Genomic DNA, 57671 nt, shown 5'->3' on the forward strand with positions numbered 1-57671 from the left:
CATCGCGCCGCCGATGCCGGTGCCGAGGGTGATCACGTGCACCAGGCCGCGCACGCCCCGCCCGGCCCCGTAGCGGGCCTCCGCGAGGCCGGCCGCGTCGGCGTCGTTGACCACGGTCACGGGGCGGCGCAGGTGCTCCTCGAACGTGCCGCGCAGGTCCGTGCCGATCCACGAGTGGTCGATGTTGTTCGCGGACAGGCACACCCCGTCCTTGACGATCGAGGGGAAGCACACACCCAGCGGGGCGGAGGGCTTCGGCGCCTTCTCGCGCCCGTCGAGCTCGGCGGTGATGGCCGCCAGGGTCGCCGCCACGGGCTCGGGCATGGCCGGCTGCGGCGTGGGGATGCGGAAGCGCTCCCCGCGCAGGGTGCCCGCCTTCGGCCCCGACCCGAGGCGGACCAGGCCGCCCTTCATGCCGGTCCCCCCGACGTCGATGCCGATCGTCGTGGGGTATTTGGAGGAGCGCTGGGCGGTGCTGGTGTGCGTCGTCACGGCCCCCAGCTTAGTGCCGGGTCACGGCAGCGTGAGAATCTCCGCGCCGTCGTCCGTGACCACGATCGTGTGCTCGAACTGCGCGGTGCGACGGCGGTCGCGGGTCACCACGGTCCAGCCGTCGTCCCACTGGTCCCAGTCGATCGTGCCGAGGGTGAGCATCGGCTCGATGGTGAACACCATGCCGGGCACGAGCAGGCGGTCGTGGGCCGGGGCCGCGTCGTAGTGGGGGATCACGAGGCCGGAGTGGAAGTCCACGCCCACGCCGTGGCCGATGAAGTCGCGCACCACACCGTAGCCGAAGCGCTTGGCGTAGGACTCGATGGCGCGGCCGATCACGTTGACCTGACGGCCGGGCTTCACGGCGCGGATGCCGCGGCGCAGGGCCTCCTCGGTGCGCTCGACGAGCAGCCGGGACTCCTCGTCCACGTCGCCGACCAGGTAGGTGCGGTTGTGGTCCCCGTGGACGCCGTCCAGGTACGCGGTGATGTCCAGGTTGACGATGTCCCCGTCCTCCAGGACGGTGCCGTCCGGGATGCCGTGGCAGATGACCTCGTTGATCGAGGTGCAGATGGACCGCGGGAAGCCGCGGTAGCCCAGGCAGGACGGGTAGGCGCAGCGCTCCACGAGGAAGGCGTGCGCGATCCGGTCCAGCTCGTCCGTGGTGACGCCCGGGCGGATGTGGGCGGCGGTGTGCTCCATGGCCTGCGCGGCCAGGCGGCCGGCGGCGCGGATCCGCTCGATGCCGGCGGCGTCGTAGACGTCCGAGGCGTTGCCCTCGTCCGGGGTGGCCTTGCCGACGTACTCGGGGCGCGGGATCGCGGCCGGCACGGGCGGGGCGGGGGACGGGGCCCCGGGCCTCAGAGTGCCGACGGGGGCGAGCGACCCGGGCTCCGGTGCGGTGGGGCCCGCGGGGCGGGGACCGTTGTGGCTGGACGGGACGGCGGGGTTCTGACGCTGGGACATGTCCTCCAGCCTATCGACCCGGCTATTGTGGCCCCCATGACCGAGACGAGCGAGTTCTGGTACAACGTCAACACGCATCAGGTGGAGGTGGGCGCCCAGTCGGACTGGTCCCAGCTGCTGGGCCCGTTCGGCACCCGTGAGGAGGCCCAGGCCGCGATGGACCGCGTGCGGGCGAACAACGAGGCCGCCGACGCGGAGGACGCGCGCGACGACGACTGGGACAGCCGTCCCGTCGACGACGCCTCCTGACCGCGACGCCGGACGACACCGGGCCCCCGTCCCTCGGGACGGGGGCCCGGTCGTCTCACAGGGCGGGTTCAGCCCTCGAAGCCGTGCTCCGGGGCCGGGAACGCGCCGTCGAGCACGTCCGCGCGATAAGCCCGGACCGCCTCACCCACGACCTCGTGCAGGCGGGCGTACTGACGGACGAACCGGGGCACCCGGCCCTCGCGCAGGCCGAGCATGTCCTGCCACACGAGCACCTGGCCCGTGGTGCCCGGGCCCGCGCCGATGCCCACGGTGGGCACCCGCAGCGCGGCGTCGACCGCGGCGGCGACGTCCGAGGGGACCATCTCCATCAGGACGGCGAACGCCCCCGCGGCCTCGAGGGCCCGGGCCGACGCCGTCATCCGCTCGGCCGCCCCCGCGCCGCGGCCCTGCACCCGGTAGCCGCCGAGCACGTGCTCGGACTGCGGGGTGAAGCCGATGTGGGCCATGACCGCGACGCCGGCGGCCGTCATCGCGGCCACGTGCTCGGCGAAGCGCTCGTCGCCCTCCACCTTGACGGCGTGCGCGCCGGACTCCTTCACGAGGCGGACGGCCGACTCGACGGCCTGCCGCGGGGAGGCCTCGTACGAGCCGAAGGGCAGGTCCGCGACCACGAGGGCACGCTCGGCACCGCGCACCACGGCCTGGGTGAACAGGATCATCTGGTCCAGGGTGACCGGCAGGGTGGTGGGGTGGCCCAGCATGGTGTTGCCCACCGAGTCGCCCACGAGCAGCACCTCGACGCCGGCCTCGTCGAACAGGGCCGCCGTCATCGCGTCGTAGGTGGTGAGCATCGCGAAGCGCCGGCCCTCGTCCTTGGCCCGCTGCAGGTGGACCGTCCGGTACCGGGACGGGGCGGGCGGACCGTAGGGGGCGGTGTCGTCAGGCTGCCGGGGGGACTGGGGAGCAGACATGGGCCGGAGTCTACGCGGCGCGTCTAGAGTGGCGGCATGGATCGACAGCAGGACTACGTGCTCCGCACCATCGAGGACCGGGACGTCAAGTTCGTCCGGCTCTGGTTCACGGACGTGATCGGCACCCTGAAGTCGGTGGCCCTGTCTCCGGCCGAGGTGGAGAACGCCTTCACGGAGGGCCTGGGCTTCGACGGCTCCTCGATCGACGGATACACCCGCATCTCCGAGTCGGACATGCTGCTGCAGCCCGATCCCTCGACCTTCCAGATCCTGCCCTGGCGCGGCGACCAGGGACAGAGCTCCCGGATGTTCTGCGACGTGCTCACCCCGGACGGCCGGCCCGCCCCCGCCGACCCGCGGCACGTGCTGCGCCGCGTGCTGGACCGGGCCGCCGATCGGGGCTTCACGTGCTTCACCCACCCGGAGATCGAGTTCTACCTCCTGCAGTCGGACCAGCCCGGCCCGGACGGGGAGCCGGTGCCCGTGGACCGCGCGGGCTACTTCGACAACGTGCCCGGCTCCGACGCGGCCGACTTCCGCCGCGACGCCGTCAGCCTCCTCGAGGGCATGGGCATCTCCGTCGAGTTCAGCCACCACGAGAACGGCCCCGGCCAGAACGAGATCGACCTGCGCGCGGCGGACGCGCTCACGACGGCGGACAACGTGATGACGTTCCGGACCGTCGTCAAGGAGGTCGCCGCCGCCCAGGGCACGTACGCCACGTTCATGCCCAAGCCGTTCTCCGAGCACCCCGGCTCGGGCATGCACACCCACATCTCCCTCTTCGAGGGCGACTCCAACGCCTTCTACGACCCCGCGGACGAGTTCCGGCTCTCCGTGACGGGCCGCCGGTTCATCGCGGGCCTGCTGCGCCACTCCGTGGAGATCAGCGCCGTCACCCACCAGTTCGTGAACTCCTACAAGCGCCTGTGGGGCGGCGGCGAGGCGCCCTCGTACGTCTCCTGGGGCCACAACAACCGTTCCGCGCTCGTGCGCGTGCCCCTGTACAAGCCGGACAAGGCCGGCTCCGCCCGCATCGAGTACCGCGGCATCGACGCCTCGGCCAACCCGTACCTCGCCTACGCCCTGCTGATCGCGGCCGGGCTCAAGGGCATCGAGGAGGGCTACGAGCTGCCCGAGTCCGCCGCCGAGGACATCAGCGCGCTGACCACCCACGAGCGGCGCGTGCTCGGCCACGTCCCCCTGCCCGGCACCCTGCACGACGCCCTGCGCGCCGCCGAGGAGTCCGAGTTCGTGGCATCCGTTCTGGGCGAGCACGTCTTCGACGCCCTGCTGCGCAACAAGCGCCAGGAGTGGGACGACTACCGGGTGGAGGTCACGCCGTACGAGCTGCGGCGCTACCTCTCCGGCCTCTGAGGCGCCGGCCGTGTCCGCCCTGCCCGACGCGGCGACCGCCGACGCCCCGGACCGCCGCACCCTCGCGCACGCCGGCGTCGCCGACGCCGGCCGCGTGCAGACGCTGCTCACCTCGCCCGAGTTCGAGGGCGTGGACGTGCGTCCCCTCGTCGAGCTCCTCGGCCACGCCGCCGATCCCGACCGGGCCCTGCTGCTGTGGGTGCGCCTGGCCGAGCGCGAGCCCCGCGTCCACCACGCCCTCCGGGACCCCGAGACGACGGCCCGCCTGCTGCGGCTGCTCGGCGCCTCCGAGGCCCTCGGCGAGTTCCTCATCCGCCGTCCCGAGCAACTGGACCTCGTCCTCGACCCGGACGCGGCCGCCGCCACCGCGCCCGCCCTCGCCCAGCCCGACCCGACCGCCGGCGAGCCCTGGGGTGATGCGTCCGCCGCCCTGCGCCGCCTGCTCCTGGACTCGGTGGGCGCCGACCCGGACGCCGACCGCCCCCTCGCGGCCGTCACCGGCAAGGACGCCGCCGTCGCCTTGCGCCGCGCCTACCGCCGCCAGCTGGCCGCGATCGCCCTGCGCGACCTCGACTCCGCCGAGCCCACGGCGGCCATGCCCTCGGTGGGCCGCTGGCTCGCGGACCTGGCCGGCGCCGCCGTGGACGCGGCGCTCGCCGTCTCACGGGCCGTCCTCACCGAGCGGGAGGGCCCCGTGGTGGACCGCGTGGACCTCGCCGTGATCGGCATGGGCAAGTGCGGCGCCGGCGAACTCAACTACGTCTCAGACGTGGACGTCGTGTTCGCCCACGCCGTCCGCGAGGCCGCGGACGGCGCGGACCCCGACGCCGAGGTCCCGGACGGGCCGCGCGCCGCCGCGCTCGCGGCCGAGCTGGCCGCGGGCATCGGCCGCGTGATCCAGGGCGCGGCCCCCGAGCCGGGACTGTGGGAAGTCGACGCCAACCTGCGTCCCGAGGGCAAGGACGGCGCCCTGAGCCGCACCGTGGAGTCCCACGCCGAGTACTACCGCCGCTGGGCCCACGGCTGGGAGTTCCAGGCCCTGCTCAAGGCCCGCCCCATCGCGGGCTCGCCACAGCTCGGCGAGCGCTACATCGCGGAAATCTGGCCCCGGGTGTGGGAGTCCTCCGCGCGCGACGGGTTCGTCGAGTCCGTCCGGGCCATGCGCGCCCGGGTCCTGGACACCCTCGCCCCCGCGGAGCGCGAGCGGGAGATCAAGCTCGGGCCCGGCGGCCTGCGCGACGTCGAGTTCACGGCCCAGCTGCTCCAGCTCGTGCACGGCCGTGCGGACGAGTCGCTGCGGGTGCGCGGCACGCTCGACGCGGTGCGGGCGCTGCACGCCGCCTCCTACGTCACCACGCGAGACGCGCGGGCGTTCGACGAGCACTACCGGTGGCTGCGCACCCTCGAGCACCGCATCCAGCTCGTGCACCTGCGGCGCACCCACCTGATGCCGGTCAAGGAAGAGGCCCGCCGCGTCGTCGCCCGGTCGATGCGCGGCGCCGCCGACCGGGGCCCCGCCACCGGCGAGGACCTCCAGGCCGAGTTCACGCGCGTGCGCCGCGCCGTGCGCGGTCTCCACGAGACCGTGTTCTACCGGCCGCTGCTGTCGACGACGGCCGCCCTGTCCGCCGAGGACGTGCGGCTGTCCGCGGAGGCCGTCCGCGACCGCCTGGCGGCGCTGGGCTACCGCGACCCGCAGGGCGCCCTGCGGCACATCGAGGCCCTCACGCAGGGCGTCTCGCGCCGGGCCGCGGTCCAGCGGCAGCTGCTGCCGGCCATGCTCGGCTGGTTCGCGCGGGGCGCCGACCCCGACGGCGGCCTGCTCGCCTTCCGCCGGCTCTCCGAGTCGCTGGGCGGCACGGCCTGGTATCTGCGGATGCTCCGCGACTCCTCGGACGCCGCCCGACGGCTGTGCCTGGTCCTGTCCGGCTCCCGGTTCGTGGGGGACCTGCTCGAGCACTCGCCCGAGGCCGTGGCCTGGGTGGGCGACGACCGGGAGCTCGACCCCCGGGGCGCGATCCAGCTGTGGCGCCAGGTCGACGCGCGGCTCGACCGCCGCGTGGCCGCGGAGGAGGCCCCGGCCGCCGTCCGCCACGTGCGGCAGGTGCGGCGCAGCGAGACCCTGCGCGTGGCCCTGGCGGACATCTCGGGGCTGCTGGACCTCAAGGCCGTCACCGGGGCCCTGTCGGACATCGACCAGATCACCGTCGTCGGCGCCCTGCGCGTGGCCTCGCGCGCCGTCGTCGGGGACGCCGACCCGCTCACCGACGTGCTCGTGGTGGCCATGGGCCGCCAGGGCGGGCGGGAGATCACCTACGGCTCGGACCTGGACGCCCTGTTCGTGCATCGGCCACGCCCCGGCGTCGACGAGGGGCGGGCGCGCGAGCAGGCCGAGGAGGTCGTGCGGACGCTGATGTCCCTGCTGCACCGCCCCGCGACCCCGCCGCTGCCCGGCGAGCGGCCGCTCGAGGTGGACGCCGACCTGCGCCCCGAGGGGCGCCAGGGGCCGCTCGTGCGCACCCTGGACTCGTACCGGGAGTACTACGGGCGCTGGGCGGAGATGTGGGAGCGTCAGGCGCTGCTGCGCGCCCGGCCCCTGGCCGGCGACGACGACCTGGCCACCGACTTCCGGCGGTGGGCCGACGGGGTCCGCTACGCCGGGGACCTGACCACCGCGGACGCGCGGGAGATCCGGCGCATCAAGGCCCGTGTGGAGGCCGAGCGCCTGCCCCGCGGCGCGGACCCCTCCCGGCACGTCAAGCTCGGCCGCGGCGGGCTCTCGGACGTGGAGTGGCTGGTGCAGTCCCTGCAGCTGCGCCACGCCGGTCAGATCGAGGACCTGCGCGTGACCGGCACGCTGCCGGCGCTGCGGGCGATCGCCCGGCACGACCTGCTGCCCGAGTCCGAGGTCGCCGTGCTGGAGGAGGCGTGGCTGTTGGCCACCCGAATCCGCGCCGCCCTGCTGCTGTGGACGGGCAAGGTCTCGGACGTGCTGCCCACGAACATGCGCGACCTCGAGGCCGTGGCCCGCCTCAGCGGGGTGGGCACGACCGGCGGGGAGCTCGAGGAGCGCTACCTGCGGGTGACCCGCCTGGCCCGTCAGGTGTTCGAGACCCGGTTCTACGGGCTCTGAACGACGCCGGCCCGCCACCTCGACGGGGTGGCGGGCCGGCCGTGCTCCGGTGTCGCGAGCGCCGGCTCAGGCGCGCACGACGTGCTCCCCGAGCAGCTCCAGGGTGCGTCGCCGCACGCCGGCGTCCTGGGCCGCCGTCGTGATGATCAGCTCGTCCGCCTGGACCCGCGCCGCGAAGTCGTGCAGCCACGCCGCCGTCGTCGGGCCGGTGCCCACGGCCGTGCACTCGAGCATCCCGAGCACCTGCTGACCGGCGGGGGAGTGCAGCAGCATCTCGACCTCGTCGTCGGTGAGGGTGCGGCCCCGGCCGAGCATCATCCGGATGCGCGCCCGCTGCGCGGCCTGCCACTCCCGCTCGGCCACCTCCTCGGTGTCCGCGGCGATCACGTTGGCCGCCGCGATGAAGTGCGGCTCCGCGAGGGCCTCGGAGGGCTCGAAGTGCTCCCGGTACAGGCGCGCCGCATGCTCGAGCATCTGCGGTGCGAAGTGGCTCGCGAACGCGTAGCCCAGGCCGAGCTGCGCGGCCAGCTGGGCGCCGAACGCCGAGGAGCCGAGGATGTACAGCGGGACGTTGGTGCCCTTGCCGGGGTAGGCGTCGATGCCGGGGATCAGGCTCTGGCCGGTGAGGTAGCCCTGCAGCTCGAGCACGTCCTGCGGGAAGCGCTCGGCCGCCGACGGATCCCGGCGCAGCGCCTGCAGCGTCCGCTGGTCGGTGCCGGGGGCGCGACCCAGGCCCAGGTCGATGCGGCCGGGGTGCAGCTCGGCCAGGGTGCCGAACTGCTCGGCGATCACCAGCGGCGAGTGGTTGGGCAGCATGACGCCGCCGGAGCCGAGGCGGATCGAGTCGGTGTGCGCGGCCACGTGCGCGATGAGTACGGCCGTGGCGGAGGAGGCGATGGAGGGCATGTTGTGGTGCTCCGCGTACCAGACGCGCCGGAAGCCGACGGCCTCGGCGACGCGGGCCTGCTCCACGGATTCGGCGAAGGCTTCGCCCATCGGGGCGCCGTCGCGGACGAGGGCGAGGTCCAGCAGGGACAGCGGCAGGGGGGTGGGGGCGGTGTGCTCGGTCATGGTGCTCCTGGTCTGCGGGCCGCCCGGCCGGGCGGAGGTCTCCACAGATCCAGCGCCCACCGGCCCCGGACTATTCCGCGGCCGGGCACGACGACGGCCGCCCGCCTCCGGCGTGGGAGACGAACGGCCGTCGTCGGGGCCGCGGCGGGCGGATCAGACCGAGTAGTACAGCTCGAACTCGTAGGGGTTCGGGCGCAGGGCCAGCGGGGCGATCTCCATCTCGCGCTTGTACGCGATCCAGGTCTCGATCAGCTCCTCGGTGAACACGTCGCCGGCCAGGAGGAACTCGTGGTCCTCCTCGAGGGCGTTCAGGGCCTCGTCCAGGGTGGCGGGTGCCTTCTGGATGTCGGCGGCCTCCTCGGCCGGCAGCTCGTAGAGGTCCTTGTCGATCGGCTCGGCCGGCTCGATGCGGTTGCGGATGCCGTCCAGGCCGGCCATCAGCTGCGCGGCGAACGCGAGGTACGGGTTGCCCGAGGCGTCCGGGGCGCGGAACTCGATGCGCTTGGCCTTCGGGTTGGAGCCGGTGATCGGGATGCGGATGCCCGCCGAGCGGTTGCCCTGCGAGTAAACCATGTTCACGGGGGCCTCGAAGCCCGGCACCAGGCGGCGGTAGGAGTTCACCGTGGGGTTGGTGAAGGCCAGGACCGCGGAGGCGTGCTTCAGCAGGCCGCCGATGTACCAGCGGGCGGTGTCCGAGAGGTTCGCGTAGCCCTTCTCGTCGAAGAACAGCGGCTCGCCGCCGTTCCAAAGGGACTGGTGGCAGTGCATGCCGGAGCCGTTGTCGCCGAAGACGGGCTTGGGCATGAAGGTCGCGGACTTGCCGAACATGTTGGCGACGTTCTTGACGACGTACTTGAACTTCTGCAGGTCGTCCGCCGAGTGGGTCAGCGTGTTGAAGCGGTAGTTGATCTCCGCCTGGCCCGCGGCGCCCACCTCGTGGTGGGAGCGCTCTACCTCGAGGCCGACCTCGGCCAGGACCGAGCAGATCTCGTCGCGCAGGTCGGCCTGCTTGTCCGTGGGGGAGACGGGGAAGTAGCCGCCCTTGAGGCCGGTCTTGTGGCTCAGGTTGCCGCCCTCGTCCTCGCGGGAGGCGTTCCACCAGGCCTCGTCCGAGTCCACGGCGTAGAACGAGCCGCGGGGGGAGGACTCGTAGCGGACGTCCTCGAAGATGAAGAACTCGGCCTCGGGGGCGAAGAACGCCGTGTCGGCGATGCCGGAGGAGCTCAGGTAGGCCTCCGCGCGCTGGGCCACGCCGCGCGGGTCGCGCAGGTAGGGCTCGCCGGTGCGGGGGTTCACGATGGAGAAGTTCATCGTGAGGGTCTTGCGGACCCGGAAGGGGTCCACGAAGGCCGTCGCGACGTCCGGGATGAGCTGCATGTCGGACTCGGCGATGCCGGCGAAGCCCCGGATCGAGGAGCCGTCGAAGAGCTGGCCCGTGACGAAGAAGTCCTCGTCGACGCTCGAGGCGGGCACGTTGAAGTGGTGCTGCATGCCGGGGAGGTCGGTGAAGCGGACGTCGACGAACTCGATCCCCTCATCCTTGATGTACGCGAGGACGTCCGCGGGGGAGGTGAACATGGTGCGCTCCTGTGGTCGTGACGATGGTGGCATGTCCGGCACGGCGGCGCTGGCGTGGCGGGTGTCATCACCCTACTTGCCCGGCGGCCTCCGTGGGCGTCGGTGACGCCCCACGGCGAGCCTCGCGGTTCCGCGCCGGTAGGCTGGGCCGGTGGCACGCAGAGCACCCGACCCCGCGCAAGAGCCCGAACCGACCCGCCGCGACGAGCCGCTGATCACCCGGCGCGACCTCGCCGGCTGGGTGGACGGTCCGGGCGGCGGCCTGGCCGGCGGCCGCTGGCCGGGGGACCTGCTGGGCCTGCCCGAGCACGGCCCGACCTCGATGGCCACTGCGGCCCGCCGCGCCGTCGCCCTCGTGATCGACTGGTTCCTGGCCCTGGGCGTGTCCTGGCTGCTCTTCGACTCCGACGCGATCGCCACCCTGATGGTCTTCGCCACCATGCACATCCTGGGCATCACCCTGCTGGCCACCACCGTGGGCAAGGCCGTGTGCCGCACCCAGGTGGTGCGCCTCGGCGGCCGGACCGCCCCCGTGCACCGCGTGGTGGTGCGCACGGCGCTGCTGTGCCTCGTGCTGCCGGCCGTCGTCGTCGGCCCGGACGGCCGCGGCATGCACGACAAGGTCGCCGGCACCGTCGAGATCCGCATGTGAGCGCACCGGCCCGCGCCGGACGACGCCGGATCCGACTCGACGCGAGGCCGGACACGACGAAAGGGGGGCGCCCCGCCGAATCCTCGGCGGGGCGCCCCCCTTTCGCGCGGGTGCGTCGGCGCTCAGCGGCCGCGCATGGCGCGCCGGCTCGGGCGCACCTTGTTCGGGTCGACGCCCTTGGGGATGGGCAGCCGGTTGGTGTTGAGCGCGGTCAGACGCTTGTCCACGGCCTGGACCTCCTGCGCCGTGAGGGCCTTCTTCATGCCCTTGAGCGTGCCGGGCAGCTCGTGCAGCGGGACCTGGCCCTGGCCGTTGCCGGACTCCACCACGGTGACGGGCACGCCGGGCAGGAAGCGGCGCATGGCCTTCTCCTCCTTGACCACCAGCGCGGCGACGCGGGGGGAGGGGCCCTCCGTCACCAGCACGACGCCCGGCCGGCCCACGGCGCGGTAGACGAGGTCCTGGGTCTTCGGGTTCACGGCGGCCGGCTGCTCGGACACGATCCAGCCGCGGCCCAGCGTGGAGAGCGCGGCGCCGGCGGCGCCGGGGCGGCCCTCGAGCTGGGTGAACCCGGCGCGGCGCGCCTTCCGGTTCAGGATGACGACGGCGGCGAGCACACCGAACGGGATCGCGATGAGCAGCCACGTGATCCAGTTGTCCAGCAGGAGGCCGATGACGAGGCCGACGACCAGGGCGCCCAGGAAGGCCAGCAGCATCCACAGTCCGACCTTGGGGTCGTGCGCCTTGGTCATGGCGTAGGCCTGCTTGAGCTGGGAGATCACGCCCGGGCCCTTCGTGGCGCGCTTGTCCCGGCGCTGGGCCTTCGCCTGCTCCTTCTCGCGGAGGCGACGCTCGCGCTGCATGGCCTTGACCTCCTTGAGCGTGGCGGAGGTGGAGCCGGAGGAGGACGCGGGGGGCTGGCTGTTCTTCGTCATGGCGGGGTCCAGTCTAGTCGGGCGGCTCAGGACATCTGGGCGACGACGGCGGAGGCCTCCTGGCGGGCGGTCTTCTCCCCGGCCAGGTGCGCCAGGTTCTCCGGCAGGGTCCGGCCGAGGCGCTGCATGGCCTGCGCGTAGAGCTTGCCCGCGCGGTACGACGAGCGCACCAGCGGGCCCGCCATGACGCCCTGGAAACCGATCTCCTCGGCGCGCTGGGACCACTGGACGAACTCCTGCGGCTTCACCCAGCGGTCGATGGGGTGGTGCAGCTTCGAGGGCCGCACGTACTGCGTGATGGTGATGATGTCGCAGCCGGCCTCGTGCAGGTCCACCAGGGCCTGGTCGATCTCGTGGTCCTCCTCGCCCATGCCCAGGATGAGGTTGGACTTGGTGACGAGCCCGTCGGCCTTGGCCATCGTGAGCACCCTGAGGGACTTCTCGTACGTGAAGGCCGGGCGGATGCGCTTGAAGATGCGCGGCACCGTCTCCAGGTTGTGCGCGAACACCTCGGGCCGCGCGTCGAACACCTGCTGGACGAGCTCCGGCACCGCGCCGAAGTCCGGCGGCAGGATCTCGACGCCGGTCCCCGGGTTGAGCGCGTGGATGCGGCGGATGGTCTCCGCGTAGAGCCACGCCGCGCCGTCCTTCTGGTCGTCACGGGCCACGCCCGTGACGGTGGCGTACCGCAGGTCCATCTCGCGGATGTTCTCGGCGACCTTCTGCGGCTCCTCCATGTCCAGGGGGCGCGGCTTGCCGGAGGTGATGTCGCAGAAGTCACACCGGCGGGTGCAGATGTCCCCGCCGATGAGGAACGTGGCCTCGCGGTCCTCCCAGCACTCGAAGATGTTGGGGCAGCCGGCCTCCTCGCACACGGTGTGCAGGCCGGCGGACTTGACCTTGTTCTTCAGGCCGATGTACTCGGGGCCCATGTGGACCTTGGCCTTGATCCACTCGGGCTTGCGCTCGACGGGCACCTCGGCGTTGCGCGCCTCCACGCGCAGCAGGCGGCGTCCTTCGGGGGCGAGGCTCATGCGGGGATTCCTTCCGTGGGGGTGACGGCGATGTACGCAGGCCCGAGCTCGTCCAGATGACGGGTGAGCACCGGCACGACGTCGGCCGGGGTGATGGTCCGGCCCGTCTCGACCGACAGGGTGGTGGTGGCGGCGTCCGTGATGCCGCACGCGATGATGCCCTCGTAGGGGGCCAGGGAGTTGGAGCAGTTCAGTGCGAAGCCGTGCATCGAGACGCCGTCGTGGATGGACAGGCCGATGGCGCCGACCTTGCGGTCCGGGCGGGCCGTGCCGTCGTCGTCCCGGTCCGCGAGGACCCAGATGCCTGCCCGCCCGTCCACGCGGACGGCCGTGACGCCGAACTCGGCGGCGGTGCGGATCAGCAGCTCCTCGAGGAACCAGACGTAGTCCTTGACGTGGGCACGGTCGCGCAGCCGGACCACGGGGTAGCCGACCAGCTGGCCCGGCCCGTGCCATGTGATCTTGCCGCCGCGGTCCACGTCCACGACGGGGGCGCCGTCCGTGGGGCGCTCGGCGTCCTCGGTGCGGCGACCGGCCGTGTAGACGGCTTCGTGCTCCAGGAGGAGGAATTCGCCGTCGGAGCGGCCGGCGACGACGTCCGCGTGCAGGGCGCGCTGGGCGTCCCAGGCGGCGTGGTAGTCCACCAGGTCGGGCGCCAGGCCGAGCACGCGCAGGGGCGGCAGGGGTGTCTCGGGCATGACGTCCACTGTAGTCCTCGGGCCCGGACCTGTGGACAACCGCCGTGACGCTCGGGGACATGCGGCACCCTGGGCTGGAACGGACGGCGCGGCGGAGAGGGGAGACCGATGCGGGACTGGGACGAGGCGGACGGCGGCGCGGCCGGACGCGTCGGCGGCGGGCCGGAGACCGAACCGGAGAGGTCGTCGGAGCCGGGCACGGCTGCGCCGCGCGCCCCGGGCTGGGAACCCGTCCGGCTGCTCGGCGCGGGCGCCCAGGCGGAGGTCTGGCTCGTCGAGGACGGTCGGGGCGTCCGGGCCGCCCTGAAGGTGCCCCGTGCCGGCGCGGCGCCGGATGCGCTGGCGGCGGAGGCGCAGGCCGGACGGGTCGCGCATCCCCATCTGCTGCGCGTGCTCGGCGTGGTGGAGACGGACCGGGGCCTCGGGGTCCTCACCGAGCACCGCGCGGCCGGCACGCTGCAGGACATGGTGCAGCGGGTCGGACCCCTGAGCCCGGGGCAGGCCGTCACCGTGCTCGTCCCGATCGCCCAGGCTCTCGCGTGCCTGCACCGCGAGGGGGTGGTGCACGGCGACGTGTCCCCGGCGAACGTCCTGTTCGGCGTCGACGGCAGCCCGGCCCTCGCCGACCTCGGCGTCGCCCGGGTGGTCGGCGGGGCGTCGGGGGCCGGGGCGACGCCGGGCTTCGCGGCCCCCGAGGCGCTCGCCGCGGTGGAGGGGGCCGGGGCGGAACCGGGGGCGTCTCCGGCGGTGGGGGCGCCGAGTGACGTCCATGCGTGGGCCGCCCTGGGCTGGTACGCGCTCACCGGTCGGGCGCCGGGCGCCGCCGGGCATCGGGCGCCGCTGCCCGTCCTGGTCCCCGAAGCGTCCCCCGAGCTCGCGCTGCTGCTCGATGCGGCGCTCTCCCCGGACCCGGCGGCGCGGCCGAGCGCGGAGGAGGCCGCCGCAGCCGTATACGCGACGGCCCGGCCCGAGCCGGTCCCGCTGGGAGAGGCCGCCCCCGCCGAGGTGGCGCACCTGCTGCCCACGGTGCTGCCGGGCTCCGGGCCCACGCGGCGACGCCGACGACGCGCGGCTCCGAGACGGCGCGCGCTCGCGCGCCGACGGGGGGCGGCGCCACGCCGGGGCGTCCTCGTGGCCGCCGGGCTGGCCACCGCGCTGGCCGTCGGCGGCGGCACCGCCGGGCTGTGGTGGCCGGCGTCCCTGGGCGACGCGACGGAGGGGGCGCCGGAGCCGGCGGGCGCGGTGCCGGCCGGCACCTCGGTGGACGCGGCGCGCCCGGCGGACGGGACGCCGGAGAGCGGGACGCCGGCGAGGGTGCCGGACGCGGGTGCCGCCGGGGAGGACGCCGTCGACGTGGGCGAGGCGCTGGCCGCGGTCGGCCACGCCCGGACTGCCGCGCTCATCGACCCGGAGCCTGCGCGACTGGACGCCTACGCCGTGCCCGGGGGACCGGCGTGGGAGAACGACCGGGATCTGCTGCGCCGGCTGACGGACGAGGGGTTCGCCTTCTCCGGCCTCGAGGTGACGGTGGAGCAGGCCGGACCCGCCCGGCGGGCCGGGGACGACGCGCTGCGTGTCGACGCCGTGCTCCGGACGTCGGCCCACACCGTGGTGGACCGCGCGGGACGCGTGGCGGCGCATCGGGAGGCGACGGCCGAGGAGGTCGTGCTGGTCCTGCGCAGCGGCCACGGAGAGGGCCCCGAGGGGCGGGACGGTGGCGCGGCGGGTCGGACGTGGCGGGTCGAGACCGTCGATCCGCGCTGACCCCGGGCCCGGATCCAGCGCCGGAGGCCGGCGGTCCAGACGGGGGGACGCCGCGGGCCCCGGGGAGAAGCTCCCCGGGGCCCGCGGTGTGGTGCGGCGTCAGCCGCCTGGGCTGATCACTGCCAGAGGACGGCGACCAGGATGTTCACCAGGCCCAGACCGCCCACCGCGTGGGCCAGGCCCGTGGGCACGACCTCCCCGCGGTTGGACTTGCGGCGGCCGATCAGGGCGGCCACGAAGACGATGACGCCGATCAGGAACTTGACGCCCAGCTTCATGTGGTTCGGCTCCCCGCTCATGGCGAGGCCGAAAAGCACCACGCCGGAGACGATCATGCCCACGGAGCCCCACCACTGCGAGGTGGTGACGGTCGGGTTGCGGAAGTGCGCGAACCAACCGCCCACGATCGCTGCGGCGGACACGATGTGCACGGCCACCAGGATGCTGTGCAGGATATCCACAGTCCTTCTCCCTTTCCGTCAGAGACCCAGCTCGTTGGCGAACTCGCCGCCCTCGAGACGCTGACGCAGCGTCGTCAGGAAGCGGCCCGCGTCGGCCCCGTCCACCAGGCGGTGGTCGTAGGTCAGGGACAGGTACATCATGTGGCGGATGGCGATCGAGTCGTTGCCGTCCGCGTCGGTCACCACCATGGGGCGCTTCACGATCGCACCGGTGCCCAGGATCGCGACCTGCGGCTGGTTGATGATCGGCGTGTCGAACAGCGCGCCCACGGAGCCGATGTTCGTGATCGAGAACGTGCCGCCCGAGAGCTCGTCCGGCGAGATCTTGTTCGTGCGGGTGCGCTCGGCCACGTCGGCGATCTTCTGGGCGAGGCCCGTCAGGTTCAGGGAGCCGGCGTCCTTGATGACGGGCACCAGCAGCCCCTTCTCCGTGTCCACGGCGATCGCGATGTCCTCGGACGCGTGGTACGTGATCTCCTTGTTGTCCTCGGAGAACGACGCGTTCAGCTTGGGGTGCTGCTTGAGGGCCTCGGCGACCGCCTTGGTGATGAACGGCAGGTACGTCAGGTTCACGCCGGCCTGCTGCTGGAAGGAGGCCTTGGCCTTCTTGCGCAGCTGCACGATGCGGGTGACGTCCACCTCGTGCACCTGGGTCAGCTGGGTGGACAGGTCGAGGGACTCGCGCATGCGCTGGGCGATGACCTGGCGGATGCGCGGCGCCTTCTCCACCTCGCCGCGGACCGAGGGGTCCACGGAGGAGCTCGCGGCCGGGGCGGACGCAGCGGCCGGGGCGGACGACGGGGCGGCAGCCTCGGAGGCCTGCTCGGCCGGAGCCTCGGACCCGCCCGCGGCGGCCTGCGAGGCCAGCGCGGCGGCGAGCACGTCCTGCTTGCGGATGCGGCCGCCGACGCCCGTGCCGCGAACCGTGGACAGGTCCACGTTGTTCTGGTGGGCCAGGCGGCGCACCAGCGGGGTCACGTAGCCCTGGCCGGGCTCGGTGGCGGAGGGCGCCTCGGCGGACTCGGCCTGCGCGGGGTCGCGCTCAGCGGACTCGCGCCGGGAGGCCTCCTCGGACGGAGACGCCTCCGGCGTCTTCTCCGACTTCTCGGCGCCGGCGGCCTCGGCGGCCTCCTCGGTCTCCTCGGGGGCCTCGGCCTCGGTCGCCTTGTCCTCGATCTCCTCGGCGGACGCCTCGTCCTGACCGGAGGAGCCCTCCGACGGGGCGGAGCCGCCGCCGGCGGAGCCGGAGCCGACGAGTGCGAGGACGGCGCCCACCTCGACGGTGTCGTCCTCCTCCGCACGGATCTCCAGGAGGGTGCCCGCCACGGGGGAGGGGATCTCGGTGTCGACCTTGTCGGTGGAGACCTCGAGCAGCGGCTCGTCGACCTCGACCTCGTCGCCGACGGACTTCAGCCAGCGGGTCACGGTGCCCTCGGTCACGGACTCGCCCAGCGCGGGCAGGGTGACCTCGGAGGCCTCGCCGCCGGCCGACGGGGCCCCGTCCGAGCCCTGGTCGGTGGAGGCGCGCTCCTCCGGAGCCGGCTCGCCTGCGGGCTCCTGCTGGGCGTCGTCCTGCTGCGCCTCCTCGACGGCGGGCTCCTCGGCCGCGGCGTCGTCCTCCGACGCGTCGGCGGAGCCGCCGCCGGAGCCGTCGCCGATCGTGGCCAGCGGGGCGCCGACCTCGACCGTGTCGTCCTCCTCGACCAGGATCTCCTCGAGCACGCCGGCCACGGGGGACGGGATCTCGGTGTCGACCTTGTCGGTGGAGACCTCCACCAGGGGCTCGTCGACGGCGACCTCGTCGCCGACGGCCTTGAGCCAGCGGGTCACGGTGCCCTCGGTGACGGATTCGCCCAGGGCGGGCAGGTTCACGGTTTCAGACATGGTTCCGATGCTCCTCATGAGGGGTGGGCGCCGGGGGCGCCCACCCGGGGTTGCGAGGTGGGCCCGACGCACGGGCCCGGGATGGTCAGTGCGGTGGGTCAGCTGTGCAGCGGGTGGCCGAACAGGGCCATGGCGGCCTCGCCCAGGGCCTCGTTCTGCGTGGGGTGCGCGTGCACGAACTGGGCGACGTCCTCGGGGTAGGCCTCCCAGTTCACGATGAGCTGCGCCTCGCCGATCTGCTCGCCGATGCGCTTGCCGATGCCGTGCACGCCCACGATCGGGCCGTTCTTCTGGCGGATCATCTTGATGATGCCGCCGGTGCCGAGGATCGAGGACTTGCCGTTGCCGGCCAGGTTGTACTCGGCGACCTCGACGTTGTCCTTGCCGAACTTCTCCTCCGCCTTGGGCTGGGTGTAGCCCACGGACATGATCTCCGGCTCGGTGAAGGTGACCTTCGGGATGTTGATGTCCTCGACGACCATCGGCTTGTTGCCGGCGATCTCCTCGGCCACGAAGATGCCCTGCTGGAAGCCGCGGTGCGCCAGCTGCAGACCGGGAACGATGTCGCCCACGGCGTAGATGCTGCCGACGCCGGTGTGCAGACGCTCGTCGGTGAGGACGAAGCCGCGGTCCATCTTGACGCCCTGCTCCTCGTAGCCGAGGCCCTCGGTGTTCGGGCCGCGGCCGACGGCGACGAGGCAGACCTCGGCCTCGAACTCCTTGCCGTCCGCGAGGGTCACCTTGACGCCCGAGTCGGTCTCCTCGACCTTGTCGAAGAACGTGCCCAGGTTGGTCTTGATGCCCTTCTTCTTGAACTCGCGCTCGAGGACCTTGATGATCGCCGGGTCCTCGTTGGGGACCAGGGTCTTCAGGCCCTCGATGATGGTGACGTCGACGCCGAAGGAGTTCCACAGGGACGCGAACTCGGAGCCGATGACACCGCCGCCGAGCACGATGGCCGACTTCGGGGTGTAGTCCAGCTCGAGGGCCTCCGTGGAGGTCATGATCTTCTTGGAGATGGGCAGGCCCATGGTCTTGGCCACGGAGCCGGAGGCCAGCACGATGTTCTCCGCCGTGTAACGGGTGCCGTCGACCTCGACCTCGTTCTTCGAGACGAGCTTGCCCTCGCCCTCGATGACCTGGACCTTGCGCATCTTCAGCAGGCCGGCCAGGCCCTTGTGCTTGCCGGCGACGATGCCGTCCTTGTAGTCGCGCACCTTCGCCATGTCCACGGACTCGAGGGTCGCGTTGACGCCGAACTTGGCGGCGTTGCGGGTCTCATCGGCCACCTCGGCGGCGTGCAGGTAGGCCTTCGTGGGGATGCAGCCCCAGTGCAGGCAGGTGCCGCCGACCTTGGACTTCTCCACGAGGGCGACGGACTTGCCGTACTGCACGGAACGCAGGGCTGCGGCGTACCCGGCGGAGCCACCGCCGAGGACGAGGACGTCGAATTCCTGAGCGGTTGCCTTGTCGGCCACGGTGTTGCTCCTTGGTGCTGGGGTCGGTGGATCGTGGTGGTGGTGCGTCACCGCCACCCCCGGCCGTCGGCGGCGGGCCGCGCGGCCGGGGACGCGGTGGACATCGGGACCAACCTTACCGGGCACGCCCCTCGATGAGACCCACCAGGGTCCGCACCATCACGCCGGTGGCGTCCTGCGGGGTGTAGCCGTACGCGGCCGACTCGTTGAAGGAGGGGCCGGCGATGTCGAGGTGGGCCCAGGGGGTCCGTGCGGCGGCGTCGCCCTCCGACCGTCCGGCGTCGACGAATTCGCGCAGGAAGGTGGCGGCGGTCATCATGCCGCCGAAGCGGTCGCCCATGTTGGAGATGTCCGCGACGCGCGAAGTGAGCGAGGCGCGCAGCTGCTCCGGCAGGGGCATGCCCCACGCGAGCTCCCCGGCCGCGTCGGCCGCGGCGACGACCTCGTCGCGCAGCGCGTCGTCACCCATGACGCCCGTGTGGCGCACGCCGAGGGCGACCAGCTGGGCACCGGTGAGGGTGGCCACGTCGAGCACCGCGTCGGGTCGCTCGTCGGTGGCCGCCACGAGGGCGTCGGCCATGACGACGCGGCCCTCGGCGTCCGTGTTCATGACCTCCACGGTCTTGCCGCCGTACATCGTGATGACGTCGGACGGGCGGATGGCGGTGCCCGAGGGCATGTTCTCGGCCAGCGCCAGCCAGCCGGTCACCTTCACAGGGACGTCCAGGGCCGCGGCGGCGCGCACGACGGCGAAGACGGTGGCGGCGCCGGCCATGTCCGACTTCATCGTCATCATCGAGGCGGCGGGCTTCAGCGAGATGCCGCCCGTGTCGAAGGTGATGCCCTTGCCCACCAGCGCGATGTGCGCGGCGGCGTCGGCCGGCGCGTGCTCGATGCGCACGAGCCGCGGCGGGCGGGAGGAGCCCTGGCCGATCGCGAGGATGCCGCCGAAGCCCTCGGCGCGCAGGCGGTCCTCGTCCCACACGTCCACGCTCACGGACGAGTCCGCGAGGTCCTCCGCGACGGCGTCCGCGAACGTGGCCGGGTAGAGGTGCGAGGGGGCCGTGTTCACCAGGTCGCGCACGGCGCAGACCGCGTCGCCCACGACGGCGGCCCGGCGCAGCACGGGGTCGGCGTCCGCGGCGGCGAGCGGGGTGACGACCTCGACCTCGCGGACGGGACGGGACGTGTCCGTCTCGGCGCGGGCGCGCTCGGACTTCTGGGCGGTGAAGGCGTACGCGCCCAGGACGGCGCCCTCGGCGACGGCGGCCAGTCGGGCCGGGGTGTCGGCCGGCAGGGCCAGGGCCACGGCGTCGGTGCCGGCCAGGGAGCGCACGGCAGCCCCGGCGGCGCGGCGCAGGGACTCGTCCGCGGCCTCGCCGTCGTCGTCCAGACCGCCGACGCCGGCCAGGACCAGCAGCGGCACCGGCACGCCGCCCAGGCCCGGCAGGCGATGGACCTCGTCCTCGGCGCCCCGCACGCCCAGCAGCTCGAACGAGGCCTCGAGGGCGGTGGCCGCCTCGGCCGGCAGCGCGTCCGTCAGGAGCACGGGGCCGTCCGGGCCGGTGCCCACCCCCACCACGAGGGCGGAGGCGGTCAAGTCCTCCAGGGCGCGGGCGGTCAGGGTCGGGCGGTCCAGGGTGATCACGGACGGGCCTCTCTTCCGGGGGTGGGGGATGCGCCCGGCGGGGTGGGCCGGGCCGTCCCGCGTCATCCTAGCCAGAGGGCTCGCGCGCCCGTCCAGGGCGCGCGGGCGCGGAATAGGAGGGTGCCGTGCCGTGGTTGACTGACGCCAGAGGACAGGGAGGGATCCGCGTCCGCCGCCATCCGGGCGGCGGGGACGGCTCTCCCGCAGACGGACCACCGGAAGGGGAACGAGACGTGCAGGACGCCGCGCCGCTGTACACCCGTCATGAGGGGGCGCCCGTGCCCCCCGGCCTGGGCATGCTCGTGGCCCTGACCGGGCACATGGACGCGGGCCGGGTCGCTCGGCAGGTGCGGGCCGCGCTGCACGAGCACCTGACCCATCGGACCGTCGTCTCCTTCGACGTCGACTCGATGTTCGACTACCGCGCCCGGCGTCCCCGGCTCCGGTTCGACCGGGACCGCTACCGTGATCTGCGCCTGCCCGCGCTCGAGGTGCAGCTGGTCGAGGACCTGCTCGGCCACCCCTTCCTGCTGCTGTCCGGCCCCGAGCCGGACTTCCGGTGGCAGGCGGTGACGGAGGCCGTGCTCGGCCTCGCGCAGGAGTGGGAGGTGGACTCGCTCACCTTCCTCGACGCGGCCCCGCTGCCCGTGCCGCACACGCGGCGGCTCGGGGTCACGACCCACGGGTCCCGCGCCGACGCCGTCGAGGGGCTGTCCACCTGGAGCCCGGAGGCGGACATCGTCGCGGGGCTGCTGCAGATGCTCGAGCTGCGCGCCGAGGAGGCGGACCTGCCGACGGCGGGCTACACCGTCCATGTGCCGCACTACGTGGCCGAGGCGTCCTTCCCCCAGGCGGCCGTGGCCGCGCTCGAGTACGCGGGGGCCGCCATGGGGCTCATGCTGCCCTCGGACGACCTGCGAGACGCCTCGCGGGACATCGAGGCCGAGCTGGAGCGCCAGGTCTCCGGGTCCGGGGAGATCCAGCAGATGATCGCCGGCCTGGAGCGCAACTACGACCAGAACGCCGAGGACCAGGAGCGGTCGTTGCTCGAGACCGAGCAGGGCCTGCCCGACGGCGACGAACTCGCCTCCGCCGTCGAGGCGTACCTCGCCGCGCGGGACGCCGGCGGCGGGTCCGCTCCTGCACAGGAGGACGGACCCGGCCGTCCGTCCACCGGCGACGGGGACTGATCCCACCGCGGGCGCCCGGTCGGCCAGGGTGGCGGCATGGAAGCCCCCACCTCACTCGACGTCCCCGTCCTGCCGGCCCGCGGCCCGGAGGACCTGCTCGCCTACGTCGGCCACGCCCTCGGGCGGTTGCCCGAGGGCAGCCTGGTCCTCCTCACCCTGCGCGACGGGCGCCTGCGCGCCGTGGTGCGGGTCGACCTGCCTCCCGAGGAGGTCGACGTCGGCGCCTGGGCCTGCGCCGTGGCCGAGGTGTGCCGGCGGGACGCAGCCGCGGACGCGACGCTCTGCCTCGCGCTGCCGGACGGCGCCCGGGCCACGCTCGCCCGTCCCGGCTGGGCCGCGGCGCTCGACGACGCCCTGGCGTCCGCGGGTCGCCCCCTGACCGCGGCCTGGACGTGCGCGCGGGGACGGGCGCGCCCCTGGTGGGGGAGCGGCGTCGCCGAGGAGGGCCCGCTCGACCCCCGAGCCGCGCCGCTGTCCCTGCACCTGATGACCCGCGGTTCGGTCTGGGACCGTGCAGCAGTGCCCGACCCGGTCCCGCGCCGCGGTCCCGCGGCGGCCCGGGCCGACGACGCGCGGTGGCGGCCTCCCGAGCAGGACGCGCCCGCGGCACGCCGCGCGTGGCTGGCGCAGTGGGAGTCGGTGCTGACCGGCGCGGTGGGTGACCGCGGCGCGCCCGCACCCGCCGTGCTGGGCTCGCCGCTGACGCGTCCGGCCTGGCGCGACGGCCTGCTGCTCCATGCCGCCGCGCCGTCCGGCGCGGCCACGGGGGATCCGGGGGACGAGGAACGGATCCTCACCGCGGCCTCGGGCCGGGCGCCGGCCTGGGATCGGCTGGACGCCCTGCGGGCGGGGCTGCGCGCGCTCGTGCCCGTCGCGACGCCGGCCGTGGCGGCGCAGGCCCTGGCGCTGGCCGGGTGGGTCGGCTGGGCCCGCGGCCACGGCTCCGACGCGGACGCCCACCTGACCGCGGCGGCGGCGCTGAACCCCGGCGACCCGTTCGTCTCCGTCCTGCGACGCATCGTGGCCGCGGGGTGCGTCGCCGGCTGGGCGACCGACCCGGCCACCGCGTGGCGGCCCGACGGTGGCGGCCCATGAGAGAATGATGCGGCTTCACGACGGCACGGCCGATCGCACCCCGTTTCCCGGGTTCGGAATAGATCGGTCACAGCCGTCGTTGGCACTGGCGGACCCTGCAGTCGACGGGCCCGGACGACGTCGGTCGTCCGAGGCCCGGACTTGACAGGGTCACGTGTATATGGACTGCAAGGATCCGCGGGTGGCCGCGGACGAGACGGAAAGGCCTCGAGTGACCACTTCGACGACCAGCGGTGCGCAGGACGGCAAGGAGACCACTGCCTCCGGGGCCACGACCACGCGCACCCGCTCCACGGCAGCCAAGAAGTCGACCGCCACGAAGAGCGCCACGACCAAGGGCGCCACGACGCGGACGACCGCGGCGAAGTCGGCGGCGACCAAGACCGCTGCCACGCCGACGGCCAAGAAGAAGACGACCCGGAAGCCCGCCGCGGCCAAGACCACCGCCACGAAGAAGACCGCCACGACCCGGGGCAAGAAGGCCACCGCCTCCGCCGCCTCCGCCGAGCAGGCCGAGGACGACGAGGAGTTCGTCGAGGCGCGCGAGCGCACCGAGGCCGCCGACGCCGTCGAGGAGGACGTGGTGGAGGACGAGACCGCCACCGAGGACTCGGATGACGAGGACGCGGACGGCTCGGACGCTCCGGAGCGCCCGGCGATGGACGCGGAGGCCGTGACCGGCACGAAGGCCGCCACGGGCCAGAAGGTGGCCCAGTCCAAGGGCGCGTTCGTCATGGACGACTCCGAGGACGACGCCCCGGTGCAGCAGGTGGTCGTGGCGGGCGCCACGGCGGACCCGGTGAAGGACTACCTGAAGCAGATCGGCAAGGTCGCCCTGCTCAACGCCGAGCAGGAGGTGGACCTGGCCATGCGCATCGAGGCCGGCCTCTACGCCGAGCACGTCGTGCAGCACGAGGCCTCCGACGACTACCGCGAGCGCCGGGACATCCAGCTGATCATCGCGGACGGGCGCAAGGCCAAGAACCACCTGCTCGAGGCCAACCTGCGTCTGGTGGTCTCGCTGGCCAAGCGCTACACCGGCCGCGGCATGCTGTTCCTGGACCTCATCCAGGAGGGCAACCTCGGCCTGATCCGCGCCGTCGAGAAGTTCGACTACACCAAGGGCTTCAAGTTCTCCACGTATGCCACGTGGTGGATCCGACAGGCCATCACCCGCGCCATGGCGGACCAGGCCCGCACCATCCGCATCCCGGTGCACATGGTGGAGGTCATCAACAAGCTGGCCCGCGTGCAGCGGCAGATGCTCCAGGACCTCGGCCGCGAGCCCACCCCGGAGGAGCTGGCCAAGGAGCTGGACATGACCCCGGAGAAGGTCGTGGAGGTGCAGAAGTACGGCCGCGAGCCCATCTCCCTGCACACCCCGCTCGGCGAGGACGGCGACTCCGAGTTCGGCGACCTGATCGAGGACTCCGAGGCCGTCGTGCCCGCGGACGCCGTCTCCTTCACGCTGCTCCAGGAGCAGCTGCACTCGGTGCTGGACACGCTCTCCGAGCGCGAGGCCGGTGTCGTCGCCATGCGCTTCGGCCTGACCGACGGCCAGCCCAAGACGCTGGATGAGATCGGCAAGGTCTACGGCGTGACGCGCGAGCGGATCCGCCAGATCGAGTCGAAGACCATGTCCAAGCTGCGTCACCCCTCCCGCTCGCAGGTGCTCCGGGACTACCTGGACTGAGTCGGAGCGGCATGACGAAGGGCCGGACCCCCGCGGGGGTCCGGCCCTTCGTCATACCGGGCGCCTCAGGCGCCGGCGGTGAGGCGGTCCGTCTCGTCCTGCCACAGCGCGGCCTGGGGACGCAGCGCGTCCTCGGCGGCGCGGGCGTGGTGGGCGCAGAACTGGAGGGCACCGCCGGAGTGCAGCACGGCGCGGACGTAGGCCTGCGCGCCGCAGCGGTCGCAGCGGTCGGAACGGGTGAGGGCGGCCGGCTCGGCCACGGCGGTGATGGACATGGTGTCCTCCTCGGGTCTCTCGGGGCTGGAGGGCGACGACGCCGGTGGGGCGGGCCGGTCCTCCTCTTGTCCCATGGAACAGCAAGGATGGCAGGGAACTTCCCCGCGCGCCCGCCCTCCACCCGCGTTTCGCCACCCGCGTACGCGAGGAGCCCAGCCGGGCGGCCCGCGACGTCCGGCGCGGAGCCCGGCGTGTCCGGCCCGCGGAGTAGGCTGGACCGGCCGCCGTCGTCCACCGAAAGGCCCGCCCCCGTGCCCGCGAACACCGAGTACAACGCCCGCCACCTCTCCGTGCTGGAGGGGCTCGAGGCCGTCCGCAAGCGGCCGGGCATGTACATCGGCTCCACCGATTCCCGCGGCCTCATGCACTGCCTCTGGGAGATCATCGACAACTCGGTGGACGAGGCCCTGGCCGGCTTCGGGCAGTCGATCGAGATCACCCTGCATCCGGACGGCTCCGTCGAGGTCGAGGACAACGGGCGCGGCATCCCCGTGGACGTGGAGCCGCGCACCGGTCTGTCCGGCGTCGAGGTGGTGTTCACCAAGCTCCACGCCGGCGGCAAGTTCGGCGGCGGTTCCTACGCCGCCTCGGGCGGCCTGCACGGCGTGGGCGCGTCGGTGGTCAACGCCCTGTCCTCGCGCCTGGACGTGCAGGTGCTGCGCGGGGGCAAGGTCCATCAGATGTCGTTCCGGCGCGGCGAGCCGGGCCGCTTCCAGGACGGGTCGCGCCCGTCGCCGGACGCCCCGTTCGAGCCGTCCACGGACGCCTCGCCGCTGGACGTCGTCGGGAAGGCCAAACGTGGGCAGACCGGCACGCGCGTGCGCTACTGGGCGGACGAGCAGATCTTCGTGAAGGACGCGACGTTCTCCGCCGAGGAGCTCCAGGCGCGGGCGCGCCAGACCGCCTACCTGATCCCGGGCCTGCGGATCACGGTCAAGGACCTGCGCCGCCGACCCGGCACGCCCGGCGCCGACGGCCCGGTCGAGGAGGTCTTCCAGTACGACGGCGGCATCTCCGAGTTCGTGGAGCACCTCACGCCCGCCACCCCGGTGACGGACGTGTGGCGGATCCAGGGCTCCGGCACCTTCAAGGAGCGGGTCCCGGTGCTCGGCGAGGACGGGCGCACCTCCATGCAGGATGTGCAGCGCACGTGCGAGGTGGACGTCGCCCTGCGCTGGGACGTCGGCTACGACACCGTGTTCCGGTCCTTCGTGAACATCATCGCCACGCCCAAGGGCGGCACCCACCAGTCCGGGTTCGAGGCGGCACTGCTGAAGGCGTTCCGCGCCCAGGTGGAGGCCAACGCGCGCCGGCTCAAGGCCGGGTCGGACAAGGTGGAGAAGGACGACGTGCTGGCCGGCATGACCGCCGTCCTGACGGTGCGGCTCGCCGAGCCGCAGTTCGAGGGACAGACCAAGGAGATCCTCGGCACCTCCGCGGTGCGGCGGATCGTCTCCCAGGTGGTGGAGAAGCAGCTGACCGCCCGCCTCACCTCCACGGCCCGCGCCCAGAAGCAGCAGGTGCACACGCTGCTGGAGAAGGTCGTCGCGGAGATGAAGTCGCGCATCTCCGCGCGCACCCACAAGGAGAACCAGCGGCGCAAGAACGCCCTGGAGACCTCGACGATGCCGGCCAAGCTGGCGGACTGCCGCAGCAACGACGTCGCCTCCTCCGAGCTGTTCATCGTCGAGGGCGACTCGGCGCTCGGCACCGCCAAGCTGGCCCGGTCCTCCGACTTCCAGGCCCTGCTGCCGATCCGGGGCAAGATCCTGAACGTGCAGAAGGCCTCCGTCTCGGACATCCTGGCCAATGCCGAGTGCGCGGCGCTGATCCAGGTCGTCGGGGGCGGCGCGGGGCGCAGCTTCGACCTGGATGCGGCCCGCTACGGCAAGGTCGTGCTGATGACGGACGCGGACGTGGACGGTGCCCACATCCGCACCCTCCTGCTGACGCTCTTCTTCCGCTACATGCGTCCCATGGTCGAGGCCGGGCGCGTGTACGCGGCCGTCCCGCCGCTGCACCGGATCGAGGCGGTGACCCGCGGCGTGAAGGAACGCGAGGTCATCTACACGTACTCGGAGCAGGAGCTGCACGCGACGCTCGCCCGCCTGGAGCGGGAGGGTCGCTCGTACCGCGAGCCGATCCAGCGCTACAAGGGCCTGGGCGAGATGGACGCCGACCAGCTGGCCGAGACCACGATGGACCCGCGCCACCGCATGCTCCGCCGCGTGAACATCGCCGAGGTGGAGGCCGCCGAGCGGGTCTTCGACCTGCTCATGGGCTCCGCCGTGGCCCCCCGCAAGGACTTCATCGTCTCCCACGCCGACGAGCTGGACCGCGAGCGCATCGACGCCTGACCCCCCACTTTCGTTCGGGAAACGGCGGCCCCAGGAGCGTCGTCGTTCGGGAAACGGCGGGCACCGCCGAGACGACGGCGGCGCAGTCTCCGCCGTTTCCCGAACGAAAGCGGCGTGACCCGCGCCGTTTCCCGAACGAAAGCGGCGTGACCCGCGCCGTTTCCCGAACGAAAGCCCTGGGCGGGCGGCTGCTCCGACCGCGGCGGACGTCAGCGGTCGCGGTAGTACGCCGCGACGCGGTGCAGGCCCTCGTCGATGCTCACGGTCGGCGTCCACGCGAGGACCTCACGGGTGCGCCGCTGGTCGAACCAGTGGGCGGTCGAGAGCTGCTCGGCGAGGAACTCGGTCAGCGGCGGCTCGCCGTCGTCGGAGCCCACGCCCCGGGACCGCAGCCCGAACAGGTCCCGCTCCCACGCCCGCTCGATCAGGGCGCCGGCACGCCGGGCCAGGCCCGCCGGGACGCGGCGCTCGGGTTCCGCGGCACCGCCCGCCAGCGCGATCTGGCGGATCAGCTCGCCGACCGGTCGCGGCTCGCCGTTGGTCACCACGAGGGCCTCGCCGTGGTGCACGTCCGCCGCGGACACGGCCGCCACCACGGCCTCGACGGCGTTGGCCGTGTACAGCGTGTCGACCAGGGGAGCGCCCGTGCCGAGCACGGGCATCCGCCCGGCCCGCGCACGCTGCACGATCCGGTCGGTGAGCTGCAGGTCCCCGGGCCCCCACATCAGGTGGGGGCGCAGCACGAGGACGCGGAAGTCGTCGCGGTCGGCGGCCAGGGCCAGTCGCTCGCCGGCCGCCTTCGTGCGGGCGTAGGGTCCGCGCGCGTGCTCGGGGCTGGCGGCTCCGGCGCCCTCGCCGACGATGGAGTCGCCGGCGTGCGCCACGGAGGGGGAGGAGACGTGGACGAAGCGTCGCACGCCGTGGCGCTGCGCGGCGTGCAGCAGGATGCGCGTGCCCTCGACGTTCACGGCCTCGTACTCGTGCTCGGGGCCGGACACGGACACCTTCGCGGCCACGTGCACCACGGTGTCCGCGCCGGTCAGGGCCTCCTCGACGGCGGCCGGGTCGGTCACGGAGCCACGCACGTCCCGCGCACCGGGCACGCCCGAGGGACGCCGCTGCAGGGTGGTCACGTCGTTGCCGGCATCGGCGAGCACCCGGGCGACGCCCGCGCCCAGCAGCCCCGAGGCGCCGGTCACCAGGACGCGGCGCGACTCGAGGCGCTCGACGAGGTCGGGCATGCCGGCGGCATCGAGGCCGACGTCGTAGCCGAAGCCGCTCACAGCGCACCCGCCTTCCCGCCGGCGAGCACGGCCTCCGCCCAGTCGGCCACCCGGGCGCGGTCGATCTTGGAGTTGTGCCGGATGTCCGTGGGGATCTCATCCGCCACGAGCACCGCGGCCACCGGCAGCGGCTCGAGGGCCGCGCGCACGGCGGAGGCCAGCGCGGTCGGGGCGAGGCCCTGCTTGGGTCGGCCGTCGCGGTGGTGACCCGGGCGCCGCGCCGGGCGCGTGGCCGGCACGGCCGCCTCCACGACGACGACCACGGCCTGCGTGCCCCGGGGCCCGACGCCGACGACGGCGCTGCGCCGCACCGGCCCGAGCGCGTCGACGGTCTTCTCGGGCCCGCCCGGACCGACCGGGCCCTCGGGCGTGGTGATCACGTGTTGGAGCCGACCCTCGAGCCAGACGCGGCCCTCGGCGTCGAAGTGGCCGACGTCGGCGGTGCGGTGCCACACCCGGCCGTCCCGCCGCCACAGCCCGTCGCGCTTGCTCTGCTGGTCGGTGTGCCAGAGCGCGTCGTAGCGGTCCTTCAGGTGGGGGGCGCTGACCACGATCTCGCCGAGGACGCCGTGGCCCCGCGCGGGGTCGAGGATGACGTCCTCGGCGCTGCCGTCCTCGAGCAGCGGCGCGATGGCCAGGGACACCGTGGGCAGCGCGGAGCCCACGCAGACGCCCTCGTCGTCGGCGGTGCGCAGGCGCTGCACCTCGGCGCCGTCGATGTCCGTGAGCAGCAGCCCCTCGGTCATGCCCCACGGCGTGTGGACCCGGGCGTTCGGCATCAGGTCCGAGACCTGACGCATCAGCTGCGGGTGCACGGGGGCGCCGGCCGAGAGCACGAGGCGCACGGCGTCGAGGGCCTCGCGCCGGGGCGCGTCGAGGCCGTCGGCGGTCGCGACCACGTTCGCCAGGGCGGCGGGGGAGGCGAACAGCACGCTCGACTGCCCGGCGATCGCGGCGTCGGCCAGCTTCTGCGCGGTGAGGGTGGCCGGCTGGGTGACGTCCATGTCCGGGGAGACGGACGCGGCGCCGAGGGCGGGTCCGAGCAGCGCGAACGGGGCGAAGCCGGCCAGCAGGGACCCGCCCGGGCGGATGCCCAGGGTGCGGGAGATCAGCGCCACGAGGCGGCCCAGCCGCTCGTGCGTGTACACGACGCCCTTGGCCGGGCCCGTGGAGCCGGAGGTGAACAGCACCGCGGCGTCCGCGTCCAGGGCGGGCTCGGGCAGCACGGTGCCGTGCTCGTCGACGGCGTCGCCCGCGGCCGGGTCGCGGTGGCGGTCGACCATCGCGTAGAGCGAGTCGGAGACGTCGAGCAGGCGGCGCTGGGCGGCGCCCGGCTCGGTCACGGAGATCCGGGTGCCCGGCCACGACTGGGCGCGGGCGAGCGTCAGCCCGGGGGTGCGGCCGATGATCCACCGGGGGCGGGCCGACTTCATCGCCCGGGTCATGCCCTTGACGCCGAGGCCCTGGTCCGCCACCACGGCGACGGCGCCCACGCGCAGCACGGCGTACAGGGCCGCCGACAGGTCGCGGCCCGGCGGCACGAGCATGGCGACCCGGTCGGCCGGCCGCATGCCCGCGGCCCACAGCCCGGTGGCGATGGCCGAGACCATCTCCTGCAGCTCGCCCCAGGTGACGGCCACGGGTCGGCGGGCGGTTCCCACGAGCGAGCGGCCGGCCTGGGCGCCGGCCATGTCCACCAGCGCCGTGTACTCGCGGTGGTCCGAGCCGGGGGCGCCCCAGTCGCGCAGGTGGTCCCAGAGCCGGACCACGCCGGGCTCGCGGGCTCCGGGATCCTCCCCGAGGTCCACCTCCAGGCCCGGGTCGGCGGCGGCGTCGGCGGTGGCGTGCGGGACGGGGCCCGGCAGCCCCGAGGCGGGGTCGGAGAGCTGGCCGCCGCGCAGCAGCTGGGCCCACTGCAGCAGGGGCGCGGTGATGTCGCGGTCGTCCACGAGCAGGTGTCCCGCCTGCTCGTAACGGTGCACGCGCGCGTGGGGCAGGCGGTCGCGGAGGTCGTCGAGGTAGCGGTCCAGGAAGACCGGGTCGTCGGCGCCCCACAGGATGAGAGCGGGCACGTCGGTGCGGCCCAGGGCGGCGAGGTCCTCTCCCACCCGCTGCAGTTCGGGATGGCTGCCGTGGCGGGGGTCGGCCGGGATGTCCGCGACGAAGCCGCCGACGCCGCCGCGTCGGGCCGCCGTGTCGTAGGGCAGGTGGTAGGCCGCCCGGGTCTCGCGGTCGAGGGCCGGCGTGGCGAGGGAGGTCGTCACGGAGAGGAAGGCGTCCGTGGTGACGGTGGAGGCCGGCAGGACGGGCCCGGCGAGGGCGGCCTGCAGCGGGGCGGGGATCGGCGCCCCCTCGGGCTGGTGGACCGCGGTGTTCAGGGTCGCGACGCCGGCCACCAGCTCCGGATGACGCGCCGCCCAGCCGAGGGACACGACGCCGCCCCAGTCGTGGCCGAGCGTGATCAGCGGGTGGCCGGTGGCTGCCAGGTCGCGCAGCCCGAGAGCCGCCAGCAGGGCGTCCAGGTCGTCGATGCGGCCACCCAGCGTGCGGTAGGTGTCGCCGGCACGGCCCATCGACGCGGCGGACGGGGAGCCCGCGTGCGCGAGGCGCTCGGAGAAGCCCATGTCCAGCTGGTCCGGCGCCACGACGCGCCACGCGGCCATGCCCCGGCGTGCCCGGCGCACGGTCTCCGCGAGCAGGGACCGCCACAGCCAGGACCAGGTCGGGTTGCCGTGCACCGCCACGATCGTGCCGACGATCTCGGCCCCGGCCGCCGCGAGCACGGGACCGGTGTCCGCCACGTGCAGCGTCCGCACGGTCCCCTCCGGGTCCGCGGCGGAGCGGATCTCCACGAGGCGGGACCATGCCGGGTCCCAGCCGGGCAGTCGGTCGGCCGGCGGCAGGGCGGCGGGGGCGGCGGGGATCTGGGGCATGGCTCTGGCTCCTTCAGCTCACCATTCGATCTCGAGCATCGCGGTGTTCAGACCCGAGCCCACGCCCAGGCAGACCACTGTGTCCCCGTCCTCCAGGGAGTCCATCTCCCGCACGAGGGTGATGGGCAACGACGCCGGGCCGACGTTGCCCAGCGTGGGGAACGTCGTCGGGATGCGCGCCGGGTCCAGGTGGGCGGACTCCGCGATCGCGTCGGTGTGCATCTGCGAGACCTGGTGGGTGATGAACCGGTCGGCCTCCGGCCACGCCCACTCCGCCGGGACGTCGTGCCACGCGTCCATCACGAGCTCGAGACCGTCCTTGAGCAGGGCGGTGGAGTCGGTGTACATGCCGTGGTGGTCGCCCACGCACAGGCCGTGGTGGTCGGTGCCGGCGCGGGTGATCCCGCGGACGATCCGATGGGCGTCCGGGTGGTCCTCGATGCGGCCGACGACGGCGGCGGCGGCCCCGGAGCCCAACGTCAGGGACGCGAACTGCTCCATGAAGTTGCCGCGGTGCGTGGTCTCGGCGTGCAGGTTGGCCACGGTGGCGGCCTGCACCTTCGAGGCGTCCTCGGCGGCGACCACGACCGCGTAGTCGATCTGGCCGGCGTCCACCAGGGTGGAGGCGAGCATGAGGCCGTTGACGAACCCGAGGCACGCGTTCGTGATGTCGAAGTTGGTCGCCGAGGTGGGCAGCCCCATGAGGTGGTGGATCCGCACGGCCACGGAGGGCTCGAGCGTGGCCCGGGTCACCGACGTGTTCACGAGCAGGCCCACCCGCTCCCGCGGGACGCCGGCCTGCTCCAGGGCCGCGACGCCGGCGCGCGCGGCGGCCTCCTGGAAGTCCTCGGTCTCGTCCCAGTTCCGTCGGCTGCGCACACCGGCCACCCGCTCCAGGAGGGAGCCGGGCAGGCGCAGGCGGGTGAGCACCTCCGCCAGCTGGTCGTCGAGGTCCTGCGAGGTGACTTCGACGGGGGCCTCCACCTCGGTGACCGCCAGGAGGGCGGCGCGGGAGTACTCGTAGCTGGCGTTGCCGGACACGTTCGTCACCAGGACCAATCTGCGGGGGTCGGGGAGGGGGCGCTCACCTGCGGTGAGACGACAGCCCACTGTATCGGAGGGGTCGGGCGGGGCGCCCGTCGGAGGCCTCGATCGGCCCGAGGCGAACAGGGTCGCCTCGGCCGGGACAGTCCGCGGACACGGTCAGGGCGTCGTCGGCCCGGCGCCGTCCGGCGATGTCACGACGTCCGACGGACTAGGGTGGTGGTATCCAGCGACCGCGTTGTCGCGGTCGAACGCCTGTCTCAGGAGCGCAGCCTCGTGGATCCCCTCGAACTCGCACGGTGGCAGTTCGGCATCACCACCGTCTACCACTTCCTCATGGTCCCGCTGACCATCGGACTCGGCCTCGTCGTCGCCGTCCTGCAGACCCTCTGGGTCGCCACGGGCAAGGACCACTACCTGCGGATGACGAAGTTCTGGGGAAAGCTGTTCCTGATCAACTTCATCATGGGCGTGGCCACCGGGCTGGTGCAGGAGTTCCAGTTCGGCATGGCCTGGTCGGAGTACTCCCGGTTCGTCGGGGACGTCTTCGGGGCGCCGCTGGCCCTCGAGGCGCTCATCGCGTTCTTCCTGGAATCGGTGTTCCTGGGCATCTGGATCTTCGGCTGGGACCGGATCCCGCGAAGACTCCACCTGGCCGCCCTGTGGTGCGCGGTGCTGGGGATCAACCTCTCGGCCTACTTCATCATGGTGGCCAACGGCTTCATGCAGCACCCGGTGGGCTATGAGGTCGTCGACGGCCGCCCGGTGCTCAACGACCTCGGCGCCGTGCTGACCAACCCGATCGTCCTCACCCACTACCCGCACACCATCTTCGGTTCCTGGGCCGTGGCCGGCGGCTTCCTCGTGGGGATCGCCTGGTACCACCTGTGGAAGCGCCGCCGGGACGGCATCGACGTCGTGGACGAGGCGGGCCTGGTCGTCGTCGGCGACGCCGGCACCGCCGCCCGGGACCGCACCGACCACCGCGTCTGGCTCACCTCGCTGCGCGCCGGGGCGGCCGTCGCCCTGATCGGCTTCGTCGGCACCGCATTCTCCGGCCATGCCCAGGCCCAGCAGATGATCCACTTCCAGCCCACCAAGATGGCCGCCGCGGAGGCCGCCTGCCACGACGGCACCGCGTTCTCCGTGCTCACCCTCGGCGATGTGCGCTCGGGTGGAGCGACCACCTGCGAGGACGTCCAGGGCGTGATCGAGGTGCCGGGCCTGCTCTCCTACCTCGCGTACGAGGACTTCACCACGCCGGTGCGCGGCATCAACACCCTGCTGCCGGAGTTCGAGCAGAAGTACGGCACGCACCTGCCCGACTCCGAGCTCTACGGCGACCGCGCCGGCAGCGAGATCTCCTATCTGCCGCTGATGGAGGTCACCTACTGGGGATTCCGGCTCATGATCCTCTTCGGCGGACTCGGCGCGCTCGCGGCACTGGGCGCGCTGTGGTTCTCCCGCCGCGGCACCGTCCCGGCCTCCCGTGGCTGGATGCGCCTGGCCGTGGCCTCGATCGGGGCGCCGTTCGCGGCGAACATGACCGGCTGGGTGTTCACCGAGATGGGCCGGCAGCCGTTCGTGGTGTACCCGAACCCGGCGATGGGCGTGGATCAGGTGTACATGTTCACCGCCGCGGCCGTCTCGCCCGGGGTCACGGGTGAAGAGGTCCTCGTGTCCCTGATCGTCCTGGTCGGGATCTACGCGGTGCTGCTGGGCGTCGAGGTCTTCCTGCTGACCCGGTTCGTCCGCGGCGGCGTCCCGGCCGCCATGCCGGAGCTCACCGCCGCCGAGCACTCCGATGAACAGAAGCGCGACCGCGACGACGTGCTCGCGTTCGCCTACTGACCCGCTCGCAGAGAGGACAGCACGACCATGGCTGAGGTCCTTCCCGTCTACTGGTACGTCATCATCGCCGTGCTCTGGCTCGGCTACCTGGCCCTCGAGGGCTTCGACCTCGGGGTCGGCATGCTCGTGCGCTTCTGGGCGCGGGACGAGCCACGGCGCCGGGTGCTGCTGAACATCATCGGCCCCGTCTGGGAGGGCAACGAGGTGTGGCTGATCACCGCCGTCGGAGCGATGTTCGCGGCCTTCCCGTTCTGGTACGCGGCGGTGTTCTCCACCCTGTACCTGCCGATGCTCGTGATGCTGTTCGGTCTGATCCTGCGGGCGGTGTCCATCGAGTACCGCGGCAAGGCCGCCACCGACGCCGGCCGGGAGATCTGGACCTGGACCCTGGGCATCGGCTCGTTCCTGGCGGCCTTCATGGCCGGCGTGCTGCTCGTGCTGACGACGACCGGCCTGCCGCTGGACGCCAACGGGGACCGGGTGGGCGGCCCCTTCGTGTGGGTGACCGGCCCGGCGCTGCTCGGTGGTCTGGCCGTGGTCGGTTTCTCCCTGGCGCAGGCGTGGGCGTTCATCGGCCTGAAGACCGACGGCGCCCCCCGCCGGTCGGCCGCCCGCTTCCTGTCCACGTGGACCCCGCTGGCCGTGCTGCCGCTGCTGGTCTGGGCAGGGCTCGTGGTGGCCCGCGGCGACCGCCCGTGGACCTGGGCGCTGCTGGTGCTGGCCGTCGTGGCGGTGGCCGCGTCGGTGGTGGCCGCCCGGGCCGGCCGCGAGGGCCTGGCCTTCACGTCCCTGACGCTGGTTCTGGTGCTGGCGTGGACGGCGATCATGGTCACCCAGTACCCGGTCGTGCTGCCCTCTACGGTGGACCCGCAGTTCAGCCTCACCGCTCAGCTGGCCTCCTCCGGCCCGTACACCCTGGGCCTGATGGCCGTGATCTCCCTGATCTTCGTGCCCATCGTGCTGGCCTACACGGGGTGGTCCTACTGGATGTTCCGCCGCCGTCTGGCCGACACCCACATCCCGGAGGCCCACCTGGTGGAGCCGCTGTGAGCCCCAGCCGCCCCGCCGCCCCGGCCGTCGAGCGCTCCGCCTCGGCGGCCGGGCCGCCTCCGGGCCCGACCCGTCGGGCCCGGCCCCCGATGACCCCGGCCGCACTTCGGGCCCTGCCGGCCCTGCTGGCCCTCGCCGTGCTGCGCGCGCTCGGCTGGATCCTGCTCGCCGAATCCCTGGCCCGGCTGATCACCGGCCTGGCGATGACCCTGGACCCCGAGGACTCCGCCCGGCTGCTCGACCTGCTGTTCCACCCGCCGGCCCCCGTGGGCCCTGTGCCCGCCGCGCAGACCCTGAGCGGCCCCGTGCTGCTCGGGGCGGCCGGGGTGGCCCTGCGTGCCCTGGCGGAGGCGGGGCAGCGCGTGGTGGGCCGCCGCGCCGCGCTGGGGGCCCAGCAGCAGGTGCGGGCCGCCGTCGTCGCCCAACGACTGGCCGCCGCCGACGGCGGACGCCCCCGTTCCGGCGCCGATGCCGTCCTGGTCACCCACGGCCTCAAGAGCCTGGACGACCACTACACCGAAGCCCTGCCCGCGCTGGCCGCCACCGCCGTGGTCCCGGCGGCCCTGGGCGTGTGGATCCTCACCCACGACCTCGTCTCCGCCGTGGTGGCCGCCATCACCCTGCCCCTGGTTCCCCTGTTCATGATCCTGGTGGGCCGCCACACCCAGGAGCGCATCGATGCCGCCCAGGACGGGCTCGACCGGCTGGCCGGGCACCTGCTGGAGCTCGCCCGCGGCCTGCCGGTGCTCGTCGGACTCCACCGGGCCGGCGTCCAGCGCCGCGCTCTGCAGGAGGTCTCCCAGCGGCACCACGCGGCCACGATGGTCACGCTGCGCACCGCATTCCTCTCCGGTCTCGCCCTCGAGCTGATCGCCTCCCTGTCCGTGGCCGTCATGGCGGTGTTCATCGGACTGCGCCTGGTGAACGGGCAGATGGCGCTTCTCGACGGCCTGGTGGTCCTCATCCTCGCCGCCGAGCTCTACCTGCCGCTGCGGGAGGTCGGCGCGGCCTTCCACGCCTCCGAGGACGGCCGCGAGGCCGAGTCCCGCGCCCGGGCCGCGGCCGACGCCCCCGTCCCGGCCCCCGTGCTCGACACGCTCGGGCCGGCCTCCGGGCCGGACCGGGACGGCGGCGTCGTGATTCGGGACCTGAGCGTTCGGCTGGCCGGACGGCAGGTGCTCGGGGGGCTCGACCTCAGCGCGCTCCCGGGTCGCCTGACCGCGCTGGCCGGGCCCTCCGGCACCGGCAAGTCCACCGTCCTGCGTCTGCTGGCCGGCCTGCTGCGCCAGGACGCCGCCGAGGCCACCGGCCGGGTCGCCGGAGTCGACACGGAACGCACCCTCTGGATCGGGCAGCACCCCGTGCTGACCGAGCGCACGGTCGCCGGCGAACTGGACCTGGCCGCCGGGGGTGCGCTGCCCGGTCCCGTTCGCTCCGCCGTGCTGGCCGCCGTGGCGCTCGAGGGTCTCCAGGAGCGGGACCCGGCCGATCTGAGTCCGGGGGAGTGCCGGCGGGTCGCGGTCGCCCGCCTCCTGGCCCGCCTGCACGCCGCGGACGGGACCGGCCCGTGGCTCGTACTCCTGGACGAGCCCACCGCCCACCTGGACGGCGCCGTCGCCGCCGTCGTCGTCGAGACCCTCGCGGCCTTGCCCTCCGGTGCGGTGCCCGGGCTGAGCACGCCGCAGTGCACCGTGCTGGCCGCCTCCCACGATCCCACCCTGCTGACGGCCGCCGACGCCATCGTCCGGCTGGCCCCCGGCGCCGGTCCGACCGCCGGATCCCCGGCCACGGCTATGCCGGTCGCCGCCGCCCAGGGGCGTGCGCGGCCGGAGCCGGTCACCCCGCGACAGGTCTCGCTGCGGGCCGGACTGCGGCTGCTGCCGTGGCGGCAACCGAAGCTCTGGGCCGGCATCGGCTGGGCCGCCGGGACCCACGTGTCCGCGGCACTGCTGGCGGCACTGTCCGGCTGGCTGATCGTCACCGCCTCGACGCGGCCGCCGGTGCTCTACCTGCTGGCCGTGATCGTGCTGGTGCGCGGGTTCGGCCTGTCCCGGGCCGTGTTCCGCTACCTGGACCGGCTGACCACCCACGACGCCGTGTTCGGCTGGGCCACGGAGCTGCGGCTGCGCCTGTGGGACGCGCTGGGCCGTCAACCCCGGCTGTGGGGGCGGGTGGGCCGGACCGACGGCGCCCTGTCCCTGTTGGTCTCGGACGTGGACGCCTTTCGGGACGCGGTGCCCCGGGTGCTCGTGCCTGCCCCGGCGGCCCTGCTCGCCTGGCTGGCCACCGCCGCCCTGACCTGGGCGTTGGCCCCGGAGCTGGCGGTCGTGGCCCTGGTGCCCGGGGCGGTCGCCCTGGTGGTGATCCCCGCGCTGGTCGCCGTCCTGGACCGCCGCCAGACCGCGGCCCAGGTGCGAGGGCAGGGCGCGCTCGTCGACCGTGTGGCCGCCGTGCTGAACGCGGCCGGGGACCTGCGCGGGCTGGGGCTGACCGAGCCTGCGCTGAGGGGACTGGCGGTGCTGGACGACCGGCTGCAGCGTCCCCGCCGTCGGGCCGCGTGGGCCGCCGGCGGGGGCCGGGCGCTGGCGGTCGCGGCCTCCGGGGGGATCGCGGTGGCCGCGGCGGCCGCGGCGGCCCACACCGGCACCTCAGCGCCGGTCGCGGCCCTGGTGGTGCTGCTCGCACTCTCCTGGGCCGAGCCCTATGGGGCGCTGGCCGCCGCCGCCCAGCACTGGGGCACCCTGGCGGATCGGGCGCGGGCGACCGGCGAGCTGCTCGGCCCGGAGGAGGGCGGAGCTGCCGCGGCGCCGCCTGAGCCGGCGGAGGCCGCAGAGCCGGAGGCACGGGTGTGCCGCCTGCGCCTGGTCGAGGCCGCCTTCGCCCACCCCGGTGCGCCGCCGCTGTGGACCGACCTGGAGCTCGACCTGGCCCCCGGGGACGTCGCCGTCGTCACCGGGCCCTCCGGATCCGGGAAGTCGACCCTGCTGGCCGTGCTGCTGGGCTTCCTGCCCCTGACCGCCGGCCGGTACACGCTCGAGACCGTGCCCCCGACGCCCCAGCCGGACCCGGTCCGCCCGGACGCGACGGCGCTGGCCCGGGTCGCCTGGACCCCGCAGGACGCCCTGATCTTCGACTCCACGGCGCGCGGCAACCTCGCCCTGGCCCGCGGCGTCGCGGACGCCCCGTCCGACGCAGAGCTCACCGCCGCGCTCGAGCTGGTGGGACTGGGTCCGTGGCTGGCCGCGGCACCGCAGGGCCTGGACACGCGCGTCGGCCCTGGCGGGCAGCGGCTCTCGGGCGGGCAGCGTCAACGCCTGGCCGTGGCCCGGGCTCTCGTGGCCCGCGCCGATGTCGTGCTGCTGGACGAGCCGACCGCACACGTGGACGCCGACGAGGCACGCGCCCTCATCACGGATCTGCGCCGGGCTCTGGCAGACAGGATCGTCGTGATCGTCACCCATGACGGCAGGCTGCTCGAGGACGGTGACGTCCCTGTGCGGGTCGGTTGCTGAGGCCCCCTGATCAGTCCGCGGACACGGCCACGGCGTCGTCCTCGGCGGGCGGGGCCGAGACGAGGTCGGGGGAGGCGCCGGCACCGACGGCCTCGATGCGCTGGTCCACGGGCACGCCCGAGCCGTCCCGACGCCCGTACTCGATCGGCAGCGCGCGGGCCACCCCGGCCCGCGAGGCCGCGAGCGCGGGCGCAGCGCCGATCCAGCCGAGCTCGAGGCCGCTCTCGCCCTTGAGCAGCCGGTGGGCGCGCACGCCGCCGGTGCCGCGGCCCTTGGCCGGATACTCCCCGAGCGGCGTGACCTTGACGGAGCCCGGGGCGGAGCCGAGCACGTCCGCCTCGCCGTCCGTCACGGTCACCACGACGGCGGGCCGTGGGTGGGCGGCGGCGTCCGCACCGGTCTCGGTGAGGGAGGCGGCGGGGGCCACCCCGAACGCGAGCACCGTGTCCCCGGCGGCCAGCCGGATGCCCGCGACACCGCCGCCGGCCGGGCCCTGGGGGCGCACGGCGGAGGCGGCGTAGCGCAGCAGCTGGCCGGTGCGGGTGAGGAAGACGAGCTGGTCGGCCTCGTCCGGGGCGGGGGCGGCGCCGACCACCGCATCGCCGTCCTTCAGGGCGACGGCGTCGACGACCTGGCGGTTCAGGGGCCATTCCGGCCGGACGCGCTTGACGACCCCGTGGGCGGTGCCCAGCGCCAGGACGGCGTCCAGGGGGACCAGGGCCACGAGCGTCTCGCCCTTGGCCAGGGGCACCAGCTCCGCGGCGGGGACGGCCGCGGTCATCGCGGGGGCCGCGGACGGCTCGCCGGCCACCGGCAGGTCGACCGCCTGGAGGCGGTGCAGCGCGCCGGCGGAGGTGAGGGCCCCGATCTCACCGCGGGCCGTCGTCGGGACCACGGAGGCGAAGGCGTCGTGCTTGCGGCGCCGGCCCTGCGGGGCGATCGGCGTGCGGTCCGCGGTGCGCAGCAGGCGTCCGGAGGTGGAGAGCAGGGCCCAGCACGCCGTGTCCGGGACCATCAGGTCCGCCCCGGCCTCCGCGGCGCCGGCGGGGGTGGGCCCGGACGGTGCGGGCCCGGCGGCGGGGGCCGCGGCGGTCTCGGCCTCGAGCAGGACCGTGCGCCGGTCGTCGCCGTGCTCGTCGGCGACGGCCTGCAGCTCGGCCGAGACCACCTCACGCAGCCGCGCGTCGGAGGCGAGGATCGCCTCGAGCTCGGCGATCGCGGCCTGCAGCTCGTCGCGCTCGGCCTCCAGCTCGATGCGGGAGAATCTCGTCAGCTGGCGCAGCCGCAGCTCCAGGATGTGGTCGGCCTGCACCTGGGTGAGGTCGAAGACGCCCATGAGGCGGGTGCGCGCGGCCGTGGTGTCGTCCGAGGAACGGATGATCTCGATGACCTCGTCGATGTCCACGAGCGCCAGCAGCAGGCCCTCGACGAGGTGGAGGCGGTCGCGGTGCTTGCCGAGGCGGTGCCCGGTGCGGCGCCGCACCACGTCCAGACGGTGGTCCACGTAGACCCGCAGCAGGGGCAGCAGGCCCAGGGTCTGCGGCTGGCCGTCGACGAGCGCGACGTTGTTGATCCCGAACGTCTCCTCGAGCGGGGTGTGCCGGTACAGGGCGGCCAGCACGGCCTGGGGGTTGAACCCGGACTTGAGCTCGATCTGCAGGCGCAGCCCGTTCTTGCGGTCCGTCAGGTCCACGACGTCGGCGATGCCGCTGAGCTTCTTCGCGTCGACGCCGGCCTTGATCCGCTCGATGACCTTCTCGGGGCCCACGCCGTACGGCAGCTCGGTGACGACCAGGCCGGTGCGCCGCGCGGAGACCTGCTCCACGGCGACGGCGGCCCGCATGCGGAACGTGCCGCGGCCGGTCGCGTAGGCGTCGCGGACGCCGTCGAGCCCCACGATCCGGCCGCCCGAGGGGAGGTCGGGGCCGGGGATGTGGGCCATGATCGCCTCGAGGTCCGCCTCGGGGTCCGCGAGCAGGTGGCGCGCGCCCGCCACGACCTCGCGCAGGTTGTGCGGGGCCATGTTCGTGGCCATGCCGACGGCGATGCCGGTGGTGCCGTTGACGAGCAGGTTGGGGTAGGCGGCGGGCAGCACGGCCGGCTGCTGGAGCTGGTTGTCGTAGTTGGGGACGAAGTCCACGGTGCCCTCGTCGAGGTCCGCGGTGAGCGCCAGGGCGGCCGGGGCCATGCGGGCCTCCGTGTAGCGCGGGGCCGCGGGGCCGTCGTCGAGCGAGCCGAAGTTGCCGTGCCCGTCCACCACGGGCAGGCGCAGGGAGAACGGCTGGGCGAGGCGGACCATCGCGTCGTAGATCGCGGCGTCGCCGTGGGGGTGCAGCTTGCCCATCACCTCGCCCACCACACGGGCGGACTTCACGTGGCCGCGGTCCGGGCGCAGGCCCATGCGGGACATCATGTAGAGGATGCGCCGCTGCACCGGCTTGAGGCCGTCGCGCGCGTCCGGCAGGGCGCGCGAGTAGATCACCGAGTAGGCGTACTCGAGGAAGGACGCCTCCATCTCCTCGGAGACGTCGACGTCGACGATGTTCTCCTGCTCCAGCGGCAGCGGGCGCGGGGCGTCCTGCTCGGCGGGGCGGGAACGGGATGAACGGGCCATCATGGTGGTCGGGGAGTCCTCACGGCGTCGGGGATTGTCTACAGTGATCCTATGGGTGAGACCGAAGCCGTCCGCGGATATCCCTCCCACTGGGAGGCCGATGTGGTGCTCCGTGACGGTGCGACGGCCCACCTGCGGCCCATCTCGCCCGAGGACGCCGCCGAGCTGCAGCGCATGCACGCCGGGCAGTCCGAGAACTCCATCTACCTGCGCTACTTCACGTACAAGTCCGAGCTGAGCGCCAAGGACCTGGACCGGTTCACCCACGTGGACCACCGGGACCGGGTGGCGTTCGTGATCACCCGGGGCGGCCGCCTGCTGGGCGTGGGCCGCTACGACCGCTACGGGGACTCCGACGCCGCGGAGGTCGCCTTCAACATCTCCGACGCCGCGCAGGGCCGCGGGCTGGGCTCCATCCTCATGGAGCACCTGGCCGTCGCCGCCCGCGAGAACGGCATCCGCCGCTTCACCGCCGAGGTCCTGCCCGAGAACCGCAAGATGCTCTCGGTGTTCCAGGAGTCCGGCTTCGAGGTGACCCGCCGGTTCGAGGACGGCGTCGTGGCCGTCGAGTTCCCCATCGACCCCACCGCCCGGTGGCGCGCCGTCGTCGAGTCCCGCGAGCACCGCGCCGAGTCCCGCAGCGTCGCCGAGCTGGTCGAGCCCGCGTCCGTGGCCGTCGTCGGCGCCTCCCGCGATCCGCAGGCCGTCGGCTCGCTCGTGCTGCGCCACGTCCTCGAGGCGGGCTTCACGGGAGCCGTCCACGCCGTGAACCGCGCCGCCGAGGACGTCCAGGGCCTCACCGCCCACCGCTCCCTGGCCGACATCGGCGAGCCGGTCGACCTCGTCGTCGTCGCCGTGCCCGCCGACGAGGTCGAGGCCCTCATCCCCGAGGCCGCCGCGGCCGGGGCCCAGGGCCTCGTGGTCCTCACCTCGGGCTACGCCGACGCCGGCGCCGAGGGGCTCGAGGCCCAGCGCCGCCTGGTCTCCCGCGCCCGCGCCCACGGCATGCGTGTGATCGGCCCGGCCTCGGCCGGCCTGGTCCGCACCGACCCCGCGATCCGCCTCAACGCCTCCCCGTCCCCGGGCCTGGCCCAGCGCGGCCCCGTCGGCCTGTTCAGCCAGTCCGGCGCCGTCGGCGCCATGGTCTCCGCCGGCGTCAAGCGCCGCGGGGTGGGGATCTCCACCTCGATCAGCGCCGGCAACCGTGCGGACGTCTCGGGCAACGACGCCATGCAGTTCTTCGAGGCGGACCCCCACACCGCCGCCGTCGGCGTGTACCTCGAGTCGTTCGGCAACCCGCGCAAGTTCTCCCGCATCGCCCGGCGGCTCTCCCGCACCAAGCCCGTCGTGGTGGTCCGCTCCGACGTCACCGGGCGCTTCCTGCCCCCGGGCCACGAGACCCGCACCACCCAGGCTCCCGAGGGCGCCGTGGACTCGATGCTCGACCAGACCGGCGTGCTCGAGGCCCACACGCACGAGGCCATGCTCGACATCCTCATGGCCGTGGCCAGCCAGCCGCTGCCCACGGGCCACCGCGTCGTCCTCGTGGCCGACTCGCTCGCCCTGGACCGGCTGGGCCGCGACGCCGCGGCCGAGGCCGGGCTGGAGGTCACGGCCACCGTCGGCCTCGTCGGCAGCGAACAGGGCATCGCCCCGCCCGCCGAGACGCTGGTCTCCGCCGTCCGGGACGCCGTCCGCCACGAGCAGGCCGACGCCGTCGTGGTGCTGGCCCGCCTCGGCCTGCACCAGGCGGACGACGAGCCGGAGCGGCTGGCCCACGCCCTCGCGGACGCGACCCGGGACGCCCGCATCCCCGTGCTCGGCTGCCTGACCGACGTCGTCTCCCCGCGCTACCGCGGCGCCACGCTCGGCGCCACCGGGCCCGTGGGTGACGACGCCGAGCCCGGCTCCCTGCAGCCCGGCCTGCCCTTCTACCCGTCGCCGCAGCAGGCCATGACCGTGCTCGGCGCGCTCGCGGACTACGTCCACTGGCGCCGCCAGGAGGTCGGCGAGCCGCTCGAGCCGACCGGCCTGCACCCGCACGAGGCCGAGGAGCTCGTGGAGGCGGCCGCCGCGCGTGCCGAGGGCACCGAACTCGTCCGGCTCTCCGACGAGGAGACCGAGACGCTGCTGGGCCACTACGGGATCACCGTGCTGCCCTCGGCCCGGTTCGAGACCGCCGACGAGGCCGTGGCGGCCGCCGAGCGGCTCGGCTTCCCCGTGGCGCTCAAGGCCGTGGACCCCCACCTGCGGCACCGACTCGACCTGGGCGGCGTCCGCCTGAACGTGGTGGACGCCGATTCCCTGCGCCGCAACGTCGAGCACATGCGCCGTCTGCTCGCGCCGTTCGGCGTGCGCGAGCTCGAGGTCCAGGCCATGGCCCCCGCCGGCCAGGCCTGCATGCTCACGGCGCTCGAGGACCCGCTGCTGGGCCCCGTGGTCTCCTTCGGCATCGCCGGCGACGCCACGGACCTGCTGGGGGACTGGGTGCACCGCGTGCCCCCGCTCACGGACCGGGACGTGGCCCGCATGGTCCGCGCCCCCCGCGCCGCCGTGAAGCTGCGCGGCACCGGCGGGGTGCCCTCCGTCGACCTCGCCGCGCTGGAGGACCTCGTGGGCCGCGTCAGCGTCCTCAAGGACGACCTGCCGCAGGTCGCCCGCCTGCGCTTCGCGCCCGTGCTGGCCGCCCCCGAGGGCGTGACGGTGCTGCAGGCCGAGGTGCACGTCGCCAACGCGGCCCGCCGCACCGACTCGGCCCGGCGCGCGCTGCGCGGCCGCTGACCGGTCCGTCCACAGCGGGCCCGGACGGCCCGGCACCGGACCCGTAGCATGGGGGACATGAGCCCGTTCCGCAGGAGTCACGAGCCCGGCCGTCCCGACCACCGCCCCGACGCCCCCGAGGCCGAGGGCCGGCAGCGCGAGGCCCGCACCCTGGACGGCAGCGGCGGCCTCGACGCCTCGCTCGTCCGCGCCGGCTTCTACCCGGACCTCGTGGCGCACGCCATCGCCGTCGAGCTCGAAGGCCGCACCCCGGACGCGCACCTCGTCCACGTGGACACGCACTTCGACTACGAGGAGATCCACCGGCACATCACGGCCCTCGTGCTCGCCGGGGACACCCTGCTGGCCGTCCACCTCGACGACCACGCCGCCGACCCGGCCGGCCAGGCGGTCCTCGCCCAGGTCTCCACCGAGATGGTCCCGGTCCGCGCCCTCGGCTCCGTGGTCCTGACCACGGGCCACGCCGACCCCGCCCGCTTCCGGCCGTCCGACCCCGTGGCCGAGATGACCCTCGGGCTGATGTGGGCCGGCGGCCAGCGCCTGGACCTGCAGCCCGCCGGCTGCGCCGACCCCCAGTGCGACCTCGACCACGGCTACACCGGCACCGCCACCCGCGAGGACCTCGTGATCCGCGTCGCCGCCGACGCCGACGGGCAGGGGGCCGTCGACGGCGCCCTGGCCTTCGCCCGGGCCCTGCGCCGCGCCCACCTGGCGGCCACCACGTGACGGGGCCCGCCCTCCCCGCGGGTGTGGTCCCCGCCGACCGTGCCCTGCGCTCCGTCCTGACCTCCGCCGCGGCCGCCCTCGGTGTCCCGGGCTGTGAGAACGCGCTCGCGGTCCCGGCGGGCCGCCGCGTGGTCGTCGCCCTGGTGGACGGCCTCGGACGGTCCCTGCTGAAGCGCTTCGGCGGCCACGCCCCCACGCTGCGCTCGGCGATGGCCGACGGCGGCCGCGTCCTCGAGGTGGCCGTGCCCACCACGACGGCCGCCTCCCTCACGAGCCTGGGCACCGGGCTGGACGTCGGGGAGCACGGCGTGGCCGGCTACGACGTGCTCGACCCGGACCGGGACGTGGTGATCAATCAGCTGGGCGGCTGGGACGAGGCCACCGACCCGGTGGGGTGGCAGCCGAAGCCCACCGTGTTCGAGCGCGCCGCCGCGGCCGGCGTGGACGCCGTCACGGTCTCGCTGCCCGCCTTCGAGCGTTCGGCCCTGACACGGGCGGGGCTGCGTGGCGGCCGGTTCGTGGCCGGTCGCACCCTGATCGCCCGCGCCCAGGCCGCCGAACGCGTGATGAAGGACGCGCGCGTGCCCACGCTCGTCTACTTCTACGTCAACGAGCTGGACAAGGCCGGCCACCGGGACGGCGTGGGCTCGGAACGGTGGCTGCACGCCCTCGAGGAGATCGACGCGGCGGTGCGGCGCCTGGTGGACCGCGTGCCCGCCGGGACGGTGGTGCTCGCCACCGGCGACCACGGCATGGTCGACGTGCCGCCGTCGCGCCGCGTGGACTACGCCGCCCTGGACGAGGCCGGGGAGCTCGCCGACCCCGCGCTGCTCGAGGGGATCGCGCACACCGCGGGGGAGCCCCGCCTCGTGCAGCTGCACTTCCGGTCCGACGCGGGTCCGGACGTGCGCGCGAGGGTGCGGCGCACCTGGGCCGAGCGCTACGGGGCGCACGCGTGGGTGCTCACGCGGGACGAGGCCGTCGACGCCGGCTGGTTCGGCGCCGTCGTCGAGGACCGGGTCCGTGCCCGCATCGGGGATCTGCTCGTCGCCGTGCACGGGGATCTGGCCCTCTACGACGGCCGGCGGGTGCCCCCGCACGCCTTCGAGATGGTGGGCCAGCACGGCGCGCCCACGCGCGCCGAGCGGGAGGTCCCGCTGCTCACCTGGCACCGCTGAGCCCGCCCCGCGGCCGGGGCCGGGCCGGGGTCAGTCGCCCTTGCGGCCGAAGACGATCTCGTCCCAGCTGGGCACGGACGCGCGGCGAGCGGCCGAGCGGGCCCGGGGGCGCGGCGTGACGGTCGGCATGGCAGGGCGCGCGGCACGCTCGCGAGGCGCGGGCTCCGCCCCCTCGTCCTCGACACCCGCGTCCGCGACGTCTGCGGCAGTGTCCTCGGCGCGGTCGGTCTCGGCGGCCGGTTCCGGCGCGTCGACGACCGGGGCGTCGTCGGCGGTCGTCAGGGCCCCCTCGGCGTCGACCGGGGCGAGCCGCTCGGGCGCCTGGGCGGCCTCGCGCCGACTCCGGTCCTGGTGCTCGCGAGCGATCAGGTGCGCGAGCGCGTCGTCCGACTCCAGGTCCGCGCCCACACGCTGACCCCGGCGCACCCGCAGGATCTCCAGCAGATCGGCGTCGCGGTCGGCGGCCGGGGAGTGCGCACCCGCGGGGGTCACGGCGTCCTCGGCGTCCACGTCGTCCGTCACCGGTTCGGCCGCGGGGGCGCGGGGGACCAGGTCCCAGGCCTCCGCCTCGGACAGGGCGCGGGCCCAGGCGTTCTCGGGTTCGAGGTGGCGTCCGGCCGGGCGGAACGTCCAGAGCGCCGGCGGCTCCTCGCGGGTGGGCAGACTCCTCGCACCGGCCACGGCGAACCGGGCGGCCACGGTCCAGCCGGCCTGGTCCTCGCGCCACGCGTCCCACTCGAGGCTCGCCTCGTCCACGCCCAGCTCGGCGAGCCGGTGCGCGGCGAGCTCGCCGAGCGTGGTGGGGCCGCCGTCCTGGACGAGGTCCGAGTAGAGGTCGGGCCCGCCGACCCAGACCTCGACGGCGCGGGCCTGCCGGGCGATCCAGTCGCGCTCGGCCAAGACGGGGTGACCGTAGGTGCGGATGCGCGAGAACGCGTTCCCGCTCTCCCGGGCCACCTGCTCCACGGAGGCGCCCGCACGGATGCGCTGCTGGATCTCCCGGGGGGTGAGGGGCACGGCCTCCTGGGTCGCGGCGGCCTTGACGGACTCCTGGTCGGTCAGCGGCGCCGGGGTCGGTCCGTCCGCGGTCGAGTCGTCGGCCACGGGCCGCGGGTCGATCCGCGGGGTGAGCGCGAGGTCCTCGTCCGGCCGGGCCGGGCCGGAGGGCGCCTCGGGAGCCCGCTCGTCCTCCGCCGCGGCATCGTCGGCGTGCGTCGCCGCGTCCACCGGTCCCTCGGCGTCCTCGTCGTCCGCCCCGGGGACGTCCATCTCCGTCATGTCGTGCCAGGCCGCGGGGCCGTCCTCGGCCGGTCGCCCGTCCTCGGGCGCGGCGCCCTCGATGACCAGCCGGCGCAGATAGGGGGAGAGGGGGAGCGTGTGCTCCTCGCCCTCGGGCCCCGACAGGCGCAGCGCGTCGCCGTCCTCGGTGGGTCCGGTCAGTCGCAGCTCTGCCATGGCGGTGGTCCCTCCCACATCGTGTTCTGGTCACCGGGCATGCGGACGCCCGGCCGGGCATGCCCCGATCCTAGCCGCCGTGCCGCAGACCACGGCCCGGGCGAGGGACGAGCGCCCGCGCGAATCCGCCCTGGGCGAGCGTGCCCGACAACATTTGGCACGGGTTCGGGCATGGTGCACAATCTACGCGCAACGGCGCAGGCCGGTGACGCGTGGTCCGCCCACGACGCCGCCCGCGCAGTGCCGGCACCGGTCCCGGTGCCGTCCCCCACCAGCGGAGCGTGAAACCCCATGGCCACTGACTACGACGCCCCTCGCAAGAACGAGGAAGAGCTGAGCCAGAACTCCATCGAGGAGCTGAAGGCACGGCGCACGGACACCCAGTCCGCCGTCGTGGACGAGGACGAAGCGGAGGCCGCCGAGGGGTTCGAGCTGCCCGGCGCCGACCTCTCGGGTGAAGAGCTGATGGTGCGGGTGCTGCCCGCCCAGTCGGATGAGTTCACCTGCGCCTCCTGCTTCCTGGTCCGCCATCGCTCGCAGGCCGCGCGTGAGAAGAACGGCCTGATCTACTGCACCGACTGCGAGGGCTGAGCCCCCGCCGCCGGGGCGGTCAGCGGCCCTCGGCCGTCCCCTCCTGCCGGGCCATGGTCCCGCCGAGGGCCGCGACCAGCTCCTCCGGACGCCGGGTGCTGGTCAGCCAGTAGGGTGTGCGGTCGCGCTCGTCGGTCAGCTGGATCCGCACGACGGGCGCGATCCAGCCGCGCACGTTCACGAAGGCCAGCCCGTGCAGCAGCGGGCCGCGCTGGGCCCGGGCGTCCTCGCCGCGATACCCCGTGACCTGACCGACGTGGTGCCGTTCGATGCTGGCGCGGCCCACCTGGAGGGTGCGTTCGCGCACCACGATGCGCGGGGTGGTGGCCACCAGGATCAGGACCTCGACGGCGAAGAACGCGACGGCGGCCGCGATGCCCACCCCGAGGTCGATCGGCGCGAACACGAGTATCGTCAGCGCCGCCAGCATGAGCGCCACGGCCCAGACCCCCGGGGAGGGCGTCAACCGCTCCTCGAACAGGACCGGATCGGGTCCCGCCGCGGCGCCCCCGGGGGCGCGGCGGGAGGCATCGGCGACGGGGTGCTGCTGGGGATCACGCATGGGTCCCAGCTTCCCACATCCGGACTCCGGTCCCGCCGCGCGGCACCGGCGAGGGCGCCCGCCCGGCCGCCTCGACGCGGCCCCGGGCCGACGGGTGCTCGTGTAGGGTCGGGCCTCGTGACCGACTCCGCCGAGCTGCCCGTGCCCCTGCACGCCCTCGATCCGGGCCTGGCCCCGCCCGCCTACGCGCAGCCGGGCGACGCGGGCGCGGACCTGCGCACCGCCGTCGACGTGACCCTGGCCCCGGGAGAGCGCGCCCTCGTGCCGACCGGCGTGGCGCTGGCCATCCCGGAGGGCCACGCGGGGTTCGTGCACCCCCGCTCGGGCCTCGCGGTCCGCCACGGCCTGAGCGTCGTCAACGCCCCCGGCACCATCGACGCCGGCTACCGCGGCGAGATCAAGGTGCCCCTGATCAACCTGGACCCGACGGAGCCGATCGTGCTGCGCCGCGGCGACCGGATCGCCCAGCTCGTGCTGCAGCCGGTCGTGCGGGCCCGCTTCGAGCCCGTGGACGCGCTGCCCGACTCCGAGCGCGGGGCCGGCGGCTTCGGCTCGACCGGCGGCTTCACCGCCGACAACACCCCTGGGAGGACGTCGTGATCTTCGGACGCAACCGCACCGTGCGCCACGAGCAGGTCAGCCTGCCGGCCGAGCTGCTGGAGGAGCGCGACCTCGAGATCGCCGCCGCGCCGGAGGCAGCCGACGTCGGTCCGCACGACGTCGCCACCCGCCCGGATCCCGCCGGCATGATCGACCTGGGGTCGCTGCGCCTGCGGGCGGTCCAGGGCATGAAGCTGCGCCTCGACGTCGAGGACGCGACGAAGCGGATCGTCGCCGCCACCGTCAGCCTCGGCCGCTCGGCGCTGCAGGTCCAGGCGTTCAGCGCCCCGCGCCGCACGGGCCTGTGGGACGACCTGCGCGCCGAGCTGCACGACTCCCTGTCGACCACCGCCCACGCGACCGTGCAGGAGCAGACCGGCCGCTTCGGCATCGAGATCCTCACGCGCGTGCCGGCGGCGCTGCCGGACGGCTCGCCGGGGTGGAACGTCGCCCGGTTCGTGGGCGTGGACGGTCCGCGCTGGTTCGTCCGCGGCGTGTTCCACGGCGAGGCCGCCTTCCAGCCGGAGGCCGCCGAGCCGCTGGAACAGGTGTTCTCCGACCTGGTCGTGGTGCGGGGCGACGAGCCGCTCCCGCCGCGCGAGCTGCTGCCCCTGCGTCCGCCTCCCAACGCGCGCCCGCTGCAGCGTCGCCGCCCGGCCCCGGACGAGGGCCGGGACGTGCTCGCGGACACCGCCACCGGCCCGGGGGACGGCGCGGCACCGGAGGCCACCGCGCTGCCCGAGCGCGGTCCGGAGATCACGGAGACCCGGTGAGCCCCGCCGTCGCAGCCCGCCCGACCGGCGCCGCGGGCCGCATCGAGCGCCGCGGCGTCATCGCCTCCGTCACACTGCCCGGCGCGGACGAGGCGACCGTCTTCCGCGCGGTCTTGGCCGACCGCCTGCCCGCGCCCGGGAGCATGGCGCCCGCGGAGACGCTGCAGCTGGTCTGGCACGGGCGGCGCCGCGTGCCCGGTGTCATGCCGGGGGAGTGGCTGACGGTCCGCGGCCGCGTCACCCAGATGGACGGCGTGCCCACCCTGCACAACCCCGAGTTCGACCTGGTCGACGCGCCCGAGGCCACGCGCTGAGCACGGCCCCGAGAGGAGAGCCCATGACCGAGCCGCGTGGCCCCGTCACCGCCGCCCCGGACGGGGCCGGCCCCCTGCCGTCTCGAGCCCGCCTGGACGAGCGCGGCCGCCTCGACGCGCTGGGCAGCGTCGGTGGCTGGCGCGGCATCGTCGAGGCCTCCCTGCCCACCCTCGTCTACATGGTCGGCTACGTCGCCACCCAGCAGGTGTGGCCCTCCGGCGTGGCGGCCGTCGCGGTCGCACTCGTGCTGGGCGTCGCGCGCCTCGTCCAGCGCCAGTCGCCGGTCCAGGTGCTGGCCGGCCTCGCCGTCGTCGTCCTGTCCGTCGTGGTCTCCCTGACCACCGGCCAGGCCCGCGACTACTACCTGTGGGGCTTCGTCACCAACGCCGCCTACGGCCTCGCGTTCGCGGTGTCCGTCCTCGTGGGCTGGCCCGCGGCGGGCCTGGTGCTCGGCCTCGTGCGCGCCGAGGGCACCCGCTGGCGGGCCCACCGGCGTCGGCGCCGCGCCTACGCCGCGGCCACCTGGATCCTCGTGGCCGTGTTCGCGCTGCGCCTGGCGGTGCAGGTGCCCCTCTACCTCGGGGACGCCGTCACCGCGCTCGGGGTGGCCCGCCTGGTGATGGGCCTGCCGCTCTATGCCCTGGGGCTCTGGCTCGCCTGGTCCGTCAGCTCGCCCGGTCAGGACGACGGCGTGCCGGCGGACTCCGCCGCCTCCGAGCGTCCCTGAGCGCGGCCCTCGCCGACGAGGAGGCGACGCAGGGCCGGCTCGGCGGAGCCGGCGGCCAGGAAGAAGAGCTCGTCGCCCACCTCCAGGACCTCGTCCGCCGACGCCTGCCGGGGGGCGCCGTCGCGCACGACCGCCACGAGCGGAGCCTCCTGCGGCCAGGACACGGTGCCGATGCGCCGGCCCTCGAGCCAGTGCTTTGCCGGGACCCGGAACTCGGACAGCGCCGCGCCGCCGGCCTCCAGCCTGAGCAGGCGCACGAGGTCCCCGGTCTCCACGGCCTCCTCCACGAGCGCCGTCATGATCGAGGGGGTGGACACGGCCACGTCCACGCCCCACGACTCGTCGAAGAGCCAGTCGTTGAGCGGGTTGTTGACGCGAGCCACGGTGCGGCCGACGCCGAACTCCGAGCGGCTCAGCAGGGAGCACACGAGGTTGACCCGGTCGTCGCCGGTCGCCGCGACGAGCACGTCCGCCTCCAGGGCGCCGCACTGCTCGAGCACGGTCAGGTCGCACGCATCCCCGAGGACGAGGCGTGCGCCGCCGACGTCGGCCTTGCGGGCCGCGTCCGTGCGCGCCTCGACGACGACCACCTCGTGGCCGTGCGCGTGCAGCTCCCGCGCGATGGAGGCGCCCACGGCGCCGGCTCCGGCGATGACGGCCCTCATGCCCGTCCCTCCTCGTCCTCGTCCGTGCCGTCCGGCACGCGTGCCTCGCCCTGCAGGGCGGCCTCCACCTGGTCCCGGCGGTCCACCGGGTAGACGGCGTGCAGCACGTCGCCCTCCTGCAGGCGGTCGCCCGGCCGGGGCAGCTGGCCGTCGCCGAGCCGGGTGAGGTAGGCGATGCGCATCCCCACCGTGGACTCGACGTCGGTCAGCCGACGGCCCCACCACGAAGAGTGGGGGACCAGCTCGGTCACGAGCAGCCGGCCGGAGGCGTCGCGGTGCTCCGCGTCGGCGGTGCCGGCCGGCAGCAGCCGGTGCAGCACCTGGTCGGCCGTCCACTGGATCGAGGCGACCGTGGGGATGCCGAGGCGCTGGTACAGCCGGGCCCGGTCGGCGTCGTAGATGCGCGCCACCACGTGGTCCACGTGGAAGGTCTCGCGGGCCACGCGGGCGGCGATGATGTTCGTGTTGTCGTCCGCGGTCACGGCCGCCAGGCCCTGCGCGCGGTCGATGCCGGCGGCGAGCAGCGCGGAGCGGTCGAAGCCCACGCCGGCCACGAGCTCGCCGGAGAAGCCGGGGGCCAGCCCCTCCACGGTCCGCGGGTCGCGGTCCACGAGGGCGACGCCGTGACCGGCCGCGTCCAGCGCGGCCGCCAACCGGGTGCCCACCCGTCCGCCGCCGACGATCACGTAGTGGGCCATGCCCGTCCCTGCCTCTCGTGCGGTGCTCCGTGCGCCGGGGAGCCGACGCGCGCTCCATCCTCGCATCCGGCGGGCACGTCCGGGAGCATCCGCGTCGCCGCGGCGTCCGGGCCCGGCGGGGGTACCGTGGTGCGGTGGCCACGCTGTCCTCCCTCCTGCGCCGCGGCCTCCTCGGTCGCCCCGTGACGTCGCACGCCGCCGACGAGCCCCGCATGAACCGGTGGCGGGCGCTGCCCGTGACGTCGTCGAACGCCCTGTCCTCCCTCGCCTACGCCCCGGACGAGGTCATCCTCACCCTGGTCGCGGCCGGCACGTCCGCGCTCGCGCTCGGACCCGCCGTCGGCTGGGCCGTCGTCGCGGTGATGCTGCTCATCGTCGTGTCCTTCCGCGCCGCGGTCGCCGCCGTTCCGCACGGCGGCATCTATCACATGGCCGGCATGAAGCTGGGCCCGAGGGCCGGCGTCGTCGCCTCGGCCGCGCTCCTGCTGGACTTCGTGTTCACCGCCGCGGTCTCCGTGGCCGCCTTCGCCCACTTCGTGGCGGCGCTGGCCCCCGGACTCACCGTCGGCAGCCGCGTGCTGGTGGCCTCGGCCGCGCTCGTGGGCGTACTGCTGGCCGCGCTCCGCGGGGTGCGGCTGTCCCGGTGGGTGCTGCCCGTGCTCGTGAGCGTGTTCGTCGCCCTGACCGCGCTGCTCGTCCTGGCGGGCCTGTGGCAGGAGGGCCGTGGGCTGCTCGGCGCGGCGCCGACGGCCGGCTGGACGCAGGAGGGCGCCGGGGTCGGCGGGACCGTCGGCACCGTGGCGACGGCGCTGCTCGCCCTGCGCGCGTTCAGCGCGGGATCGGTGCTGCTCACCGGCGTCGAGGTGCCGGTCTCGAGCACCCGCCTGATGGCCCGGCCGGCCGTGCCCACGGTGCGGTGGGTGCTCACCGTGATGGCCCTCACCCTCGGCGCGCTGACCGTGGGCGTCATGCACCTGGCCCAGCGCACCGGCGTCGTCGTCGGGCTGGAGCTGGAGAACCTCCGGGACGCCGCGGGTGCCGAGGTCACGCCCGACCGCGCCCCCGCCCCCGTGCTCGCCCAGCTCGCGGACACCGTGTACGGCCCGGGCAGCATCCTGTCCGTCGCCACCATCGCGGCCACCGCCCTGCTCCTGCTGTTCGCGGCCAAGTCGGCGTTCCGCTCGTTCCCCGCCCTGGCCGCGCGCGTGGCCGAGGACGGCTACCTGCCCCGGCAGCTGAGGGTCCGCAGCGACCGGCTGGTGCACACGTGGAGCGTCCTCGGGATGGGGGCCGTGGCCCTCTCGCTCGTGCTGTTCTTCGAGGCCCGGACCGCCCTGCTCGTGCAGCTCTACGTCATCGGCGTGCTGCTGGCCTTCACGCTCGCGCAGGCCGGCATGCTGCGGCTGTGGCGCCGCCGGCTCGTGCACACACCGGGCGCCCGGGCCCGCGCGGCCGTCCGGCTGCGCCTGATCATCACGGCGGTGGCCTGGGTGGTCACGGCGCTGGCGGGCGTCGTCGTCCTGGTCACCCGCTTCACGCAGGGCGCGTGGGTGGCGCTGCTGGCGATCGTGCTCGGCTCGCTGGTTATGGGGCGGATCCGCCGCCACTACGCGGACGTGGACCGCGAGCTCGCACCGGACCCCCAGGACGACGCGCGGGCCCTGCCCTCGCGGGTCCACGTGGTGGTCGTCGTGACCACGCTGGACCGGCCGGCGCTGCGGGCGCTGGCCTACGCCCGCGCGTCGCGGCCGTCCTCCCTCGAGGCCGTCGTCGTGGACGCCGAGCGCGCCGCCACCCTGGAGGTGATCGACGCCTGGGAGCGTGCCGGCCTGCCGATGTCGCTCACCGTGATCGCCTCGCCCTACCGCGACACGGTGGCCCCCCTGGTGCGGCATGTGCGCGAGCACCGACGCCGCTCCCCGCGGGACCTGACCATGGTGTTCATCCCGGAGTACGTGGTCCGGCCGGGCTGGCGCACGCTCCTGCACAACCGGACCGCCACCCGCCAGACGCGGCGACTGCAGCGGGAGCCGGGCGTGATGGTGGGCTCGGTGCCGTGGCAGGTCCACGAGGGCCAGGGCTCTTGACCGCCCCGGCGCCCCCGGGGAGCGGCGGATGACGCCGTCCGACGGCGCGCCCACGATCGAGGCGACACAGCCGCATCGGTCTGCAAGGATGATGATGATCTGACCAGTCGATGCTCAGGGCAAGACCTGAAGCGCGCTGCGATGCGAGAGGAGCCAGACATGGCAGTCGTCGACACGTCCACAGACGTCACCGGGATCGGGAGGACCATCGAGGTGGAGGTCGGGGCCATGGCCCACGGCGGCCACTGCGTGGCCCGGCACGAGGGGCGGGTCGTCTTCGTGCGCCACGCCGTGCCCGGCGAGAAGGTCCGGGTGGCCCTGACCGAGGCCGAGGACGGGGCCCGCTTCTGGCGCGGCGACGTCGTGGAGGTGCTGCGGCCCTCCGAGTTCCGCCGCATCCACCAGTGGAAGCTCGCGGACATGCTGCGCGCCCACGCCTCGGGTCGCCCGCCCGTGGGCGGCGCCGAGTTCGGCCACATCGTGGTCCCGCACCAGCGCCGGCTCAAGGCCCAGGTCTTCCGGGACACGGTGCACCGCATCGCCGACCTCGCGGTGGAGCCGGAGGTGTGCTTCGCCGGCTCCGAGGACGAGCCCACCGGCCAGCGCTGGCGGACCCGGAACGCGTTCGCGGTGACCCCCCAGGGGCACATCGCGATGCACGCCTACCGTTCGGCGACCCTCCTACCCGTGCGCAACATGCCGCTCGGCGTGCCGGCCCTCGATGCGCTCGCCCTGTGGGACTGGGACTTCACCGGAGCCGCCCGCGTGGACGTCGCGACGCCGGCCTCCGGCTCCCGCCCCCTCGTGCTGGTGACGCCCACCCCGCAGACGCGGGCGGACGAGGTCAAGCTCGGCCGGCTGCGCACCCGGATCCGCCAGGCGGCCAATGCGTGCGGCGTGGACGTCTCCACCGGCCTGGCCCTGCCCGGCCCGAAGCAGTTCCAGCCGGTCAAGGTCGAGCGCATCACCGGCAAGACCTGGGTCGAGGAGACCGTGGAGTCCGAGCGCGGCGGCACCAAGCGCTTCCGCGTCACGGGTGACGGCTTCTGGCAGGTCCACCAGCACGCCCCGGCCACCCTCGTGGACGCGGTGCTCGAGGACGCGCGCGTCGAGCCGGGCCAGGTCGTGGCCGACCTCTACGGCGGCGCCGGCCTGTTCAGCGCGTACCTGGCGGACGCCGTGGGACCCGAGGGCCGCGTGTACTCGGTGGAGGCCTCCCGCCAGGCCTCGAAGGACGCCCGCCGCAACCTGCACGACCAGCCGCAGGCCTCGGTGCTCAACGGCCCCACGGACAAGGTGCTCGGCAGCTGGCTGAAGTACCCCGAGCGTCCCGTGGCGGACGGCGGCCTCGGCGGTGCCGCGCTGGACACCGTCGTCCTGGACCCGCCGCGGGCGGGCGCGGGGCGGCGGGCGATCGAGCGCATCCTCGCGCTCGAGCCGGGCCGCATCGTGTACGTCTCGTGCGACCCCGCCTCGTTCGCCCGCGACCTGGCGTGGCTGCGCGACGGCGGCTACGAGGTGGAGCGCGCCCGCGTGTTCGACCTCTACCCGGACACCCACCACCTCGAGTCGGTGACCGTGCTGGTGCCGGCCGCCCAGAGCGCCCCGGCCGCGGCCGTCGTCGAGATCTGACCCGGCATCCGCGTGGCGGCCTGCGGGCCGCCGCGCGCCATGCCCGCGTCACACGGGACCGGCGCGGTACCCTGGGACGCAGTGCGGCACCTGTGACGCAGACGACGCCCGTCCCGGACGGGGCGCGGTCCGCGGCCGCGGGTGACCACCCCCCACTGGACGAGCGCCCGGAGGAAACCGGGCGGGAAGAGGAGTCCTCTCGTGACCACCGTCGACAGCTTCGGCTCCAAGGGCGTCCTGGACGTCAAGGGCGCCGAGTATGAGATTTTCCGTCTGAACAAGGTCGAGGGGGCGCAGAAGCTGCCCTACTCCTTGAAGGTGCTGCTGGAGAACCTGCTGCGCACCGAGGACGGCGCCAACGTGACCGCCGACCAGATCAAGGCCCTGGCCGCCTGGGACCCGAACGCCCAGCCGGACACCGAGATCCAGTTCACGCCGGCGCGCGTGATCATGCAGGACTTCACCGGCGTGCCCTGCGTCGTGGACCTGGCCACCATGCGTGAGGCCATCCAGGACCTGGGCGGCGACCCGGAGCGCGTGAACCCGCTCTCCCCGGCCGAGCTCGTGATCGACCACTCCGTGCAGATCGACTCCTTCGGCAACGACGCCGCCATCGAGCGGAACATGGAGATCGAGTACGAGCGCAACGGCGAGCGCTACAAGTTCCTGCGCTGGGGCCAGACCGCCTTCGACGACTTCAAGGTCGTCCCCCCGGGCATGGGCATCGTCCACCAGGTCAACATCGAGAACCTGGCCCGCACCGTGATGACCCGCGAGGTCGACGGCGTGCTGCGCGCCTACCCGGACTCCTGCGTCGGCACCGACTCGCACACCACCATGGTCAACGGCCTGGGCGTGCTCGGCTGGGGCGTCGGCGGCATCGAGGCCGAGGCCGCGATGCTCGGCCAGCCCGTGTCCATGCTGATCCCGCGGGTCGTGGGCTTCAAGCTGACCGGCAGCATCCCGTCCGGCGCCACCGCGACCGACGTGGTGCTGACCATCACCGAGATGCTCCGCCAGCACGGCGTGGTCGGCAAGTTCGTCGAGTTCTACGGCGAGGGCGTCGGCTCCGTGCCCCTGGCCAACCGCGCCACCATCGGCAACATGTCGCCCGAGTTCGGCTCCACCGCCGCGATCTTCCCGATCGACGAGGTCACCCTCGACTACCTGCGCCTGACCGGCCGCTCCGAGGAGCAGGTCGCCCTCGTGGAGGCGTACACCAAGGAGCAGGGGATGTGGCACGACCCGTCCTCCGAGGTCGCCTACTCCGAGTACCTCGAGCTGGACCTGTCCACCGTGGTGCCCTCCATCTCCGGCCCGAAGCGTCCCCAGGACCGCATCGAGCTCACCGACTCCAAGGACCAGTTCCGCAAGGACCTGCACAACTACGCCACGCAGGACGAGGCCGGCGAGGGCCGCCCGTCCAAGCTCGTGGACGTGGCCATGCCGGACGGCCGCCAGTTCCAGCTGGACCACGGTGCCGTGTCCATCGCCTCGATCACCTCGTGCACCAACACGTCAAACCCCTCCGTGATGATGGCGGCCGGCGTGCTGGCCCGCAACGCGGTCGCCAAGGGCCTGAAGTCCAAGCCGTGGGTGAAGACCTCCGTGGCCCCGGGCTCCCGCGTGGT

44 protein-coding genes (2 of these 44 cut by a window edge) are annotated in these 57671 nt (G+C 74.3%); 23 read left to right on the forward strand and 21 right to left on the reverse strand.

Translation table 11 applies throughout. The features are described 5' to 3' along the window. Positions 1-492, reverse strand: the 5' portion of a protein-coding gene (gene ppgK / locus O3T09_RS06565; RefSeq protein WP_136939963.1) for a polyphosphate--glucose phosphotransferase. It extends 333 nt beyond the left edge of the window; only the first 492 of its 825 coding nucleotides appear in the window; its start codon is at positions 490-492; its stop codon lies off the left edge, out of view. 21 nt (positions 493-513) lie between these two features. Beyond that, complete coding sequence (gene map, locus O3T09_RS06570) at positions 514-1458, reverse strand: type I methionyl aminopeptidase (RefSeq protein WP_119217239.1); 945 nt, start codon at positions 1456-1458, stop codon at positions 514-516. Between the two features lie 36 nt (positions 1459-1494). Here map and O3T09_RS06575 point away from each other — a divergent pair, with 36 nt between their 5' ends. Further along, positions 1495-1707 (forward strand): SPOR domain-containing protein, encoded by a 213-nt coding sequence (locus tag O3T09_RS06575; protein WP_036340724.1) that lies wholly within the window; start codon positions 1495-1497, stop codon positions 1705-1707. Positions 1708-1775: 68 nt separating this feature from the next. On the opposite strand, the gene panB is transcribed toward O3T09_RS06575, so the two are convergent. Beyond that, positions 1776-2639 (reverse strand): 3-methyl-2-oxobutanoate hydroxymethyltransferase, encoded by an 864-nt coding sequence (gene panB / locus O3T09_RS06580; protein WP_073116547.1) that lies wholly within the window; start codon positions 2637-2639, stop codon positions 1776-1778. Positions 2640-2675: 36 nt separating this feature from the next. Here panB and glnA (O3T09_RS06585) point away from each other — a divergent pair, with 36 nt between their 5' ends. Together glnA (O3T09_RS06585) and O3T09_RS06590 are read left to right on the forward strand one after the other, a co-directional pair. After that, complete coding sequence (gene glnA / locus O3T09_RS06585; RefSeq protein WP_073116545.1) at positions 2676-4016, forward strand: type I glutamate--ammonia ligase; 1341 nt, start codon at positions 2676-2678, stop codon at positions 4014-4016. Between the two features lie 10 nt (positions 4017-4026). Beyond that, entirely contained in the window at positions 4027-7149 is a 3123-nt protein-coding gene (locus tag O3T09_RS06590) for a bifunctional [glutamine synthetase] adenylyltransferase/[glutamine synthetase]-adenylyl-L-tyrosine phosphorylase (RefSeq protein WP_136939964.1), read from the forward strand. Between the two features lie 66 nt (positions 7150-7215). Here O3T09_RS06590 and O3T09_RS06595 read toward each other — a convergent pair whose 3' ends face one another. After that, complete coding sequence (locus O3T09_RS06595; protein ID WP_269295450.1) at positions 7216-8220, reverse strand: LLM class flavin-dependent oxidoreductase; 1005 nt, start codon at positions 8218-8220, stop codon at positions 7216-7218. A 153-nt stretch (positions 8221-8373) separates the two neighbouring features. After that, positions 8374-9798, reverse strand: coding sequence for a type I glutamate--ammonia ligase (gene glnA / locus O3T09_RS06600; RefSeq protein WP_036314201.1), 1425 nt, complete (start codon positions 9796-9798; stop codon positions 8374-8376). A 151-nt stretch (positions 9799-9949) separates the two neighbouring features. On the opposite strand from glnA (O3T09_RS06600), the gene O3T09_RS06605 reads away from it, so the two are divergent. Continuing rightward, positions 9950-10450, forward strand: a complete 501-nt coding sequence (locus tag O3T09_RS06605; RefSeq protein ID WP_049146950.1) for an RDD family protein — start codon at positions 9950-9952, stop codon at positions 10448-10450. Between the two features lie 122 nt (positions 10451-10572). On the opposite strand, the gene O3T09_RS06610 is transcribed toward O3T09_RS06605, so the two are convergent. From O3T09_RS06610 to lipB, 3 genes are read right to left on the reverse strand one after another with little or no spacing between them, the layout of a single operon-like run. Then, the gene (locus tag O3T09_RS06610) at positions 10573-11385 is read right to left on the reverse strand and encodes a DUF4191 domain-containing protein (protein WP_269295451.1); all 813 of its coding nucleotides are present in this window, start codon (positions 11383-11385) and stop codon (positions 10573-10575) included. Positions 11386-11411: 26 nt separating this feature from the next. Beyond that, positions 11412-12419, reverse strand: a complete 1008-nt coding sequence (gene lipA, locus O3T09_RS06615; RefSeq protein ID WP_036383060.1) for a lipoyl synthase — start codon at positions 12417-12419, stop codon at positions 11412-11414. Then, positions 12416-13117: a lipoyl(octanoyl) transferase LipB gene (lipB, locus tag O3T09_RS06620; RefSeq protein WP_036314221.1), complete on the reverse strand. Its 702-nt coding sequence runs from the start codon at positions 13115-13117 to the stop codon at positions 12416-12418. The genes lipA and lipB overlap by 4 nt, the downstream gene beginning before the upstream one ends. Positions 13118-13225: 108 nt before the next feature. Here lipB and O3T09_RS06625 point away from each other — a divergent pair, with 108 nt between their 5' ends. Further along, complete coding sequence (locus tag O3T09_RS06625; protein ID WP_144820223.1) at positions 13226-14881, forward strand: serine/threonine-protein kinase; 1656 nt, start codon at positions 13226-13228, stop codon at positions 14879-14881. Between the two features lie 116 nt (positions 14882-14997). Here the strand turns inward: O3T09_RS06625 and O3T09_RS06630 are convergent, their stop codons facing one another. The 4 genes from O3T09_RS06630 to O3T09_RS06645 form a co-directional block, all read right to left on the reverse strand. Then, positions 14998-15342 carry a hypothetical protein gene (locus O3T09_RS06630; protein WP_010078527.1) on the reverse strand — a complete coding sequence of 115 codons (345 nt, stop codon included), beginning with the start codon at positions 15340-15342 and terminating at the stop codon, positions 14998-15000. An 18-nt stretch (positions 15343-15360) separates the two neighbouring features. Then, positions 15361-17226: a 2-oxoglutarate dehydrogenase, E2 component, dihydrolipoamide succinyltransferase gene (gene sucB / locus O3T09_RS06635; RefSeq protein WP_144818932.1), complete on the reverse strand. Its 1866-nt coding sequence runs from the start codon at positions 17224-17226 to the stop codon at positions 15361-15363. A gap of 98 nt (positions 17227-17324) precedes the next feature. Next, complete coding sequence (lpdA, locus tag O3T09_RS06640) at positions 17325-18704, reverse strand: dihydrolipoyl dehydrogenase (protein ID WP_060973495.1); 1380 nt, start codon at positions 18702-18704, stop codon at positions 17325-17327. A gap of 115 nt (positions 18705-18819) precedes the next feature. Beyond that, positions 18820-20352, reverse strand: coding sequence for a leucyl aminopeptidase (locus O3T09_RS06645; RefSeq protein ID WP_044659535.1), 1533 nt, complete (start codon positions 20350-20352; stop codon positions 18820-18822). A gap of 233 nt (positions 20353-20585) precedes the next feature. Here O3T09_RS06645 and O3T09_RS06650 point away from each other — a divergent pair, with 233 nt between their 5' ends. The 3 genes from O3T09_RS06650 to O3T09_RS06660 all read left to right on the forward strand — a co-directional run bounded on the left by O3T09_RS06650 (position 20586) and on the right by O3T09_RS06660 (position 24330). Further along, positions 20586-21542, forward strand: coding sequence for a PAC2 family protein (locus O3T09_RS06650; protein ID WP_044659523.1), 957 nt, complete (start codon positions 20586-20588; stop codon positions 21540-21542). 36 nt (positions 21543-21578) lie between these two features. Next, a complete protein-coding gene (locus tag O3T09_RS06655) occupies positions 21579-22637 on the forward strand; it encodes a DUF4192 family protein (RefSeq protein WP_144818934.1) in 1059 nt (352 codons plus the stop codon). Between the two features lie 160 nt (positions 22638-22797). After that, on the forward strand, positions 22798-24330 hold the full coding sequence (locus O3T09_RS06660) for an RNA polymerase sigma factor (RefSeq protein WP_251393409.1): 1533 nt from the start codon (positions 22798-22800) through the stop codon (positions 24328-24330). Between the two features lie 65 nt (positions 24331-24395). Here the strand turns inward: O3T09_RS06660 and O3T09_RS06665 are convergent, their stop codons facing one another. After that, positions 24396-24605: a DUF7455 domain-containing protein gene (locus O3T09_RS06665; RefSeq protein WP_269295452.1), complete on the reverse strand. Its 210-nt coding sequence runs from the start codon at positions 24603-24605 to the stop codon at positions 24396-24398. Positions 24606-24857: 252 nt separating this feature from the next. On the opposite strand from O3T09_RS06665, the gene O3T09_RS06670 reads away from it, so the two are divergent. Then, positions 24858-26963, forward strand: coding sequence for a DNA gyrase/topoisomerase IV subunit B (locus tag O3T09_RS06670; RefSeq protein ID WP_036384624.1), 2106 nt, complete (start codon positions 24858-24860; stop codon positions 26961-26963). A 209-nt stretch (positions 26964-27172) separates the two neighbouring features. Here the strand turns inward: O3T09_RS06670 and O3T09_RS06675 are convergent, their stop codons facing one another. From O3T09_RS06675 to O3T09_RS06685, 3 genes are read right to left on the reverse strand one after another with little or no spacing between them, the layout of a single operon-like run. Further along, positions 27173-28246: an NAD-dependent epimerase/dehydratase family protein gene (locus O3T09_RS06675; protein WP_036384625.1), complete on the reverse strand. Its 1074-nt coding sequence runs from the start codon at positions 28244-28246 to the stop codon at positions 27173-27175. After that, positions 28243-31179, reverse strand: a complete 2937-nt coding sequence (locus O3T09_RS06680) for an alpha/beta fold hydrolase (RefSeq protein WP_101965994.1) — start codon at positions 31177-31179, stop codon at positions 28243-28245. The genes O3T09_RS06675 and O3T09_RS06680 overlap by 4 nt, the downstream gene beginning before the upstream one ends. 18 nt (positions 31180-31197) lie before the next feature. Beyond that, on the reverse strand, positions 31198-32229 hold the full coding sequence (locus O3T09_RS06685) for a 3-oxoacyl-ACP synthase III (protein WP_063189705.1): 1032 nt from the start codon (positions 32227-32229) through the stop codon (positions 31198-31200). Positions 32230-32499: 270 nt separating this feature from the next. Here O3T09_RS06685 and O3T09_RS06690 point away from each other — a divergent pair, with 270 nt between their 5' ends. The 3 genes from O3T09_RS06690 to cydC are packed head-to-tail and all read left to right on the forward strand — an operon-like array spanning position 32500 to position 38636. Then, positions 32500-34074: a cytochrome ubiquinol oxidase subunit I gene (locus O3T09_RS06690; protein ID WP_070709091.1), complete on the forward strand. Its 1575-nt coding sequence runs from the start codon at positions 32500-32502 to the stop codon at positions 34072-34074. A gap of 27 nt (positions 34075-34101) precedes the next feature. After that, complete coding sequence (gene cydB, locus O3T09_RS06695; protein WP_036314110.1) at positions 34102-35124, forward strand: cytochrome d ubiquinol oxidase subunit II; 1023 nt, start codon at positions 34102-34104, stop codon at positions 35122-35124. Beyond that, positions 35121-38636 carry a thiol reductant ABC exporter subunit CydC gene (cydC, locus tag O3T09_RS06700; RefSeq protein WP_101965993.1) on the forward strand — a complete coding sequence of 1172 codons (3516 nt, stop codon included), beginning with the start codon at positions 35121-35123 and terminating at the stop codon, positions 38634-38636. Before cydB ends, cydC begins: the two co-directional genes overlap by 4 nt. Positions 38637-38646: 10 nt before the next feature. Here cydC and O3T09_RS06705 read toward each other — a convergent pair whose 3' ends face one another. After that, positions 38647-41253 (reverse strand): DNA gyrase/topoisomerase IV subunit A, encoded by a 2607-nt coding sequence (locus O3T09_RS06705; protein ID WP_036336994.1) that lies wholly within the window; start codon positions 41251-41253, stop codon positions 38647-38649. 48 nt (positions 41254-41301) lie between these two features. Between O3T09_RS06705 and O3T09_RS06710 the strand changes: the two genes are divergently transcribed. Genes O3T09_RS06710 through O3T09_RS06720 form a run of 3 tightly spaced genes read left to right on the forward strand, consistent with a single transcriptional unit; the run spans position 41302 to position 45935 of the window. Further along, positions 41302-44031 (forward strand): bifunctional acetate--CoA ligase family protein/GNAT family N-acetyltransferase, encoded by a 2730-nt coding sequence (locus tag O3T09_RS06710; protein WP_044659531.1) that lies wholly within the window; start codon positions 41302-41304, stop codon positions 44029-44031. A 57-nt stretch (positions 44032-44088) separates the two neighbouring features. Further along, complete coding sequence (locus tag O3T09_RS06715; RefSeq protein WP_036382843.1) at positions 44089-44757, forward strand: DUF5998 family protein; 669 nt, start codon at positions 44089-44091, stop codon at positions 44755-44757. Continuing rightward, positions 44754-45935 carry an alkaline phosphatase family protein gene (locus O3T09_RS06720; RefSeq protein ID WP_043279609.1) on the forward strand — a complete coding sequence of 394 codons (1182 nt, stop codon included), beginning with the start codon at positions 44754-44756 and terminating at the stop codon, positions 45933-45935. The genes O3T09_RS06715 and O3T09_RS06720 overlap by 4 nt, the downstream gene beginning before the upstream one ends. Before the next feature lie 30 nt (positions 45936-45965). Here the strand turns inward: O3T09_RS06720 and sepH are convergent, their stop codons facing one another. Next, positions 45966-47390, reverse strand: a complete 1425-nt coding sequence (gene sepH / locus O3T09_RS06725) for a septation protein SepH (RefSeq protein WP_020625074.1) — start codon at positions 47388-47390, stop codon at positions 45966-45968. A 291-nt stretch (positions 47391-47681) separates the two neighbouring features. Between sepH and O3T09_RS06730 the strand changes: the two genes are divergently transcribed. Beyond that, the gene (locus O3T09_RS06730; RefSeq protein ID WP_002858157.1) at positions 47682-47981 is read left to right on the forward strand and encodes a DUF4193 domain-containing protein; all 300 of its coding nucleotides are present in this window, start codon (positions 47682-47684) and stop codon (positions 47979-47981) included. Between the two features lie 19 nt (positions 47982-48000). Here O3T09_RS06730 and O3T09_RS06735 read toward each other — a convergent pair whose 3' ends face one another. Continuing rightward, positions 48001-48543 (reverse strand): DUF3093 domain-containing protein, encoded by a 543-nt coding sequence (locus O3T09_RS06735; RefSeq protein ID WP_020625075.1) that lies wholly within the window; start codon positions 48541-48543, stop codon positions 48001-48003. Positions 48544-48660: 117 nt separating this feature from the next. Between O3T09_RS06735 and dut the strand changes: the two genes are divergently transcribed. From dut to O3T09_RS06755, 4 genes are read left to right on the forward strand one after another with little or no spacing between them, the layout of a single operon-like run. Continuing rightward, a complete protein-coding gene (gene dut, locus O3T09_RS06740; RefSeq protein WP_020625076.1) occupies positions 48661-49143 on the forward strand; it encodes a dUTP diphosphatase in 483 nt (160 codons plus the stop codon). Beyond that, on the forward strand, positions 49140-49916 hold the full coding sequence (locus O3T09_RS06745) for a DUF3710 domain-containing protein (protein WP_020625077.1): 777 nt from the start codon (positions 49140-49142) through the stop codon (positions 49914-49916). The genes dut and O3T09_RS06745 overlap by 4 nt, the downstream gene beginning before the upstream one ends. Further along, positions 49913-50230, forward strand: coding sequence for an OB-fold nucleic acid binding domain-containing protein (locus tag O3T09_RS06750; RefSeq protein WP_020625078.1), 318 nt, complete (start codon positions 49913-49915; stop codon positions 50228-50230). The genes O3T09_RS06745 and O3T09_RS06750 overlap by 4 nt, the downstream gene beginning before the upstream one ends. Before the next feature lie 23 nt (positions 50231-50253). Beyond that, on the forward strand, positions 50254-50958 hold the full coding sequence (locus O3T09_RS06755; protein ID WP_020625079.1) for a DUF3159 domain-containing protein: 705 nt from the start codon (positions 50254-50256) through the stop codon (positions 50956-50958). On the opposite strand, the gene O3T09_RS06760 is transcribed toward O3T09_RS06755, so the two are convergent. Together O3T09_RS06760 and O3T09_RS06765 are read right to left on the reverse strand one after the other, a co-directional pair. Next, complete coding sequence (locus O3T09_RS06760; RefSeq protein ID WP_020625080.1) at positions 50910-51623, reverse strand: potassium channel family protein; 714 nt, start codon at positions 51621-51623, stop codon at positions 50910-50912. The two genes, O3T09_RS06755 and O3T09_RS06760, sit on opposite strands and share 49 nt — an antisense overlap. Beyond that, entirely contained in the window at positions 51620-52321 is a 702-nt protein-coding gene (locus O3T09_RS06765) for a potassium channel family protein (protein WP_020625081.1), read from the reverse strand. The genes O3T09_RS06760 and O3T09_RS06765 overlap by 4 nt, the downstream gene beginning before the upstream one ends. 134 nt (positions 52322-52455) lie before the next feature. On the opposite strand from O3T09_RS06765, the gene O3T09_RS06770 reads away from it, so the two are divergent. The 3 genes from O3T09_RS06770 to acnA all read left to right on the forward strand — a co-directional run. Continuing rightward, on the forward strand, positions 52456-54408 hold the full coding sequence (locus O3T09_RS06770; protein ID WP_036382845.1) for an APC family permease: 1953 nt from the start codon (positions 52456-52458) through the stop codon (positions 54406-54408). Positions 54409-54567: 159 nt separating this feature from the next. Further along, complete coding sequence (locus tag O3T09_RS06775; RefSeq protein ID WP_020625083.1) at positions 54568-56040, forward strand: class I SAM-dependent RNA methyltransferase; 1473 nt, start codon at positions 54568-54570, stop codon at positions 56038-56040. Between the two features lie 201 nt (positions 56041-56241). After that, on the forward strand, positions 56242-57671 hold the 5' portion of the coding sequence (acnA, locus tag O3T09_RS06780) for an aconitate hydratase AcnA (RefSeq protein ID WP_020625084.1). It continues 1273 nt past the right edge of the window; only the first 1430 of its 2703 coding nucleotides appear in the window; the start codon lies at positions 56242-56244; the stop codon falls past the right edge of the window.

This window comes from Micrococcus sp. H39-S4 (assembly GCF_027158145.1).
Classification (GTDB): Bacteria; Actinomycetota; Actinomycetes; order Actinomycetales; family Micrococcaceae; genus Micrococcus; species Micrococcus luteus.

Coding starts and splice junctions, on each gene's coding strand:
- O3T09_RS06660 (WP_251393409.1), top strand. CDS start 22,798: ATGGACTGCAAGGATCCGCGGGTGGCCGCGGACGAGACGGAAAGGCCT.
- O3T09_RS06760 (WP_020625080.1), bottom strand. CDS start 51,623: ATGAGGGCCGTCATCGCCGGAGCCGGCGCCGTGGGCGCCTCCATCGCG.
- O3T09_RS06625 (WP_144820223.1), top strand. CDS start 13,226: ATGCGGGACTGGGACGAGGCGGACGGCGGCGCGGCCGGACGCGTCGGC.
- O3T09_RS06655 (WP_144818934.1), top strand. CDS start 21,579: ATGGAAGCCCCCACCTCACTCGACGTCCCCGTCCTGCCGGCCCGCGGC.
- O3T09_RS06755 (WP_020625079.1), top strand. CDS start 50,254: ATGACCGAGCCGCGTGGCCCCGTCACCGCCGCCCCGGACGGGGCCGGC.
- O3T09_RS06730 (WP_002858157.1), top strand. CDS start 47,682: ATGGCCACTGACTACGACGCCCCTCGCAAGAACGAGGAAGAGCTGAGC.
- sucB (WP_144818932.1), bottom strand. CDS start 17,226: ATGTCTGAAACCGTGAACCTGCCCGCCCTGGGCGAATCCGTCACCGAG.
- O3T09_RS06595 (WP_269295450.1), bottom strand. CDS start 8,220: ATGACCGAGCACACCGCCCCCACCCCCCTGCCGCTGTCCCTGCTGGAC.
- O3T09_RS06705 (WP_036336994.1), bottom strand. CDS start 41,253: ATGATGGCCCGTTCATCCCGTTCCCGCCCCGCCGAGCAGGACGCCCCG.
- O3T09_RS06735 (WP_020625075.1), bottom strand. CDS start 48,543: ATGCGTGATCCCCAGCAGCACCCCGTCGCCGATGCCTCCCGCCGCGCC.
- cydB (WP_036314110.1), top strand. CDS start 34,102: ATGGCTGAGGTCCTTCCCGTCTACTGGTACGTCATCATCGCCGTGCTC.
- O3T09_RS06575 (WP_036340724.1), top strand. CDS start 1,495: ATGACCGAGACGAGCGAGTTCTGGTACAACGTCAACACGCATCAGGTG.
- lipA (WP_036383060.1), bottom strand. CDS start 12,419: ATGAGCCTCGCCCCCGAAGGACGCCGCCTGCTGCGCGTGGAGGCGCGC.
- glnA (WP_073116545.1), top strand. CDS start 2,676: ATGGATCGACAGCAGGACTACGTGCTCCGCACCATCGAGGACCGGGAC.
- lipB (WP_036314221.1), bottom strand. CDS start 13,117: ATGCCCGAGACACCCCTGCCGCCCCTGCGCGTGCTCGGCCTGGCGCCC.
- panB (WP_073116547.1), bottom strand. CDS start 2,639: ATGTCTGCTCCCCAGTCCCCCCGGCAGCCTGACGACACCGCCCCCTAC.
- O3T09_RS06610 (WP_269295451.1), bottom strand. CDS start 11,385: ATGACGAAGAACAGCCAGCCCCCCGCGTCCTCCTCCGGCTCCACCTCC.
- sepH (WP_020625074.1), bottom strand. CDS start 47,390: ATGGCAGAGCTGCGACTGACCGGACCCACCGAGGACGGCGACGCGCTG.
- O3T09_RS06680 (WP_101965994.1), bottom strand. CDS start 31,179: ATGCCCCAGATCCCCGCCGCCCCCGCCGCCCTGCCGCCGGCCGACCGA.
- glnA (WP_036314201.1), bottom strand. CDS start 9,798: ATGTTCACCTCCCCCGCGGACGTCCTCGCGTACATCAAGGATGAGGGG.
- O3T09_RS06775 (WP_020625083.1), top strand. CDS start 54,568: ATGGCAGTCGTCGACACGTCCACAGACGTCACCGGGATCGGGAGGACC.
- O3T09_RS06710 (WP_044659531.1), top strand. CDS start 41,302: ATGGGTGAGACCGAAGCCGTCCGCGGATATCCCTCCCACTGGGAGGCC.
- O3T09_RS06765 (WP_020625081.1), bottom strand. CDS start 52,321: ATGGCCCACTACGTGATCGTCGGCGGCGGACGGGTGGGCACCCGGTTG.
- map (WP_119217239.1), bottom strand. CDS start 1,458: ATGTCCCAGCGTCAGAACCCCGCCGTCCCGTCCAGCCACAACGGTCCC.
- O3T09_RS06715 (WP_036382843.1), top strand. CDS start 44,089: ATGAGCCCGTTCCGCAGGAGTCACGAGCCCGGCCGTCCCGACCACCGC.
- O3T09_RS06665 (WP_269295452.1), bottom strand. CDS start 24,605: ATGTCCATCACCGCCGTGGCCGAGCCGGCCGCCCTCACCCGTTCCGAC.